This window comes from Ancylobacter mangrovi (assembly GCF_024752335.1).
GTDB lineage: Bacteria > Pseudomonadota > Alphaproteobacteria > Rhizobiales > Xanthobacteraceae > Ancylobacter > Ancylobacter mangrovi.
Genome location: NZ_JANTHY010000010.1, coordinates 223,032 through 279,038 on the forward strand (window position 1 = coordinate 223,032; position 56,007 = coordinate 279,038).

General features: G+C 69.8%; 51 protein-coding genes (1 of these 51 cut by a window edge). 24 read left to right on the plus strand and 27 right to left on the minus strand.

Annotated elements, in window-relative coordinates:
- The first annotated feature begins 134 nt into the window (after positions 1-134).
- The 8 genes from NVS83_RS21135 to NVS83_RS21170 all read left to right on the plus strand — a co-directional run bounded on the left by NVS83_RS21135 (position 135) and on the right by NVS83_RS21170 (position 11,032).
- Complete coding sequence (locus NVS83_RS21135; RefSeq protein WP_258741132.1) at positions 135-1,271, plus strand: ABC transporter substrate-binding protein; 1,137 nt, start codon at positions 135-137, stop codon at positions 1,269-1,271.
- Between the two features lie 58 nt (positions 1,272-1,329).
- Positions 1,330-2,475 carry a YncE family protein gene (locus tag NVS83_RS21140; RefSeq protein WP_258741133.1) on the plus strand — a complete coding sequence of 382 codons (1,146 nt, stop codon included), beginning with the start codon at positions 1,330-1,332 and terminating at the stop codon, positions 2,473-2,475.
- A 74-nt stretch (positions 2,476-2,549) separates the two neighbouring features.
- Entirely contained in the window at positions 2,550-3,761 is a 1,212-nt protein-coding gene (locus NVS83_RS21145; protein ID WP_258741134.1) for an isochorismate synthase, read from the plus strand.
- Entirely contained in the window at positions 3,758-5,389 is a 1,632-nt protein-coding gene (locus NVS83_RS21150) for a (2,3-dihydroxybenzoyl)adenylate synthase (RefSeq protein ID WP_258741136.1), read from the plus strand. The genes NVS83_RS21145 and NVS83_RS21150 overlap by 4 nt, the downstream gene beginning before the upstream one ends.
- Positions 5,390-5,391: 2 nt before the next feature.
- Positions 5,392-6,039 carry an isochorismatase family protein gene (locus NVS83_RS21155; RefSeq protein ID WP_258741137.1) on the plus strand — a complete coding sequence of 216 codons (648 nt, stop codon included), beginning with the start codon at positions 5,392-5,394 and terminating at the stop codon, positions 6,037-6,039.
- Positions 6,039-6,332: a phosphopantetheine-binding protein gene (locus NVS83_RS21160; protein ID WP_258733927.1), complete on the plus strand. Its 294-nt coding sequence runs from the start codon at positions 6,039-6,041 to the stop codon at positions 6,330-6,332. Before NVS83_RS21155 ends, NVS83_RS21160 begins: the two co-directional genes overlap by 1 nt.
- A gap of 5 nt (positions 6,333-6,337) precedes the next feature.
- Positions 6,338-10,252, plus strand: a complete 3,915-nt coding sequence (locus NVS83_RS21165; RefSeq protein ID WP_258741138.1) for a non-ribosomal peptide synthetase — start codon at positions 6,338-6,340, stop codon at positions 10,250-10,252.
- Positions 10,253-10,255: 3 nt separating this feature from the next.
- Positions 10,256-11,032 (plus strand): 2,3-dihydro-2,3-dihydroxybenzoate dehydrogenase, encoded by a 777-nt coding sequence (locus NVS83_RS21170; RefSeq protein WP_258741139.1) that lies wholly within the window; start codon positions 10,256-10,258, stop codon positions 11,030-11,032.
- Here the strand turns inward: NVS83_RS21170 and NVS83_RS21175 are convergent.
- Both NVS83_RS21175 and NVS83_RS21180 read right to left on the minus strand, forming a co-directional pair.
- Positions 10,999-11,826 (minus strand): ABC transporter ATP-binding protein, encoded by an 828-nt coding sequence (locus tag NVS83_RS21175; protein ID WP_258741140.1) that lies wholly within the window; start codon positions 11,824-11,826, stop codon positions 10,999-11,001. The genes NVS83_RS21170 and NVS83_RS21175 overlap by 34 nt on opposite strands.
- On the minus strand, positions 11,826-12,893 hold the full coding sequence (locus NVS83_RS21180; protein ID WP_258741141.1) for a FecCD family ABC transporter permease: 1,068 nt from the start codon (positions 12,891-12,893) through the stop codon (positions 11,826-11,828). Before NVS83_RS21180 ends, NVS83_RS21175 begins: the two co-directional genes overlap by 1 nt.
- A 197-nt stretch (positions 12,894-13,090) precedes the next feature.
- Here NVS83_RS21180 and NVS83_RS21185 point away from each other — a divergent pair, with 197 nt between their 5' ends.
- Entirely contained in the window at positions 13,091-13,921 is an 831-nt protein-coding gene (locus NVS83_RS21185; protein WP_258741142.1) for an alpha/beta hydrolase, read from the plus strand.
- Between the two features lie 102 nt (positions 13,922-14,023).
- Positions 14,024-14,545 carry a disulfide bond formation protein B gene (locus NVS83_RS21190; protein WP_258741143.1) on the plus strand — a complete coding sequence of 174 codons (522 nt, stop codon included), beginning with the start codon at positions 14,024-14,026 and terminating at the stop codon, positions 14,543-14,545.
- Positions 14,546-14,558: 13 nt separating this feature from the next.
- Here the strand turns inward: NVS83_RS21190 and NVS83_RS21195 are convergent, their stop codons facing one another.
- The 4 genes from NVS83_RS21195 to NVS83_RS21210 form a co-directional block, all read right to left on the minus strand.
- The gene (locus tag NVS83_RS21195) at positions 14,559-15,116 is read right to left on the minus strand and encodes an HNH endonuclease (protein ID WP_258733920.1); all 558 of its coding nucleotides are present in this window, start codon (positions 15,114-15,116) and stop codon (positions 14,559-14,561) included.
- Between the two features lie 123 nt (positions 15,117-15,239).
- Complete coding sequence (locus NVS83_RS21200) at positions 15,240-15,914, minus strand: alpha/beta hydrolase (protein WP_258741144.1); 675 nt, start codon at positions 15,912-15,914, stop codon at positions 15,240-15,242.
- 14 nt (positions 15,915-15,928) lie between these two features.
- On the minus strand, positions 15,929-17,911 hold the full coding sequence (locus tag NVS83_RS21205) for a M23 family metallopeptidase (protein ID WP_258741145.1): 1,983 nt from the start codon (positions 17,909-17,911) through the stop codon (positions 15,929-15,931).
- Between the two features lie 277 nt (positions 17,912-18,188).
- Positions 18,189-19,583, minus strand: a complete 1,395-nt coding sequence (locus NVS83_RS21210) for a CE1 family esterase (RefSeq protein WP_258741146.1) — start codon at positions 19,581-19,583, stop codon at positions 18,189-18,191.
- Between the two features lie 311 nt (positions 19,584-19,894).
- Here NVS83_RS21210 and sdhC point away from each other — a divergent pair, with 311 nt between their 5' ends.
- From sdhC to gluQRS, 5 genes are all read left to right on the plus strand, one after another.
- Complete coding sequence (gene sdhC, locus NVS83_RS21215; protein WP_258733917.1) at positions 19,895-20,287, plus strand: succinate dehydrogenase, cytochrome b556 subunit; 393 nt, start codon at positions 19,895-19,897, stop codon at positions 20,285-20,287.
- A gap of 3 nt (positions 20,288-20,290) precedes the next feature.
- On the plus strand, positions 20,291-20,689 hold the full coding sequence (gene sdhD, locus NVS83_RS21220; RefSeq protein ID WP_258741147.1) for a succinate dehydrogenase, hydrophobic membrane anchor protein: 399 nt from the start codon (positions 20,291-20,293) through the stop codon (positions 20,687-20,689).
- Between the two features lie 7 nt (positions 20,690-20,696).
- Entirely contained in the window at positions 20,697-22,553 is a 1,857-nt protein-coding gene (gene sdhA / locus NVS83_RS21225) for a succinate dehydrogenase flavoprotein subunit (protein WP_258733915.1), read from the plus strand.
- A gap of 72 nt (positions 22,554-22,625) precedes the next feature.
- Positions 22,626-23,408 (plus strand): succinate dehydrogenase iron-sulfur subunit, encoded by a 783-nt coding sequence (locus NVS83_RS21230; RefSeq protein WP_258741148.1) that lies wholly within the window; start codon positions 22,626-22,628, stop codon positions 23,406-23,408.
- A gap of 31 nt (positions 23,409-23,439) precedes the next feature.
- Positions 23,440-24,303 (plus strand): tRNA glutamyl-Q(34) synthetase GluQRS, encoded by an 864-nt coding sequence (gluQRS, locus tag NVS83_RS21235; RefSeq protein WP_258741149.1) that lies wholly within the window; start codon positions 23,440-23,442, stop codon positions 24,301-24,303.
- Between the two features lie 25 nt (positions 24,304-24,328).
- Here the strand turns inward: gluQRS and NVS83_RS21240 are convergent, their stop codons facing one another.
- The 3 genes from NVS83_RS21240 to NVS83_RS21250 form a co-directional block, all read right to left on the minus strand.
- Positions 24,329-25,273: an AEC family transporter gene (locus NVS83_RS21240; RefSeq protein ID WP_258741150.1), complete on the minus strand. Its 945-nt coding sequence runs from the start codon at positions 25,271-25,273 to the stop codon at positions 24,329-24,331.
- Between the two features lie 9 nt (positions 25,274-25,282).
- On the minus strand, positions 25,283-25,576 hold the full coding sequence (locus NVS83_RS21245) for a hypothetical protein (protein WP_258733911.1): 294 nt from the start codon (positions 25,574-25,576) through the stop codon (positions 25,283-25,285).
- A gap of 183 nt (positions 25,577-25,759) precedes the next feature.
- Positions 25,760-27,976: a primosomal protein N' gene (locus NVS83_RS21250; protein ID WP_258741151.1), complete on the minus strand. Its 2,217-nt coding sequence runs from the start codon at positions 27,974-27,976 to the stop codon at positions 25,760-25,762.
- A gap of 146 nt (positions 27,977-28,122) precedes the next feature.
- Here NVS83_RS21250 and NVS83_RS21255 point away from each other — a divergent pair, with 146 nt between their 5' ends.
- The 3 genes from NVS83_RS21255 to NVS83_RS21265 all read left to right on the plus strand — a co-directional run bounded on the left by NVS83_RS21255 (position 28,123) and on the right by NVS83_RS21265 (position 29,855).
- Positions 28,123-29,109, plus strand: a complete 987-nt coding sequence (locus NVS83_RS21255; protein ID WP_258741152.1) for a tyrosine recombinase XerC — start codon at positions 28,123-28,125, stop codon at positions 29,107-29,109.
- Positions 29,110-29,172: 63 nt separating this feature from the next.
- Complete coding sequence (locus tag NVS83_RS21260; RefSeq protein WP_258741153.1) at positions 29,173-29,607, plus strand: VOC family protein; 435 nt, start codon at positions 29,173-29,175, stop codon at positions 29,605-29,607.
- A 116-nt stretch (positions 29,608-29,723) separates the two neighbouring features.
- Positions 29,724-29,855 carry a hypothetical protein gene (locus NVS83_RS21265; protein ID WP_258733907.1) on the plus strand — a complete coding sequence of 44 codons (132 nt, stop codon included), beginning with the start codon at positions 29,724-29,726 and terminating at the stop codon, positions 29,853-29,855.
- A gap of 110 nt (positions 29,856-29,965) precedes the next feature.
- Here the strand turns inward: NVS83_RS21265 and lpdA are convergent, their stop codons facing one another.
- From lpdA to zapE, 7 genes are all read right to left on the minus strand, one after another.
- On the minus strand, positions 29,966-31,366 hold the full coding sequence (gene lpdA / locus NVS83_RS21270; RefSeq protein ID WP_258741154.1) for a dihydrolipoyl dehydrogenase: 1,401 nt from the start codon (positions 31,364-31,366) through the stop codon (positions 29,966-29,968).
- 63 nt (positions 31,367-31,429) lie between these two features.
- Positions 31,430-32,668 carry a 2-oxoglutarate dehydrogenase complex dihydrolipoyllysine-residue succinyltransferase gene (gene odhB / locus NVS83_RS21275; protein WP_258741155.1) on the minus strand — a complete coding sequence of 413 codons (1,239 nt, stop codon included), beginning with the start codon at positions 32,666-32,668 and terminating at the stop codon, positions 31,430-31,432.
- Between the two features lie 82 nt (positions 32,669-32,750).
- The gene (locus NVS83_RS21280; protein WP_258741156.1) at positions 32,751-35,717 is read right to left on the minus strand and encodes a 2-oxoglutarate dehydrogenase E1 component; all 2,967 of its coding nucleotides are present in this window, start codon (positions 35,715-35,717) and stop codon (positions 32,751-32,753) included.
- Positions 35,718-35,935: 218 nt separating this feature from the next.
- Entirely contained in the window at positions 35,936-36,541 is a 606-nt protein-coding gene (locus NVS83_RS21285) for an FkbM family methyltransferase (RefSeq protein ID WP_258733903.1), read from the minus strand.
- A gap of 461 nt (positions 36,542-37,002) precedes the next feature.
- On the minus strand, positions 37,003-37,968 hold the full coding sequence (gene mdh / locus NVS83_RS21290; RefSeq protein WP_258741157.1) for a malate dehydrogenase: 966 nt from the start codon (positions 37,966-37,968) through the stop codon (positions 37,003-37,005).
- Positions 37,969-38,220: 252 nt separating this feature from the next.
- Positions 38,221-38,934 (minus strand): DUF1003 domain-containing protein, encoded by a 714-nt coding sequence (locus NVS83_RS21295; RefSeq protein ID WP_258741159.1) that lies wholly within the window; start codon positions 38,932-38,934, stop codon positions 38,221-38,223.
- An 81-nt stretch (positions 38,935-39,015) separates the two neighbouring features.
- Positions 39,016-40,239, minus strand: coding sequence for a cell division protein ZapE (zapE, locus tag NVS83_RS21300; protein ID WP_258741160.1), 1,224 nt, complete (start codon positions 40,237-40,239; stop codon positions 39,016-39,018).
- 313 nt (positions 40,240-40,552) lie between these two features.
- Here zapE and NVS83_RS21305 point away from each other — a divergent pair, with 313 nt between their 5' ends.
- From NVS83_RS21305 to NVS83_RS21315, 3 genes are all read left to right on the plus strand, one after another.
- The gene (locus tag NVS83_RS21305) at positions 40,553-41,380 is read left to right on the plus strand and encodes a S1 family peptidase (RefSeq protein ID WP_258741162.1); all 828 of its coding nucleotides are present in this window, start codon (positions 40,553-40,555) and stop codon (positions 41,378-41,380) included.
- Between the two features lie 235 nt (positions 41,381-41,615).
- The gene (locus NVS83_RS21310; RefSeq protein ID WP_258741163.1) at positions 41,616-42,287 is read left to right on the plus strand and encodes a GNAT family N-acetyltransferase; all 672 of its coding nucleotides are present in this window, start codon (positions 41,616-41,618) and stop codon (positions 42,285-42,287) included.
- A 389-nt stretch (positions 42,288-42,676) separates the two neighbouring features.
- Complete coding sequence (locus tag NVS83_RS21315; protein WP_258741164.1) at positions 42,677-43,315, plus strand: CAP domain-containing protein; 639 nt, start codon at positions 42,677-42,679, stop codon at positions 43,313-43,315.
- Between the two features lie 28 nt (positions 43,316-43,343).
- Here NVS83_RS21315 and NVS83_RS21320 read toward each other — a convergent pair whose 3' ends face one another.
- Both NVS83_RS21320 and NVS83_RS21325 read right to left on the minus strand, forming a co-directional pair.
- The gene (locus NVS83_RS21320; RefSeq protein WP_258741165.1) at positions 43,344-44,471 is read right to left on the minus strand and encodes a CobW family GTP-binding protein; all 1,128 of its coding nucleotides are present in this window, start codon (positions 44,469-44,471) and stop codon (positions 43,344-43,346) included.
- A gap of 58 nt (positions 44,472-44,529) precedes the next feature.
- Complete coding sequence (locus NVS83_RS21325; RefSeq protein WP_258741166.1) at positions 44,530-45,831, minus strand: D-alanyl-D-alanine carboxypeptidase family protein; 1,302 nt, start codon at positions 45,829-45,831, stop codon at positions 44,530-44,532.
- A 241-nt stretch (positions 45,832-46,072) separates the two neighbouring features.
- On the opposite strand from NVS83_RS21325, the gene hisE reads away from it, so the two are divergent.
- Positions 46,073-46,498 (plus strand): phosphoribosyl-ATP diphosphatase, encoded by a 426-nt coding sequence (gene hisE, locus NVS83_RS21330; RefSeq protein WP_258741167.1) that lies wholly within the window; start codon positions 46,073-46,075, stop codon positions 46,496-46,498.
- Positions 46,499-46,542: 44 nt separating this feature from the next.
- On the plus strand, positions 46,543-47,124 hold the full coding sequence (locus NVS83_RS21335; protein ID WP_258741168.1) for a YqaA family protein: 582 nt from the start codon (positions 46,543-46,545) through the stop codon (positions 47,122-47,124).
- 18 nt (positions 47,125-47,142) lie between these two features.
- Here NVS83_RS21335 and cysW read toward each other — a convergent pair whose 3' ends face one another.
- The 9 genes from cysW to NVS83_RS21380 form a co-directional block, all read right to left on the minus strand.
- On the minus strand, positions 47,143-47,979 hold the full coding sequence (gene cysW, locus NVS83_RS21340) for a sulfate ABC transporter permease subunit CysW (RefSeq protein WP_258741169.1): 837 nt from the start codon (positions 47,977-47,979) through the stop codon (positions 47,143-47,145).
- The gene (cysT, locus tag NVS83_RS21345; RefSeq protein ID WP_258734077.1) at positions 47,976-48,836 is read right to left on the minus strand and encodes a sulfate ABC transporter permease subunit CysT; all 861 of its coding nucleotides are present in this window, start codon (positions 48,834-48,836) and stop codon (positions 47,976-47,978) included. Before cysT ends, cysW begins: the two co-directional genes overlap by 4 nt.
- A 117-nt stretch (positions 48,837-48,953) precedes the next feature.
- Complete coding sequence (locus NVS83_RS21350; RefSeq protein ID WP_258741170.1) at positions 48,954-49,970, minus strand: sulfate ABC transporter substrate-binding protein; 1,017 nt, start codon at positions 49,968-49,970, stop codon at positions 48,954-48,956.
- 205 nt (positions 49,971-50,175) lie between these two features.
- Positions 50,176-50,916, minus strand: a complete 741-nt coding sequence (locus NVS83_RS21355; protein ID WP_258741171.1) for a phosphoadenylyl-sulfate reductase — start codon at positions 50,914-50,916, stop codon at positions 50,176-50,178.
- 16 nt (positions 50,917-50,932) lie between these two features.
- Positions 50,933-51,439 (minus strand): DUF934 domain-containing protein, encoded by a 507-nt coding sequence (locus tag NVS83_RS21360; RefSeq protein WP_258741172.1) that lies wholly within the window; start codon positions 51,437-51,439, stop codon positions 50,933-50,935.
- Complete coding sequence (locus NVS83_RS21365) at positions 51,426-53,081, minus strand: nitrite/sulfite reductase (protein WP_258741173.1); 1,656 nt, start codon at positions 53,079-53,081, stop codon at positions 51,426-51,428. Before NVS83_RS21365 ends, NVS83_RS21360 begins: the two co-directional genes overlap by 14 nt.
- A gap of 25 nt (positions 53,082-53,106) precedes the next feature.
- The gene (locus NVS83_RS21370) at positions 53,107-53,442 is read right to left on the minus strand and encodes a DUF2849 domain-containing protein (RefSeq protein ID WP_258741174.1); all 336 of its coding nucleotides are present in this window, start codon (positions 53,440-53,442) and stop codon (positions 53,107-53,109) included.
- 121 nt (positions 53,443-53,563) lie between these two features.
- A complete protein-coding gene (locus NVS83_RS21375; protein WP_258741175.1) occupies positions 53,564-54,322 on the minus strand; it encodes a DUF429 domain-containing protein in 759 nt (252 codons plus the stop codon).
- 25 nt (positions 54,323-54,347) lie between these two features.
- Complete coding sequence (locus NVS83_RS21380) at positions 54,348-55,520, minus strand: NAD(P)/FAD-dependent oxidoreductase (protein ID WP_258741176.1); 1,173 nt, start codon at positions 55,518-55,520, stop codon at positions 54,348-54,350.
- Positions 55,521-55,611: 91 nt separating this feature from the next.
- Here NVS83_RS21380 and NVS83_RS21385 point away from each other — a divergent pair, with 91 nt between their 5' ends.
- Positions 55,612-56,007: the beginning of an HpcH/HpaI aldolase/citrate lyase family protein gene (locus NVS83_RS21385; protein ID WP_258741178.1), read on the plus strand. Its footprint extends 504 nt past the window's final position; only the first 396 of its 900 coding nucleotides appear in the window; the start codon lies at positions 55,612-55,614; the stop codon falls past the right edge of the window.

The following is a 56,007-nucleotide window of genomic DNA, read 5'->3' on the forward strand; positions in this document are numbered from 1 at the left end:
GAGGCTATTTCCCTACATTAGACTAATTAAAAACAGTGAGTTACCAAATGTTTAGTTGACATACGGGGGTTGTGGGACGATTACCCCACGCGACGGCCTAGTCGAACCTGTCCTTCGGTCATTCGTTCCAGCTCATGCGCATCAACTTCCCGCTCAACCCGCGTGCTGTCCTGACCGCCGGCGCGCTCATGCGGGCGGCTGTCGTCGCCGCGGTGCTGGCGAGCATCGGCCCGGCCTTCGCCGACGTCACGCTGAAGGACGTCACCGGCCGCGAGGTGCATCTCGACGCGCCCGCCCACCGGCTGCTGATCGACGACGGGCGCTATCTCATCGCGCTGGCGCTGATTAATCCGGACCCTGTGAGCGTGCTGGCGGCGTGGCCGCACGACATCAACCGCATCGGCAAGGCCACCTATGCGGCCTATGAGAAGAAATTCCCCGCCATCGACAAGCTGGCGCGGGTGGCGAGCTCGGCGGGCAGCCTGTCGGTCGAGCAGGTGATCGCCGCGCGGCCGGACCTTGCCGTGTTCTCGCTCGGCTCCCAGCCCACCGAGGAGCAGCGCTCGCGCATCGAGGCCGCCGGCATCCCGGTGGTGGTGATTGACTTCTTCACCCATCCGCTCGCCAATCTGGAGCCCAGCCTTCGCCTGCTCGCCGCCGCCACCGGGCGCGAGGCGCAGGCCGAAGCGTTCCTCGCCTTCCGCCGGGCTCGGCTCGACGCGGTGAAGGCGAAGCTCGCCGACCTCAAGCCCGACGAGCGCCCGCGCGTCTTCCTCGAGCCGCACGCGGCGATGACCTCGGACTGCTGCAATTCGCCGGGCAAGGGCAATGTCGGCGATATCATCGAGGCCGACGGCGGCACCAATATCGGCGCGGCGGTGATCCCGCGCGCCTTCGGCAAGCTCAACCTCGAATACGTCATCTCCCAGGACCCGCAGGTCTACATCGCCACCGGCGGCAGCCACATGGAAGGCACGGCGGGGCTCCTGATCGGGCCGGAATACACGGCAGACAAGGCGCGCGAGACGCTGGCGCGGGTCGTCTCGCGCCCGGGCTTTTCCGGGCTGGCGGCGGTGCGAGACCACCGGGTCCACGGCCTGTCGCACCAGATGCTGAACTCGCCGCTCGATATTTTCACCGTCGAGATCCTGGCGAAGTGGATCCATCCGGAACGCTTCAAGGACCTCGACGTGGACGAAACCGTGCGGGAAGTGAACGAGCGCTTCCTTGCCGTGCCGGTCGAGGGCCCGAACTGGGTCGACCTCGATTGATGCTCGCCGGTCGCCGGGGCCTGCGAGCATTCCCGATCCCCTTCAACGGAGAAACGCCATGCTGATCGACGCGATTTCCGCCCGGTACCGCCCGCGCCTGCTCGGGTCCGCCGCCCTTGCGACGCTGGCCGTCGTCGCCCTCACGGGCATCGCCTCGGCCGAGCCGCAGTTCGTCACCTCGGTCCAGCCGGCCGCCGGCCTCTACGAGGCGGTGTTCAGCGCGCCGATGAACCGCGTCTACGTCGCCGCCGCCGGCACCCGCGGGGCCACCGACACCAGCGTCATCGCACTCGACCCCAAGACGCTGGAGACCAAGGAGACGATCGCGTTCGGCGACGACCCGGTCTACGGTCTCGGCATCAACAACGCGACCAAGACGCTCTACGGCACCCAGACGCGCGACGGCAGCGTGGCGGCGGTCGATCTCGCCACCGGCAAGATCGTCGCCAAGATCAGCTCCGGCGAGAAGGCCCATGTGCGTGAGGTCGCCGTCGACGAAGCGGCGAACCGCGTCTACGCCACCATTACCGGCATGCGCGGCAAGCCGAGCGCGGTGTGGGTCATCGACGGCGCGACCAACAAGATCGTCGACACGATCGGCGACCTGCCCGGCGCCGTCACCGGCATCTCGCTCGATGCCAAGGGCAAGCGGCTGTTCCTCTCGGCGCTCGAGGGCAACGAGGTCATCGTCGTCGACCTCGCCACCAACAAGCAGGTGAAGGCTTTCCCCTCGGGCGGCAAGGGCTCGATCAACCTCGCCTATGACGCCAGCGGCGACCAGGTGTTCGTCGCCAATATGGGCTCGGACGACGTGACCGTGCTCGACGCCAAGGACGGCTCGCTGATCAAGACCATCGCGACCGGCAACGGCCCGCTCAGCCTCGCCATCGACCCCGAGCGCAGCGTGCTCTACGTCGCCAACCGGCAGGGCGGCTACGTCACGCTGGTCGACACCAAGACGCTGGAGCCGATTGCCAACGTCGTCACCGGATCGATGCCGCAGACCGTGGCGATCGATACCGCGACCGGCAATGCCTATGTCACCAACAAGCTGAAGGCGCCGATGCGCCCCCGTCCGCCCGCGCCCCCGGCCGGCGCCGAGAAGGGTGCGGCGGCGGACGGGCCGCCGGCGGGTGGTCCGCGCGGGCCGCGCGTGCCCATGGTCGACCCCTTCGGCGACACCGTGTCGCTGATCAAGCCCTGATCGGCCAGCGCCAGGAGCGGACCTTCCCGATGACTCCCCGCCCGATGACAGCCCGATCTCAAGGAGCGACGCGTATGCGCGATGCCGGAGAGCAGGCGGCGTTCGCCCCTGCCTTGCCCTTCGCGCTGGTGTCGGACCGCGAGACCGTCGTCGGGAAGGGAAGCCTCGGCGTCGTGGCGCCCGGTACCGCGCCGCTGGAGGCACGCGTGCGCGCGCTTCTGGCCGCGCGGCCGGAGGGGCCGCGTCTCGTGCTCGGCGCGCTGCCCTTCGATGCCGGCGCGCCCGCGCATCTGTTCCAGCCGGCCGAGGTCGCGCGCAGCGGCAGCCGCGCCTGCTTCGCCGCCGCCTTTCCCCCGCCGGCGCTCGTGCGCCCCGCATCCGCCCACCCGGCATCGGGCGCGGCGCGCCGCTGGACGGCGCATGCCGAGCCTTCGCTCGCCGCCTACCGCGCCGCCGTGGCCGAGGCGCTGCGCCGGCTCGAGCGCGGCGACGAGGGGCTGCGCAAGGTGGTGCTCTCGCGCAGCCTGCGCCTCGCCTGCGACCGGCCGATCGAGACCTCGCACGTGCTGCGCGCGCTCGCCGAGGACCCGCTGGTGACGGCCTATTGCGTGCCGCTGCCGGAGCGCGAGCGCGGCCATGCGCGCGCGCTGGTCGGCGCCACGCCCGAGCTTCTCGTGTCGCGGCAGGGCACGCAGGTGCTCTCGCGCCCGCTCGCCGGCTCCGCCCGCCGCTCGCCGGATGCGGGCGAGGACCGCGCGGCCGCAGAGGCTCTCTCCGCCTCTGACAAGGACCGGCGCGAGCACCGCGAGGTCGTCACCGCGATCCTTGACCAGCTCGCGCCCTATTGCGCCGAGCTCGGCACGCCGGAGGGCACCGGTTTGACCTCGACGGCGACCATGTGGCATCTCGGCACCCGCATTGTTGGGCGGCTGCGCGACCCGTCGGTCTCCTCGGTGGAACTCGCCACGCGGCTGCACCCCACCCCGGCGGTGTGCGGCACCCCGCGCGAAGCGGCGGCAAAGCTCATCGCCGAGCTCGAAGGCTACGACCGCGGCTTCTATGCCGGCGCGGTTGGCTGGTGCGATGAGGCGGGCGACGGCGCCTGGCACGTCGCCATTCGCTGCGCCGAGATCGAGGGCGGGCAGGCGAGGCTCTATGCCGGTGCCGGCATCGTGCCCGGTTCCGACCCGGTGGCGGAAGGCGAGGAGACCTCGGCCAAGTTCGCCGCGCTGCTGCGCGCGCTCGGCGTCGGCGAGGAGGACGTGCCGGCGGAGGATATGGAGTGAAGCCTCTTTCCCAGGTCTGGCCGGCGGAATTCGCCGAACGCTACGGCGCCCGGGGCTATTGGCGCGGCGAGACCTTCCCGGCCATGCTGCGCGAGCGCGCGGTGCGCTTTGCCGACCACCTCGCCGTCATCGGCGGGGACCAGCGCTGGACCTATGCCGAGCTGGAGCGGCGCGCGGAGCGCATCGCCGCCGGGCTGATCGCGCTCGGCCTCGCGCCCGGCGACCGGGTGGTGGTTCAGCTTCCCAACATTCCCGAATTCCTGTCGGTGGTGTTCGCGCTGTTCCGCGCGCGGATGATCCCCGTCTATGCGCTGCCGGCCCATCGCAGCGTCGAGATCGTGCATTTCGCCCGCACCGCCGAGGCGCGCGGCTACATCATCGCCGAGCGCCATGACGGCTTCGACTATCGCCCCCTCGCGCAGGAGGTGTGCCGCGAGGTGCCAGAGATCGCGCATGTGGTCGTGGTCGGCGAGGCGGGTCCTTTCACCGCGCTCGACGCGCTGCCCGAAGGGGCGGCGGAAGAGTTGCCGGCGGACCCGGACCCGTCAGAGGTCGCCTTCCTGCAGATTTCGGGCGGCTCGACCGGGCTCTCCAAGCTGATCCCGCGCACCCATGACGACTACATCTATTCCTTCCGCGCCAGCGCCGAGATCTGCGGGCTGACGCCCGACAGCGTCTATCTCGCCGCGCTGCCGGTCGCGCATAATTTCCCCATGAGCTCGCCCGGCGTGTTCGGCGCGCTCCATGCCGGCTCGAAGGTGGTGATGAGCCCCTCGCCGAGCCCCGAGGTCGCCTTCGAGCTGATCGCGCGCGAGAAGGTGACGATCACCGGCCTCGTGCCGCCGCTCGCCCTGCTGTGGCTGCAGGCGGCGGGCAAGACCCAGCACGACCTTTCCTCGCTCGAGGTGCTTCAGGTCGGCGGCGCCAAGTTCATGCCGGAAGCCGCGCGGCGCGTGCGCCCGACGCTCGGCTGCACGCTGCAGCAGGTGTTCGGCATGGCCGAGGGGCTGGTGAACTACACCCGCCTCGACGACCCGGAGGAGATCATCGTCTCCACCCAGGGCCGGCCGATCAGCCCGGACGACGAGGTGCTGATCCTCGACGACGCCGGCGATCCGGTGCCCGAGGGCGAGCCGGGCAACCTGCTCACGCGCGGGCCCTACACGATCCGCGGCTACCACAACAATGACGGTGCCAATGCGCGCTCCTTCACCGCCGACGGCTTCTATCGCACCGGCGACGTGGTGCTGCGCACGCCCGAGGGCTATCTCGTGGTGCAGGGCCGGGCGACCGACCACATCAACCGCGCCGGCGAGAAGATCTCCGCCGAGGAGATCGAGGACCATTTGCTCTCGCATCCGGGCGTGTTCGACGCGGCCGTGGTGTCGCTGCCGGACGAGTATCTGGGCGAGCGCTCCTGCGCCTTCGTGATCCCGGACGGGGAGAAGCCGAAGGCGGCGGCGCTGAAGGCGTGGGTGCGCGCGCGCGGCCTCGCCGACTTCAAGGTGCCGGACCAGATCGTGTTCGTCGACGCCTTCGAGACCACGGCGGTTGGCAAGGTCTCGCGCAAGGAGCTGCGCGCCAGCCTGCGCCGCCGCTTCCTCGAGAGCGCCGGGGCGGAGGGCTGAGCATGACCGCGCCCAAAGCCGGCCTGCCGACCATCGCGCCCTACGATCTGCCGCGCGCGCAGGAGCTGCCGAAGCCCCGCGCGCCGTTCCGGCTGGAGCGCGCGCGGGCGGCGCTGCTGATCCACGACATGCAGAACTACTTCCTGCGCGTCTTCACGCCCGACGCCTCGCCCATCGCCCCGGCGATCGCCAACATCGCGGCGCTGGCCGCGGCGGCGCGGCGTGCGGGCGTGCCGGTGTTCTACACCGCGCAGGAGGGCGACCAGGATAGGCGCGACCGCGGGCTTCAGGCCGAGCTCTGGGGGCCGGGCATGAGTTGGGCGCCCGAGCACCAGCCGATCGTCGACGCGCTGCGCCCCGAAAAGGGCGACCATGTGCTGGTGAAGCACCGCTACAGCGCCTTCCAGCGCTCGAACCTCGAGGAGCTGATGCGCGCGCGCTCGCGCGACCAGCTCGTCATCTGCGGCGTCTACGCCCATATCGGCTGCACGCTGACGGCTGCCGATGCGTTCATGCGTGATATAGAGCCCTTCATGGCCGCCGACGCGCTGGCCGACTTCTCGCGCGCCAAGCACGAGCTCGCCCTGTCCTACGTGGCGGATGTGTGCGGCGTGCCGCTGACCACGGCGCAGATCCTGGAGGTGCTGTGATGGCCATCGAGCCCGCCGACATCCGCCGCATCGTCACCCCGGTGGCGCCGGTGACGCGCGAGAAGATGCGCGCCGACATTGCGAAGATGCTGCACGAGGACCCCGAGGAGATCGGCGGCGACGACAGCCTGATCGATCTCGGTCTCGATTCCATGCGGGCGATGAACCTCGTGCTGATGTGGAGCGAGGGTGGGCTGGAGCTGGAATTCTCCGAATTCGCCGAGAACCCGACGCTGGACGGCTGGTGGAAGCTGGTGAGCGCCAGGCAGGACGCGCGGGCGGGTGCCGCCTGACCTCCATGGCGCAGGACGTCGCGGCAGCCCTCGAAGCGGCGGGCACGGAATCCTACCCGCTCACCGAGGCGCAGTCCGGTCTGTGGTACGCGCAGCGGCTGGACCCGGTCAACCCGCTCTTCAACACTGGCCAGTATATCGAGCTTCTCGGCCCGCTCGACCGGCCCGCCTTCGAGGCCGCGCTGGCGCAGGCGACCGGCGAGGCCGACGCGCTCTCGCTGCGCATGGTCGAGGCGCGCGACGGGCCGCGCCAGTTGCTCGACCCGGCGAACCGGCCGGTGCTTGAGATCGTCGACGTCTCCGCCATGCCCGATCCCGAGGCGGCCGCGCTCGACGCCATCGCCCGCGACATGGCGACTGCCATCGACCCGACGCGCGACCCGCTCGCCGGCGAGACGCTGTTCGTGCTGGGGCCGGAGCGCCACATCTGGCAGCAGCGCGTGCATCACCTCGCCATCGACGGCTACGGGATGATCCTGCTCACCCAGCGCGTCGCCGAGCTCTACAACGCCCGCCGGCGCGGAACGACACCCGGCGGCCCGCCGCCCTCCTTCGACGTGGTGCTGCGCGAGGACGCGGACTATCGCGCCTCGGCCAAGCGCCAGGCCGACGGCGACTACTGGCGCGCCCTGTTCGAGGACCGGCCGGAGGTGGCGAGCCTCGCCCCCGGCAACCCGGTCAGCGCCTTCTCCTTCCATCGCAGCGCGGCCGAGATCGGGCCGGCCGCCTTCGCGGCGCTGGGCGAGGCCGGCGCGCGCACCGCCATCCCCTGGCCGGACGTCGTCACCGCGCTCACCGCGGCCTATCTCCAGCGCCACATGGCGACGCCCGAGGTGGTGATCGGCGTGCCCTTCATGGCGCGGCTCGGCAGCGGCGCGGCGCGCGTGGCGGCGATGCTGATGAACGTGCTGCCGCTGCGCGTGGCGGCACCGGACGGGGCGCCGCTGGACGATTTCCTCGGCGCGGTGGCGAAGAGCCTGGTTCGGGCGCGCCGTCACGGACGCTACCGCAGCGAGCAGCTTCGCCGCGACCTGAAGCTCATCGGCGGCCAGCGCCGCCTGCATGGCCCGCTGGTCAACCTGCTGCCCTTCGACGAGACGCCGCGCTTCGAGGGGCTGGAGAGCCGGCTCGAAGTGCTTTCGACCGGGCCGGTGGAGGACATCACCTTCACCTTCCGCCTGCACGGCACGGACGGGCTGCGGCTGGAGGTCGACGCCAATCCCGAGCTCTATCCCGAGATCGAGGTAGAGGCCCATGCGGCGCGGCTGAAGGCGTTCATCGAGCGAGCGGTGGTCGCCGCCTCGCCCGACGACGTGCCGCTCGCCACGCCCGACGAGGCGTACCGGCACATCGTCACGCTCAACGCCACCGCCCATCCGGTGCCGGACGCGACGTTGAGCGCGCTGATCGCGCGCGCGCTCGCCGCGACGCCGGAAGCGCCGGCGCTTCGCTTCGCCGGCCGGACACTGAGCTATGGCGAGCTCGACGTGCGCAGCGCCGCACTGGCACATGATCTCGCCCGGCGCGGCATCGGGCGCGGCGACATCGTCGCGGTGGCGCTGCCGCGTTCCGTCGAGCTGATCGTGGCGCTGATCGGCGTGCTGCGCGCGGGCGCGGCCTATCTGCCGCTCGACCTTGCCCATCCCGACGAGCGCCTCGGACGCATCCTTGCCTCCGCCGCGCCGCGGCTCGCGCTGGCCCGCGCCCCCGACGCGCCGCGCTTCGCCGGAAGGGTCGAGGTGCTCGCGCCGGAGGCCTGGCCGGAAGAGCCCACAGGGGCCGCGCCGGAAGAGCCGCGGCCGGACGACGCGGCTTACGTCATCTACACCTCGGGCTCGACCGGCGAGCCCAAGGGCGTGGTGATCGAGCACCGCGCCATTGTCAACCGGCTGGAATGGATGCGCGTCCATTACGGCTTCGGGCCGCAGGACCGCATCCTGCAGAAGACCCCCGCGACCTTCGACGTGTCGGTGTGGGAGTTCTTCTTGCCCTTCCTCGCCGGCGCCTGCCTCGTCGTCGCCCCGCCCGAGGCGCATCGCGACCCGGTGGCGCTGGCGCGGCTCATCCGCGAGGAGCGGGTGACGACCGCCCATTTCGTGCCCTCCATGTTGGCGGCCTTCCTTGCCGAGCCGTCCGCGCGCGGGCTCGCGCTGGCGCGGGTGTTCTGCTCGGGCGAGGAGCTGCCGGCGGACCTTCGCGAGCGCTTCCACCGCACGCTGAAGGCGGAGCTGCACAATCTCTACGGGCCGACCGAGGCGGCGGTCGACGTCAGCTACTGGCCGGCGGGTCCGGAGGACCTCTCGCGCCCGGTGCCGATCGGCTTTCCGGTGTGGAACACGCGGCTCTACGTGCTCGACGAGCGCGGCCGCGCGCAGCCGCCGAACGTTCCCGGCCATCTGTTCCTCGCCGGCGTGCAGCTCGCGCGCGGCTATCTCGGCCGGCCGGACCTGACCGGCGAGCGCTTCGTGCCCGATCCCTTCGTGCCGGGCGAGCGCATGTACGCGACCGGCGACCTCGCCCTGTGGCGGCCGGACGGCGCGGTGGTGTTCCTCGGCCGCTCCGACCACCAGATCAAGATCCGCGGCCTGCGCATCGAGCTCGGCGAGGTCGAGGCGGCGGTGATGTCGTCCGGGATGGTGCGCCAGGCAGGCATTGTCGCGCGCGAGGATGGCGGCACGAAGCGCATCGTCGCCTATGTCGTGCCCGATCCGGGCCTGGAGGTGGAGACGCTGCGCGCGCATCTCGGCGCCCATCTGCCCGACTACATGGTGCCGGCCGCCTTCGTCGCGCTCGATGCGCTGCCCGTGACCTCGAACGGCAAGCTCGACCGTGCCGCGCTGCCCGCGCCGGACTTCGCCGGCTCCGGCGCGCGCCCGCCGCAGAGCGAAACCGAGAAGCGCCTTGCCGTACTGTTCGCCGAGCAGCTGAAACTCGACGGGCCGATCTCGGCGGAGGACGATTTCTTCGCGCTGGGCGGGGATTCGCTGCAGGCGGTCGGCCTGCTGCTGCATGTGCGCGAGGCATTCGGGCGCGATCCCGGCCTCGGCGCGCTGTTCGCCCAGCCGACGCTGGCCGGCTTCGCCCGGCTGATCGATGCCGAAGCGGGTGAGGAGGATGCCGGGCTCGGCCCGCTCATCACCCTGGTCGAGGGCGACCCCGACCTGCCGCCGCTATTCGCGATCCATCCCGCCGGCGGCATTTCCTGGTGCTACGGGCGCCTCGGGCGGGCGCTCTCGCCGCGCCGCACGGTCTATGGTGTGCAGGCGCCCGCGCTGTCGCCCGGGGTCGCGACGCCCGAGAGCCTGGAAGCGCTCGCCGCCGACTATGTCGCGCGCATCCGCGACGTCCGCCCGGAGGGGCCGTACCATCTCGTCGGCTGGTCGGTCGGCGGCATCATCGCGCAGGCGATGGCGGTGCGGCTGCGCGAGCAGGGCGCGCGGGTCGGCGTGGTGGCGATGCTCGATTCCTACCCGGCCGACGTCTGGCGCGGCGAGCCCGACCCCGGCGAGGACGGCGCGCTGAAAGCGCTGATCGCCATTGCCGGGCACGACCCGGACCGGCTGCCCGCGCTCGCCCTGACGCGCGAATCCGTGCTGGTGTTCCTGCGTGCCACTGACAGCCCGCTCGGCCGCCTGCCCGATGCCGCGCTCGACGGGGTGGTGCGCGTGGTCTCGGGCAACAACCGGCTGGTGCGCGGGCATTTCCACCGCCGCTATGACGGCACCATCCTGCATTTCCGGGCCGCGCTCGACCATCAGGGGCGCGACCTCGCCCCCGCCCAGTGGGCGCCCTATGCCGGGCGGGTCGAGGTGGTCGACATTGCTTCGCTGCACGCCCATCTCACCGGCCCGGAGGCGGTGGCGGCCATCGCCCCGGCGCTGGCGCGGGCGATGGCGGCGGCCGAACAGAAAGAGGACTGAGCGATGCGCGACAGCGGTCTCAACGGCAAGGTGGCCTTCGTCACCGGCGCGGCGGGCGGCATCGGCGCGGCCGTGGTGCGCCAACTGGTGGAGGAGGGTGCGCGCGTCGTCGCCACCGATTCGGACGAGGCCGGCGCGCGGGCGCTCGCGGCCGAGATCGGCGAGGCGGTGACGCCCGCTCTGCTCGACGTGCGCTCGAGCGAGGCGGTGACCACGCTGGTCGATCATATCGAGCACCATATCGGCCCGATCGACCTGCTGGCCAACGTCGCCGGCACGCTGTCCTACGAGCTGGTGGTCGACATGACCGACGAGGAATGGGAGCGCGTCTTCGACGTCAACGCGGCCGGCGTGTTCCGCGTCTCGCGCGCCGTTGCCAAGGTGATGCTGGCGCGCCGGCGCGGCGCCATCGTGACGGTGAGTTCGAACGCCGCCGGCATTCCGCGCCACGCCATGGCCGCCTATGCCGCCTCCAAGGCCGCCGCGACCATGTTCACCCGCTGCCTGGGGCTGGAGCTGGCGCCGCACGGCATACGCTGCAACATCGTCGCTCCCGGCTCGACGCTGACGCCGATGCAGACCGGCATGTGGGCGGACGAGCACGGCGCGGCGCGGGTGATCGAGGGCTCGCTCGAGACCTTCAAGTCCGGCATCCCGCTCGGCAAGCTCGCCCGGCCGGAGGACGTTGCCGACGCGGTGGTCTACCTGCTCTCCGAGCGCGCCGGCCACGTCACCATGGCCGACCTCTACGTCGACGGCGGCGCCACGTTGCGGGCCTGAGCGCCGGCCTCGTCCAGCGCCCGGTCGACCATGATCTGCAGGAAGCCGTGCGAGCAGCGCTCGACCCGCGCGGCGACCTTGTAGACGTCGGCCAGCATGGCGGGCGTGATGGCGGCGTCCGGCGGGCCGTCGGCGGCGACCGCGCCCTGCTTCATGACCACGACGCGCGTCGCGTAGCGGGCGGCCTGGGCGATGTCATGCAGCACGATCACGACGATGATGCCGCGCTCCTCCGCCAGCTCGCGCACGAACTGCATGACGCGGAGCTGGTGGTGGATGTCGAGCGCGCTGGTCGGCTCGTCGAGCAGCAGCACGGTCGGCTCGCGCACGATCGACTGGGCGAGGCTCGCGAGCTGGCGCTGGCCGCCGGAAAGCTCGTCGAGCCCGCGCATGGCGAGGTCCGAGATGCCGAGCCGCTCCAGCGCACGAAGCGCGCGCGACTGCGCCTCGGCGACGCCCGACGCGCCATCCGGCGACGACATCAAGGCGCTGAGCGTCGCCTCCAGCACGGTAAGTGCGACGCGCTGCGGCAACGCCTGCGGCATGTAGGCGACGCGCGCGGAATGGCCGGCCACGGAAAGCCGGGTGAGCTCCACCTCGTCGAGCCGGATCGAGCCGCGCGCGGGCACGAGCCCGGCGAGCGAGCGCAGCAGCGTGGTCTTTCCCGCCGCATTGGGGCCGATCAGCGCCGTGACGCCGCCGCCCTCGATCGCCGGCAGGGAGAGATCGGCGATGACGCGGCGGCGGCCATAGCCGGCCGACAGGCCTTCGATCCGCAGAGCAGGCGGCGCCATCACAGCCTCTCCCGCCGGGAGAAGACGAGCACGACGAAGAACGGCACGCCGATCAGTGCGGTGACGATGCCGACCGGCAGCAGCGCGCCGGGCACCAGCGTCTTCGAGGCGACCGAGGCGAGCGACATGATCGCCGCGCCGGTGAGCATGCTGGCGGGCAGGAAGAAGCGGTGGTCCTCGCCGACCAGCAGGCGGGCGATGTGCGGCGCCACCAGCCCGATGAAGCCGATCGTGCCGACGAAGGCGACCGAGGTCGCCGCCAGCAGGCTGACGCGCAGCAGGGCGAGGAAGCGCAGGCGCCGGACCGAGATGCCGAAGGAGCGCGCGCGGTCCTCGCCGAGCCTGAGTGCCGTCATGCGCCAGGACGCGGCGAGCGAGAACGGCGTGGTGGCGAGCAGCACCAGCGCCAGCACGCCGAGCTTGTCCCAGGTGGCGCGCGCGAGGCTGCCCATCGACCAGAACACGAGCTGCTGCAGCGCCTCCTGCGTGGCGACGAACTGCACCAGCGCCACCAGCGCGTTGAAGGTGAAGACCAGCGCGATGCCGAACAGCACCAGCGTCTCGACCCCGGTGCCGCGCAGGCTCGCCAGCATCTGCAGCAGCAGCACCGAGCCGAAGGCGAGGATGAAGGCGAACACGGGCAGGTTCCAGCCCGCCGGCAGGAGCGGCAGCGAAAGGCCCATTACCAGCGCCAGCGCCGCGCCGAAGGAGGCGGCGGAGGAGACGCCGAGCGTGAACGGGCTGGCGAGCGGGTTGTTGAGGATGGTCTGCATCTCGGCGCCGGCGAGGGCGAGCGCGGCGCCGACCAGCGTCGCCATCAGCGCGTAGGGCAGCCGCACGTCCCAGATGATGACGCGCGAGGGCGCATCGAGCGCGCCGGGATGCAGGATGCCGGTGAGGACGTCGGACAGCGGCAGGTTGGAGGGGCCGGTCGCGATGTCGAACAGCATCGCCACGGCCATGAGCAGGCCGAGCGCGCCGATGAGCGCGATCCGCCGGCGCACGAGACGCGCATAGGCCGATAGCTCGGCGTCATGGGCGGGCGAGGAAGGAGAAAGCTCGGACATCCCATCTCCGGCGGCTCCCCGCGCCCGAAAGGCCGGGAAGACGAGGCCGGATAGGGTTCTGCATGAGCCCACCGGACCGGTCAAGCTTCTGGCGCGCCAGCGAATTTGCTTGGAATTGTTTCATTCTGGGAAAGCCCGATTTGCGCGCCGGCCCGCATGGTCTAGAGGTGACGCCTCCGCTGCAGCCGTGAACGCCGATGAATCCCGTCATCCTGCCCGACGCCCAGTGGTTCGACCTCGCGCCCGAGGGGGGCGGGGCGCCCTACCGTATCTTCCTCGCGCAGCCGCGCGTCGTCGCGCCGGCGGAGGGCTTTCCGGTCGTCTACATGCTCGACGCCAATGCCGGCTTCGCCACCTTCGTCGAGGTGATGCGGCGCGGCGCGGTGCGCCCGCAGGCGACCGGGATCCGCGAGGCAGTGATCGTCGGCATCGGCTACCCGGAAGGCGACGACCACCGCGCACGGCGCCATCTCGACTACACCGCCGGGCCGAGCGAGGAGACGTCGCGTCAAGGAGCGGCCCACCCCCATGGGGGGCGCGACGCCTTTCTCGCCTTCATCGAACGCACGCTGAAGCCGCGCATCGCCGCGCTGGCGCCGGTCGAGGCGTCGAACGCGACGCTGTTCGGCCATTCGCTGGCCGGCTGGTTCACGCTCGACGTGATGACGCGCGATCCCGCCTCGTTCCGTACCCATGTCGCGGTGAGCCCGTCGATCTGGTGGGACGAGGCGCGCCTTCTGGAGGGGCTCGCGCTTGCGCAGGGCACGGCGTTGCGAGCGGCGCTGATGGTGGGCGAATGGGAGCAGGCGCTCTCGCCCTGGCAGCAGGGGCGCCCCGAGGCGGGTGAGATGGCCGCCCGCCGCGCCCGCCGCGCCATGGTCGACCGCACCCGGGCCTTCGCCGCGCTCGCCGCCGAAAGGCTGGGCGCGCAGGCTCAGGTGAGCTTCGAGCTGCTTGCGGGTGAGGACCACGCCTCGGTGCTGCCCTCGGCAATGGCGCGGGCGCTGCGCTTCGCACTGGCGAAGTGACGGCGGGCTGACCTAGCGCAAGCTGCTCCAGACGTGACTTGCTTAAGGTCACCGGGCCGCTAGTGGTAGCGGCCGAGACGGCCGCTTCAACGGAACACAGGCATGACCGACATTCTCTCCGACACCCCCGCCGCCAAGGTGCGCTCCATCCAGATCGCCGCGGCGCTGATCGTCGCCGTGGCCGGGGCGGGAACGCTGGCCGGGGCGTGGTACTTCCAGCTCGTGGTCGGGCTCGCGCCGTGCCCGCTCTGCCTCGAGCAGCGGGTGCCCTATTATGCCGGGGTGCCGTTCGCGGTGCTGGCGATCCTGAGCGCGGCGGCGGGCAATCCGAAGCTCGCCCGCGTGCTGCTGGCGGTGACCGGGGCGCTGATGGCGACCGCGGCGGCGCTCGCGATCTACCACGCGGGCGTGGAATGGCACTTCTGGGCCGGGCCGACCTCCTGCACCGGCTCGGGGCCGGCGATCTCGACCGGCAACATGCTGGAGAGCCTGCAGCAGGCGCCGCGCGTGGTGCGCTGCGACGAGGCGCCGTGGCGGCTCGCCGGCATCTCGCTCGCGGGCTACAACGCGGTGATCGCCACCGCGCTGACGCTGGTCGCCTTCCGCGGCGCGGCAGTGCGCTGAGGGGCGCTGCGGCCTACGGGTCGAGCTCCGTATCCCAGTAGAGATAGTCGACCCAGCTGTCGTGCAGGTAGTTGGGCGGGAAATGCCGGCCGTTCTGGTGCAGGTCGAACACGGTCGGCTGGAACGGGCGCTGGCGCGGCACCATCCGCGCTTCGTCCGGCATCATGCCGCCCTTGCGCAGATTGCAGGGCGAGCAGGCGGCGACCACGTTCTCCCAGGTGGTCTGCCCGCCGCGCGAGCGCGGGATGACGTGATCGAAGGTCAGGTCGTCGCGCGATTCGCAGTACTGGCAGGAGAAGCGGTCACGCAGGAACACGTTGAAGCGGGTGAAGGCCGGCTGGCGCGCGGGGCGGATGAAGGTCTTCAGCGACACCACGCTGGGCAGCCGCATCTGGAAGCTCGCGCTCGAGACCTGCCGCTCGTAGTACTCGACGATGTTCACGCGATCGAGGAACACCGCCTTGACCGCATCCTGCCAGGACCACACCGACAGGGGGTAGTAGCTCAACGGCCGGTAATCGGCGTTGAGGACGAGGGCAGGCCAGGCACCCGGAGACAAAGTCGCCGTCAACACTCGCTCCCTGATTGGAGCGCCTGCCCGGCGACGGGCGCCGCGCGACGCACGCCGATACTCTATATGTAGCGTGTCAGTCTTGTGAAGCGGCTGTATCGATGTGGCGGCGCGCGGCCGCGCTCAGCGAGGCGGGGCAAGGATCTCGTTGAGGAAATTGCCCGCCAGCAGCAGGCCGGTCTGGTCGATTCCGTGGCCGAGCCCGTTCGACAGATGCCCGCGCACCGCGATCCCGCGTGATTCGAGGCTTTCCATGGCGCGCGGAAGCGCCTGCGGGGGAATCACCTCGTCGCGGTCGCCATGGATCAGCAGAACCGGCGGCCGGCTGGTGATGGCGGCGTCGAAGGCCTCGAACTCGCGCTCGCCCGGGACCACGTGGATGCCGGAGAAGCCGACGATGCCGGCAGGTGCGGCGGCACGGCGCAGGCCCGTGTGCAGCGCCATCATCGTGCCCTGGCTGAAGCCGACCAGCGCCAGGCGCGAATCGACAAGGCCGAGCCGGGCGAGCTCGGCATCGAGGAAGGCGTCGAGCGCGGGATGCGCGCCCTGCACGCCGATCCAGCGCTCGCGGTCGTCGCGCTCGACATAGCCGAACCATTGCCGCCCCACCGGCGCCACGGCGCAGGGCTCGGGCGCATGGGGCGCGACGAAGGCGGCACCGGGCAGGAACGAGGCCCAGAGTTCGCCGAGCTCGATCAGGTCGCGCCCGTCGGCGCCGTAGCCGTGCAGCAGCACCACCAGCGCGTCGGCGGGGCCGCCGGAGGCGGGGGCGAGACGCGGGCCGTCCAGCATCGGCATCGCCCCGCCGCCGGTCAGTTGGTGCCGTCGGAGGCGCCGGCGCCGGACGCGACCTTGGACATCGAGTTGTGGTCGATCAGGTCGTCGATGCGCTGGCGCTCCTTCTCGAACTCGACGAGGATCTTGCCGTCCAGCGCCCGGCCGCGCGGCAGGCGCACGCGCATCGGGTCGACGAAGCGCCCGTTCACCAGCACCTCATAGTGCAGGTGCGAGCCGGTGGAGAGGCCGGTCGAGCCGATATAGCCGATCACCTGTCCCTGCCGCACGCGCACGCCGGCATGGATGCCCTTGGCGAAGCGGGACTGGTGGGAATAGGTGGTCATGTAGCCGTTGGCGTGCTGGATCTCGATGCGCCGGCCATAGCCGGAGGTCCAGGCAGCCTTGGTGACGGTGCCGTTGCCGGCGGCGTAGATCGGCGTGCCGGTCCGGTCGGCCCAGTCGACGCCTGTGTGCAGGCGGCTGTAGCCGAGGATCGGGTGGCGCCGCATGCCGAAGGGCGAGCGCAGCACGCCGCCGCCCAGCGGCTTGCGCAGCAGGAACTTCTTCGCGCTCTTGCCGGTCTCGTCATAGAAGTCGACGACGCCGTCATCGGGCGTCTGGTAGCGGTAGAAGCGGTGGTCCTCGCCGCCGGTGGTCAGGCTGGCGAAGATGACGCCGTTGGCGCCGCCGCTCTCGTCCGGCTCGTACAGCACCTCGAAGGAATCGCCCGGCCGGACGCGGCGCTGGTAGTCGACGTCGAAGGAATAGACGCGGATCAGGCTCTCGATCACCGGGCGCGGCACGTCGTGACGCAGCGCCGTCTCCCAGAGGCTGTCATAGAGCGTGATGCCGCGGCCGCTGGTGCCGTCGTCATCGCCGTCATCGGGCGTGGTCGGGTCGACATCGGCGAACTGCACGTCCGCCGGTTCCTGCACCGGCAGGAAGGTTCCCCGGTCGGAGAGGGCGACCGTGCCCTTGGTCCCGCTGTCGTCGAAGGCGGCGACGCGCAGCGGCGTGGTAATCTCGCCGCGGGTCTCCATCAGCACGTTGAGCCGGGTGCCCTCGGCCAGCGGCGCGGCGCGCAGCGCGCGGTCGGTGAAGGCGTCGGCGGCGGCCTTGGCGGACACTTCCGGCACGCCGAGCGCCGTCAGCAGCGAGATGATCGTGTCGCCCTTCTTGGCGACCACGGTGCGCTCGTCCCAGTCGTTGCCGCCGGTGGCGTCGTCGTCGGACTTGCTGATCGTGCTGATGTTCCCCGGCCGCGAGGCGGCGGTGAGCGGATCGCGCCCGCCCGATGGCGCGAAGCTCAGCGCGCCGCCGAAGCCGGAGGCGACCGGGGCGTCGGCGTCGACCGTCGGCATGCTGAACTCGGCGGTCTCGCGCACCTTCATCAGCACGTCCTCGATCGGCAGCTCGGCCGCGAACTTGGTGCTGGGGGGAAGGCTGGTGATGTCCCGCATCACCAGCGTCATGTCGCCGGTGGGCTCGGCCTGCGGGGCCTCGCCGTCGTCGTCGGACGAATCGACGATGAGCTTGGCGGGGTTGAAGGGCGGTACGTCCGCCGAGGCGGCGGTGATAGACTGGGCGAGGTTCGATTCGACCTTGGTGACGGCGCGGACCTTGATGATCTCGCGGTCGCCGTCCATCGTCACCGAGGACAGGCGCAGCGTCTGCTTGGCGCTGAAGCTCTCCGAGAGGATCGACATGCGGTCGCCCTTGCGGGCGATGTTGGACGGGCGTTCGCCCGCCGCGAGCGCCCCGCGCAGGGCCGAGCGCACCGTCTCCGGGCTCTGGGCGAAGCGGTATTCGCCGTCGAGCGCGGCATAGACGGCGCCGCCCATCAGCGCCGCGCCGCAGATGCCGGTGAGGAGCGTGGCCATCAGCCAGCGGATGGAGATGCGCCGGCGGTTGATCGGCTGCTCGGCATCGCCGTCGACGCCGAGCGGGGGCTCGTCGCCGAGGTCGAACGCGGTGAGACGACCCCGCCGCGTGCTGCCTGATCCGCGCCTGCTCTCCAACAGCCTTTCCCCCTGGCGTCCTTTTACCGGCCGTCTGCCCGCGGCCGGACGCCTTCATTTTCGACATTGCGCGTCCGCCGTGGCGGACGGCTGATTCGATGGTGTGGAGCTACCCGCTCGCGCGGGCGGCCCGGACGATGGCTTCTGCGGCCCTCACCGTCAACCCGCACGTGTCCCGACCCCGATTCGGGCCCGTGGACGCAGGCGGGGACGATATAAAGCGGCGGCTCGCGGCAAAACCATGACCGGCCGCCCGATCGTTCGATATTGCCGGGCCTTACTGGGCGCTGGCGGACATGCGGCGCAGCGGGGAGGGCGGCGGCAGCGGCACCTGCGCCGGCTCGGCGAAGGAGGAGGCGAGCGTCGTTCCGCCCGTGGGACGGAAGCTCGCCTGCAGCGGCATGGGCGCGCCGGGGACCATCGGCTTGTGGAGCTCCGACCCGGCCGGAACCGGCGCCGCGGCGACCCGCACGGCGGAGGCCGGCGCGCCGGTCGGCAGCGGAACGGGCGCGGCGACGCCGGCGGCGGCGTCCGCCCCCGATGCCGGGGCGATGCCCTGCCAGGCGGTGGCGTAGGAGGTCGGCGCGCTCAGGATCGGCGCCGCGCCCCTCGCCGCGACCACGGGCTGGGGCGCAATGGGCTCGGGCGCCGCCACGGTCGCCGCGACGGGAGCGGCGAGGGCGGCGGGCGCGGCAACCGTGCCGGACGGGGTCTGCGCGATGAGGGGCGCGTCGGTCTGCGGCGGCGTCACCGTCGGGTTGTCGAAGCGCTTGAAGAAGTTCCAGATCTCCTGCGGCGCATCGAGCCCGGATCGTCGCGGCCCGAGCACGATCGCCGCCAGCGCATCCATGGCGTCGGTCGACTGCGAGGGCGGCTGGTGGCCGCCGGCGATCTCGTACAGCGCCACCGCCGAGCCGGGCGTGCACTGCTCCCAGCGCAGGATGCGGGCATGCGGCGCGCGGGTCTCGACCGGCGGCGCGCAGCTATCGAGGCGGGCGAACAGATTCGCGCTGTCGGTCGCCGACATCAGCCGCGCGCCGGGCGTCGGGCGGCCGAACATCGGCACGATCGGGTCATAGGTGCCGTTCATCATAAGGATCGGTACCGGGCGCGCGGGCTTGCAGGATTCGGCGTAGCCCACCGGCACCGTCATCATCATGGTGGCGAAGGCGGCAAAGCTGTTGGCGTAGCGGCAGGCGACATAGGCGGTAAGGAAGGCGCCATTGGAGAAGCCCATCAGATAGGCATGCGAAGGGTCGGCGAGCCCTTCCTTCTCCAGCGTGTGGAGCACGTCGAGCACGAAGCGCCCGTCGTCGCGCGGGTAGATGATCGGCATGATGCCGGCGACCGTGGCGCGCCCGTCGTTCCACAGCAGGTTCAGGCCCTTGGGATAGGCGACGACGAAGCCCTCGCGGTCGGCGATCTTGTCGAGGTCGAGATAGCGCTGCATCACGCCGGCCGGCTGCCAGGCGCCGTGCAGGGCGATCACCAGCGGCTTGGGGCCGGGCGGGGCGTTGCTCGGCACATGCAGGATGAACTCGCGGCGCATGCCGCCGGAGGTGATGGTGCGCTCGCTGTCCTCGCCGCGGCTCTGGGCATGCGCGCCCGAGGCCGCGACACACAGGCCGAGCAAGAATGCGCCGAGCAGGAACCAGGGTTTCGCGAATTGCATACGCTACGCAACCTCGACATGGCGGGGTTTCGCGGGAGCCCCGTACAGACAGCGACTTTCCGTCAATTAAAAGGCAAAGATGGTTAACGACCCGTCAGCAAGTGATACCACGGCGTTCCGGGCGTAACGAAGCTTTCCGCGCCGGGATGGTTCGAATCGGCACGGCCATCGGCTAGTGTGCCGGCGCTGCGATGCAACCGCGCTGCGCGGCACCGCAGGAGACGATAGAAATCGCCTTTGGAATGATTGCGAACTGCAATCGTTTCCGCTACGCACAAAAACACATTCCTGAGTGATCTGGGGACACCGATATGTCAGGAGCGGCCCAGCGGCCTCTTTCCCCGCACCTGCAGATTTACCGCCCGATGCTGACGATGATGATGTCGATCGTGCATCGCATCACCGGCGTCGCGCTGTATTTCGGTACGCTGCTTCTCGTGATCTGGCTGGTGGCGGCGGCGAGCTCGCCCGACAGCTTCGCTTTCGTGAACGGGCTTTATGGAAGCTGGCTCGGCATCCTAGTGATGGTCGGCTATAGCTGGGCCCTGATCCACCATGCCCTCGGCGGCATCCGGCACTTCGTCTGGGATTTCGGCCACGGTTTCGGGCCGGAATCGCGCGAGCTGCTCGCCAAGGCGACGATCGGCGGGTCGATCGGGCTGACGGTGCTGCTGTGGATCGGCATCTGGCTGATGAAGGGCTGAGCGATGAGCACCACTTCCGGTTCCTCCATGCGCACGCCGCGCCGCACCATTTCCGGCCTCGGCTCGGCGCGTTCGGGCACGGGCCATTTCTGGCTCCAGCGCGTGACCGCGGCCGCCAATCTCATCCTGGTGCTGATCGCGCTGCCGGTCTTCGTCTACGTCGCCGGGCAGGACCAGGCGGGCGTGCGGGCCGCGCTCGGCAACCCGTTCGTCGCCATCGTCATGCTGCTGCTGCTGGTCTCGATCACCATGCATATGCGCATCGGCATGCAGGTGGTGATCGAGGACTATGTCCATTCCGAGGGTCTGAAGATCCTCTCCCTGCTCGGCAACACCTTCTTCTCGATCGCGGTTGGCTGCGCGGGGGTGTTCGCCATCCTCAAGATCAGCTTCGGAGGCTGAGAGACCTATGGCCGAGACGACCTCCGCCAATGGCGCTTCCAACGGCGCCGGCCATGCCGGCCCGGGCGTGAACGGGGCGGCCTACCCGATCATCGATCACACCTATGACGTCGTCGTGGTGGGCGCCGGCGGCGCCGGGCTCCGCGCCGTGGTCGGCTGCTCGGAGGCGGGCCTGCGCACCGCCTGCGTCACCAAGGTGTTCCCGACCCGCTCGCACACGGTCGCCGCGCAGGGCGGCATCGCCGCCTCCCTCGGCAATATGAGCAAGGACGACTGGCGCTTCCACATGTACGACACCGTCAAGGGGTCGGACTGGCTGGGCGACCAGGACGCCATCGAATATCTCGTGCGCCACGCCCCCGACGCGGTCTACGAGCTCGAGCACTGGGGCGTGCCCTTCTCGCGCACCGAGGAAGGCAAGATCTACCAGCGACCCTTCGGCGGCATGACCACCGATTACGGCAAGGGGACCGCGCAGCGCACCTGCGCCGCCGCCGACCGCACCGGCCACGCCATCCTGCACACGCTCTACGGGGCGGCGCTGAAGCACTCGGCCGAGTTCTTCATCGAGTATTTCGCCCTCGACCTGATCATGGACGAGGACGGGCGCTGCCGCGGCATCGTCGCCCTGAAGATGGACGACGGCACCATCCACCGCTTCCGCGCGCAGATGGTGATCCTCGCCACCGGCGGCTATGGCCGCGCCTATTTCTCCGCCACCTCGGCCCATACCTGCACGGGCGACGGCAACGCCATGGTGCTGCGCGCCGGCCTGCCGCTGCAGGACATGGAGTTCGTGCAGTTCCACCCGACCGGCATCTACGGCGCGGGCTGCCTCATCACCGAGGGCGCGCGCGGCGAGGGCGGCTATCTCACCAATTCCGAGGGCGAGCGCTTCATGGAGCGCTACGCCCCCTCGGCCAAGGACCTTGCCTCGCGCGACGTCGTCTCCCGCTCCATGACCATGGAGATCCGCGAGGGCAGGGGCGTCGGCAAGAACAAGGACCACATCTACCTGCACCTCGACCATCTCGACCCGGCGGTGCTGCACGAGCGCCTGCCCGGCATCTCCGAGAGCGCGCGCATCTTCTCGGGCGTCGACGTGACCAAGGAGCCGATCCCGGTCCTGCCGACGGTCCACTACAACATGGGCGGCATCCCGACCAACTTCCACGGCGAGGTCGTGACCAAGAAGGACGGCAATCCCGACCATGTGGTGCCCGGCCTGATGGCGGTGGGCGAATGCGCCTGCGTGTCCATCCACGGCGCCAACCGGCTCGGCTCGAACTCGCTGACCGACCTCGTCGTGTTCGGGCGCGCGGCGGCGCTGCGCTGCGCCGAGCTGCTGACCCCGAACGAGAAGCAGGCCGAGCTGCCCTCCAACTCCGCCGAGCTCGCCCTGTCGCGCCTCGACCATTTCCGCAACGCGGACGGCTCCTCGCCGACCGCCGACCTGCGCCTGCGCATGCAGAAGGTGATGCAGAACAACTGCGCCGTCTACCGCACCGGCGAGGTGCTGGAAGAGGGCCGCAAGCTCATCGCCGAGGTGTTCGCCGGCACGGAGGACATCAACGTCACCGACCGCTCGCTGGTGTGGAATTCCGACCTCATCGAGACGCTGGAATACGACAACCTGATCGCGCTGGCCTCGGTGACGATGGAAAGCGCGGCGGCCCGCACCGAGAGCCGCGGCGCACATGCCCGCGAGGACTACCCCGAGCGCGATGACGCCGAGTGGATGAAGCACACGCTCGCCTTCGTCGACTTCGACAAGCGCGCGGTGAAGCTCGACGACCGCCCTGTGCACACCTACACGCTGTCGAACGACATCCAGTACATCGAGCCGCGCAAGCGCGTGTACTGATCCTTCCCGCCCGCGCCCCGGCGCGGGTGGCCCGAGCCTGCCCCGAACCCTCTGCCGAGGACGAGCCCTGTCATGGTCCAGCTTACCCTGCCGAAGAATTCGACGATCACCGAGGGCAAGGTGTGGCCGAAGCCGGCCGGAGCCAACCGGCTGACCGAGTACCGGATCTATCGCTGGAACCCGGACGACGGGAAGAACCCGGCGGTCGACACCTACTATGTCGACCGCGACGATTGCGGGCCGATGGTGCTGGACGGGCTCATCTGGATCAAGAACACGGTCGACCCGACGCTGACCTTCCGCCGCTCCTGCCGCGAGGGCATCTGCGGCTCCTGCGCCATGAACATCGACGGCACCAACACGCTGGCCTGCCTGAAGAGCATGGACGACGTGACCGCCAAGTCGGTCAACATCTACCCGCTGCCGCACATGCCGGTGGTGAAGGACCTGGTGCCGGACCTGACCCAGTTCTACGCCCAGCACGCCTCGGTCGAGCCCTGGCTGCACACCGAGACGCCGGCGCCCGAGCGCGAATGGCGCCAGGCCCGCAGCGACCGCGAGAAGCTCGACGGCCTCTACGAGTGTATCCTGTGCGCCTGCTGCTCCACCTCCTGCCCGAGCTACTGGTGGAACGGCGACCGCTATCTCGGCCCCGCCGCGCTGCTGCAGGCCTATCGCTGGCTGATCGACAGCCGCGACGAGGCGACCGGCGAGCGTCTCGACGATCTGGAAGACCCGTTCCGGCTCTATCGCTGCCACACCATCATGAACTGCGCCAAGGCGTGCCCGAAGGGGCTGAATCCGGCGAAGGCGATCGCCGAGATCAAGATGATGATGGTCTCGCGCCAGTTCTGAGCCGCGCCCGACTGAGGTACACAGGCGGGCGATGACCGATCACGTCCGCCCGATCTTCCGCTTCGCGCCGAGCCCGAACGGGCTGCTGCATCTCGGCCATGCCCGCTCGGCGCTGCTCAACGCCGCGATGGCGCGCGCGCAGGGCGGACGGCTGCTCCTGCGCATCGAGGACATCGATCCCTCCCGCTGCCGGCCGGAATTCGAGGCGGCGATCCTGGAGGATCTCGCCTGGCTCGGCCTCGACTGGGAGCAGCCGGTGCGCCGCCAGTCCGAGCATCTGGACGACCATGCGCGGGCGCTGGAGCGGCTCGCCGCCATGGGCCTCGTCTATGAGAGCTTCGAGACCCGCGCCGAGATCCGCCGCGCGGTCGAGGCCCGGCCCGGCTGGCCGCGCGATCCCGACGGCGCGCCGCTCTTTCCCTTCGCGCGCGACGCGATGAGCGCGGCCGAGCGCGACCGGCGCCGGGCGGCGGGCGAGCCCTTCGCGCTGCGCCTCGACATGGAACGGGCGGTCGCGCGCGCCGGCCCGCTCACCTGGCACGAGACGGGGCAGGCGGCGCCGGTGGCGGCCGCCCCGCTCGCCTGGGGCGACGTCGTCATCGCCCGCAAGGAGGTGCCGACCAGCTATCATCTCGCGGTCGTGGTCGACGACGCGCTGCAGGGCGTGACCCATGTCGTGCGCGGCGAGGACCTGAAGGCGGCGACCTCGGTGCACCGGCTGCTGCAGCGCCTGCTGGAGCTGCCCGAGCCGCTCTACACCCATCACGGGCTGCTGCTGGACGCCGAGGGGCGCAAGCTTTCCAAGTCGATCGGCTCGCGGAGCCTGCGCGCGCTGCGCGAGGCCGGCCTCTCGCCCGGCGATGTACGGCGCATGGCGGGGGTGCCGCCGGATTGAGCTGGCGAGTGCGCGGTTTTGCCGGCTATTGGACGCCGAGGATCATCAGCCAGAGCGTGATGGTGAACAGGCTGGCGGCGGTCGACAGCGAAACCGCCCCGGCCGAGGCCGAGACCCCGACGCGGTAGCGCTGCGCCAGCAGATAGGCGTTGATGCCGCTCGGCATGGCCGCGAACACCACCGCCACGTCCGCCCATACCGGCGGCATGGGCAGCATGCGGGTCAGCACATAGACCAGCGCGGGGTGGACGACGAGCTTCAGCAGCGTGATCAGCAGCGCCGGGCCGATGTCGCCGCGGATCGGGTAGCGGTGCAGCGCGAGGCCGAGCGAGACCAGCGCGCAGGGCACCGCCGAGGCCGAGAGCATGTCGGCGATCTGCTTCAGTACGCCGCTCGGCTCGAAGCCGACCAGCTTGGCGACGCCGCCGGCATAGATGCCGATGAGGATCGGGTTGAAGGCCAGCAGGCGGACGAGCTTCTTCAACCCCGCCGCCGAGAGCCCGCCCGCGACGCCCTCGGTCAGCACCGTTGCCACCACCATCATGATCGGCAGGTGCACGGCGATGAGCAGGAATAGCGGCACTGCCCCCTCCGGGCCGTAGGCCTGGAGGATGAGCGGCACGCCGACGAACACGGTGTTGGCCTGGCCGGAGGTGAAGCCGTGGATCACCGATTCCGTGTAGCCGCGGTGGAACACGCGCTTCGCCGCCAGCATGCCGAGCGCGAACACGATGAAGGCGCCGGTGAAATAGGCGATCCAGTAGCCCCAGGGCTGGCCTTCCTCGGGCAGCCGCGCCCCGGCGAGCGTCTTGAAGATCAGCACCGGGACGGCGAGGCCGAACACATATTCGGACAGGCCTTCGGCCGCGCGCTCGCGCAGATGGCCGCTGAGCGAAGCCAGATAGCCGAGACCGATCAGCCCGAAGACCGGCGCCACGATGAGGGTGATGGCGCCGAGCTGCGCGAGCATGGTCGGTTCTCAGGCGGCGGCGTCGGCCGTGGCGCTGGACACCAGATGCGAGGTGCGCACCGGCACCATCACGTCGATCCGCGCCCACAGGCGCTCGGCGAGTTCGGCCGGCGCCACGAAGGCGATTTCGGCCCGCATGTCGCCGAGATTGGCGGGATCGATCCGCCCGTCCGCGGGTCCGTCGAGCCGGATGCGAGTCGGCTGGACGTCGTGGATGGCGAAGGGCTCCAGCAGGCGGAGCATCAGGTTGGGATGCGCATCGGCCTCGACGACGAGGCGATGGCGGAGAGGGCCGGAGAACATGGCAAATTCCGATGACGAAAGGGAAAAAGGACTGCGTGCGTCAACGATCCCGGCCGACCTGGTCGGCCGGGCGACGAATTCGCCGCCCCGCGCGGATGCGCTCGTTCCCGTGAGTGGTCATCATCATGGCCGGCAAGCTATGCGCCGGACGCGGCCTCGTCAATGGGGAGGCGAGGCGACCGGCTAGAGGAAGCTTTGCGGGTCGATGTCGATCTCGACCTTGAGGCTTCCCCGGACCCTCGGGGCCTCCGCCATCCACGCCCGGACGTAGTTCGACAGGTCGAAATTGCGCTCGGAACGGGCCAGCAGGCGGAAGCGGTGGCGCCCGCGCACGAGGGCGAGCGGGGCCTCGGCGGGGCCGAGCACGCGCACCTGCTCGGTGAGCGGGGCGCAGGCGGCGAGCGCGCGCGCATGGGCCTGCGCGGCAGGGGCCTCGGTGCCGGAGACGATCAGCGCGCAGAAGCGGGCGAAGGGCGGCAGGTGCGCCTCCTCGCGCACCGCGATCTCCTGATCGTAGAAGGCGTCGCGATCACCGGCCACCAGCGCCTGCATCACGGGGTGCTCGGGCATGTAGGTCTGCAGGAAGGCGCGTCCTTCCACATTGGCGCGCCCGGCGCGGCCGGCGACCTGGTGCAGGAGCTGGAAGGTACGCTCGGCCGCGCGCGGGTCGCCATGGCCGAGCCCGACATCGGCGTCGATGACGCCGACCAGCGCGAGGCCGGGGAAATTGTGCCCCTTGGCGACGAGCTGGGTGCCGACCACCACGTCGACCTCGCCGTCCTCGATCGCCTTCAGTTCGGCGCGCAGCCGCTCAACTCCGCCGGCGAGGTCGGAGGACAGCACCTGGATGCGCGCGTTCGGCATTAGCTTCTGCACCTCCTCGTGCAGCCGCTCGACGCCGGGGCCGCAGGGAATCAGCGTGTTCGGCTCGTGGCAGTTCGGGCACTCGTTCGGCACCGGCATGGCGTAGCCGCACTGGTGGCATTCGAGCCGGCGGCGGAAGCGGTGCTCGACCAGCCAGGAGGAGCAGGAGGGGCAGCGTATGCGGTGCCCGCAGGCCCGGCACAGCGTGAGCGGGGCGTAGCCGCGTCGGTTGAGGAACAGGAGGCTCTGCCCGCCCGCCTCCTGCGTGCGCTCCATCTCCTGGGCGAGGCGCGGGGCGATCCACTGGCCGCGTGGCGGGCCTTCCCTGCGCAGGTCGATCGGCTCGAGGCGCGGCACGCGGGTGCCGGTGAAGCGTTCAGGCAAATGCAGGCGGGCGTAGCGTCCGCGCCGGGCATTCACTTCGGTCTCGATCGAGGGCGTCGCCGAGACCAGCGCGATCGGGGCTTCCTCCAGCCACGCGCGCAGCACCGCCATGTCGCGCGCATGGTAGTGGACGCCGTCATCCTGCTTGTAGGCGCCGTCGTGCTCCTCGTCGATGATGATGAGGCCGAGCTCGCGGAACGGCAGGAACAGGGCCGAGCGGGCGCCGGCCACGACGCTCACCTCGCCGGTCGCGACGCCCCTGAACACGCGCCCGCGCCGCTTGGAGCCGACGGCGGAGTGCCACTCGGCCGGCAGCACGCCGAAGCGCCGGGCGAAGCGGTCGAGGAAGGCCTGGGTGAGGGCGATTTCTGGCATCAGGATCAGCGTCTGCCGCCCCTGCCGGATCGCCTCGGCCACCGCCTCGAAATAGGTCTCGGTCTTGCCCGAGCCGGTGACGCCGTCGATCAGAGTCGGGGCGAAGCGCCGCGCCTTCACCGAGGCGACGAGCTCGGCCGCCGCCGCGCTTTGTGCCGGGGAGAGCGCGGGGCGGGAATGGTCGGGGTCGGGCACCTCGGCCGCCGGCTCGGGCGGCAGCACCACGGTCTCCAGCACGCCGTCGTCGATCAGGCCGTCGATCACCGATGCCGAGACGCCGGCCTCGCGCGCCGCCTCCGCCTTGGAGCGGACGAAGCCGTCGAACAGCGCGTCGATCACCTTGGAGCGGGCCCGGGTCTGGCGCTCCGGCCGGTTCGACGTGAGCCGCACGCCGGTGCGCTCGCGCGCGATGCCGGCGCTCTCGTCATGGCGCAGCGCGAGGCGCAGGACCATGCCGGGCGGAGTGACGGTGTAGTCCGCCATCCAGCGGATGAAGGCGAGCATGGCCGGCTGGAGCGGCGCGACGTCGTATTTGCGGTCGATGAGCTTCAGCTTGGCCGGATCGACGGTGCGCGCGCCTTCCATGCGCGGCCAGACGCAGCCGAGCATGCGGCGCGTGCCGAGCGGCACCACGACGATATCGCCCGGCGCCACCTCCATGCCCTCGGGCACGCGGTAGGAATAGGCGGAGCCCACGGCGACGGGCAGCAGCACGTCGACCACGCTCTCGCGCGGGGGAAACAGGGCGGGGGAATCGATCGGCTGGGCTCGGGTCATGCGGGGTCTTCATAGCGCATCGCAGTGCGCCGGGTCTCGCCCCGGAGTCGGCTGGTGTCGCCTCGGTGATGACGGGGAGACGGCGAAACCTTAAGAAAGCCGTGGCACCTTGGCGGGGATTTGTCGACGCGCATCGGGAGGCGGCCATGGCGAGCACGGATGCCCAGAAGGCGGCTCGGGCCGAGCGCTCGCTGTTGGCCGGCGCGGCGCCGGATGTGGGCGCGGCGCTGAAGGGCTGGCTCGACCGGCTCGGCCATGAGCGCCGGCTCTCGCCCAAGACCCGGGAGGCCTATGCGCGCGACGTCGCGACCTTTCTCGGCCTGATCGCGGCCGATCGCGGCCGCCCGCCGAGCCTCGCCGATCTCGCGGCGCTGACCCCGCGCGACGTGCGCGCGGTGATCGCGGCGCGCCGGGGCGAGGGGATCGAGGCGCGCACGCAGATGCGCTTCCTCGCCGCCGCCCGCTCCTTCGGCCGCCATCTCGAGCGCGAGGGGCTCGGCAAGGTGGGCGCGCTCGCGGCCGTGCGCGGCCCGCGCGTACCCCGCACCCTGCCGCGCCCGCTCACCCCGGCCGATGCGCGGGCGATGGCCGATCCCTCCACCCGGGCCGGCGAGGCGCGCGAGCCCTGGATCCTCGCCCGCGACGCCGCGGTGCTGACGCTGCTCTATGGCTCGGGGCTGCGCATCTCCGAGGCGCTCGGCCTGATGCGCCGCGACATGCCCGAGCCCGGGCGCGGCGACCAGATCCTCGTCCACGGCAAGGGCGGCAAGACCCGCATGGTGCCGGTGCTGCCGGCGGTGCTCGCCATGGTCGACGACTATGCCCGCGCCTGCCCCTATGATCTCGAGCCGACCGGCCCTCTGTTCCGCGGCGCCAAGGGCGGGGCCCTTTCCCCGCGCATCGTGCAGCTCGCCATGGAGCGCATGCGCGGCGCGCTCGGCCTTCCGGACAGCGCCACGCCGCACGCGCTGCGCCATTCCTTCGCCACCCACCTGCTTGGGCGCGGCGGCGACCTGCGCTCGATCCAGGAACTGCTCGGCCATGCCTCGCTCTCCACCACGCAGATCTACGCGGCGGTGGATACGGCGACGCTGATGGCGGCGTGGAAATCGGCCCATCCGCGGGCCGGCTAGAGCATAGCCGGCGAAGCCCGGTGCGCCGGTGTCCGCTTTGCTCGGAGATGAAGGGGGAAGACGATGCAGCCCATCCGTCCCGTGATCGAGCACATGTCGATCGGCGTCTCGAACTATGAGCGCTCGCTTGCCTTCTACGACGCCGTGCTGGCGCGGCTCGGCCTGGTGCGGGTGATGTCGCATCCCGAGCCGGAGGGCGAATCGGCGTGCTGGGGACCGGCCGGCGAATTGCCTTCGCCCGAGGGCACGCCCGGCGCCGCGCCGTTCTGGATCCAGCACCGCAGCGAGGCCATCGTTCCGGTGCCGGGCTTCCATCTGTGCTTCATGGCGCCGGATCGCGACGCCGTGCGCGCGTTCCATGCGGCCGGCCTGCTCGCCGGCGGGCGCGACGAGGGAGCGCCGGGCCTGCGCCCGCATTATGGCGAGGGGTACTATGCCGCCTTCCTGTTCGATCCCGACGGCTGGAAGATCGAGGCCGTCACCTACACGGGTGCGTGAGGAGGCGGTTCCTGCCGCCTATTGAGGCACTCGCGCACCCCTGCCGCTCTTTTCAGCCCGGCCGGACTGCGCGACACTTTCCCCATCGGAACCCCCGACCGAGAGGAGAGTGCCTGATGAAGCGTATCGCTACCGTGTTCTGCGCGCTTGCGCTCACCGTCGCTGCGACCGGCGCGGCCTTCGCCGACTGCTCGCCGGGCCATACGGCCTCGGCGCCGCCGGTGCAGACCGACACCAAGGGCTCCTGAACGGAGCTTTCGACCGGACCTCTTCGATTGTTCTCCCAGCTACGGACAGGCAAACGGCCCGGAAGGCGACTTCCGGGCCGTTCTGCATCCGAAGGCGGGTGTTCGCGCGCTCACATATGGATGGCGCGGTTCTCCACCGCCATCGCCGCTTCCTTCACCGCCTCGGAGCGGGTGGGGTGGGCGTGGCAGGTGCGGGCGAGATCCTCGGACGAGCCGCCGAACTCCATCAGCACCGCTGCCTCGTGGATCATCTCGCCGGCCTCGACGCCGATGATGTGGACGCCGAGCACCTTGTCGGTGGTCGCGTCCGCCAGCACCTTCACGAAGCCGTCGGTTTCGTCGTTCGCCTTGGCGCGGCCATTGGCGAGGAAGGGGAACTTGCCGACCTTGTAGGCGATGCCCTCGGCCTTCAGCTCCTCCTCCGACCGGCCGACCGAGGCGACCTCCGGCGAGGTGTAGACCACAGCGGGGATGACGCCGTAGTTCACATGGCCCGCCTGGCCCGCCAGCAGTTCGGCGACCGCCACACCCTCTTCCTCGGCCTTGTGGGCGAGCATGGGGCCGGCGATCACGTCGCCGATGGCGAAGATGCCGGGGACGTTGGTGCGGAAATACATGTCGGTGACGATGCGCCCGCGCTTGTCGGTCTCGACGCCGAGCGCCTCCAGCCCCAGCCCTTCGGTGTAGGGCACGCGGCCGATGGCGATGAGCACCACGTCGGCGTCCAGCACCTCGGCCTCGCCGCCGGCGGCCGGCTCGACCGAGACCTTGAGCGCCTTGCCCTTGGTCTCGACGCCGGTGACCTTGGAGGCGAGCTTGAAGCCGATGCCCTGCTTCTGGAGGATGCGCTGGAACGACTTGGCGACGTCGAGGTCCATGCCGGGCAGGATGCGGTCGAGGAACTCGACCACCGTCACCTCGGCGCCGAGCCGCCGCCACACGCTGCCGAGCTCCAGCCCGATGACGCCGGCGCCGACCACCACCAGCTTGCCGGGCACCTTCTCCAGTGCGATCGCGCCGGTGGAGGAGACGACGCGCTTCTCGTCGATCTCGATGCCGGGCAGCTTCGCCACGTCCGAGCCGGTGGCGAGGACGATCGCCTTGGTCTCGAGCGACTGGAACGTGCCATCGGCCATCGCGACGTCGACCTTGCCGGCCGTCGGGACGATGGCGGTGCCGTGATAGGTGTCGATCTTGTTCTTCTTCATCAGGAAGGCGACACCCTTGGTGTTGCCTTCCACCGCCTGGTCCTTGAAGCCGAGCAGGCTGGGGAGGTCGAGCTTGGGCGTACCCACGCCGATGCCCATCTTGGCGAAGCCGTGGCCGGCCTCCTCGAACAGATGGGAGGCGTGCAGCAGCGCCTTGGAGGGGATGCAGCCGATGTTCAGGCAGGTGCCGCCGAAGGTGGCGCGCTTCTCGACCACGGCGACCTTGAGGCCGAGCTGGGCGGCACGGATGGCGCACACATAGCCGCCGGGGCCGGTGCCGATGACGATCAGGTCGTAGGACATTGTTCTACCTGTTGAGGGGAGCGGCCGATCGGCCGGCCGCTCGCGCGGTGAGGCGGCCGGCGATCACAGGTCCAGCACGAGGCGGGTCGGATCCTCCAGCGCTTCCTTGACGCGGACGAGGAAGGTGACGGCGCCCTTGCCGTCGACGATGCGGTGATCGTAGCTCAGCGCCAGATACATCATCGGGCGGGCAACGATCTGGCCCTTCACCACGACCGGGCGCTCCTCGATGCGGTGCATGCCGAGAATGCCGGACTGCGGCGCGTTGAGGATCGGCGTCGACATCAGCGAGCCGTAGATGCCGCCATTGGTGATGGTGAAGGTGCCGCCCTGCATGTCCTCGATGCCGAGCTTGCCGTCGCGCGCCTTGCGGCCGAGGCCGGCGATGGCCTTCTCGATGCCGGCGATCGACATCTGGTCGGCGTCGCGCACCACCGGCACCACGAGGCCCTTGTCCGTGCCGACGGCGATGCCGACGTGGTAGTAGTTCTTGTAGACGAGGTCGGTGCCGTCGATCTCGGCGTTCACCTCCGGCACGTCCTTCAGGGCCTGGATCACCGCCTTGGTGAAGAAGCCCATGAAGCCCAGCTTCACGCCGTGCTTCTTCTCGAACACGTCCTTGTACTGCGCGCGCAGGCTCATCACCGCCGACATGTCGACGTCGTTGAAGGTGGTGAGCATCGCGGCGGTGTTCTGCGCGTCCTTCAGTCGGCGGGCGATGGTCTGGCGCAGCTTGGTCATCTTCACCCGCTCTTCGCGGGAAGCGTCGTCCGGCGCCGAGGGCGCGCGGGCCACCACCGGCGCGGCCGGCGCGGGGGCGGAGGCGAGGGCGGTCAGCATGTCGCCCTTCGTCACGCGGCCATCCTTGCCGGAGCCGGCGAGCATGGCCGGGTTGAGGCCGGTCTCGGCGGCGATCTTGGCGACCGCCGGGCCGTTGGCGCCGGCTGGTGCGCTCGCGGCCGGCGCGGCGGGAGCGGGCTTGGGCGCCGGCTCGGCCTTGGGAGCCTCGGCCTTCGGAGCTTCCGCCTTCGCGGGCGCGGCCTTGGCCGGTGCCGCGGCGCCGGCACCCTCGCCGATGGAGCCGAGCAGGGCGCCGACCTCGACCGTCTCGCCGTCCGCGGCGACGATCTCCGAGAGCACGCCCGCCGCGGGAGCGGGAACCTCGATCGTCACCTTGTCGGTTTCGAGCTCGACCAGCGGTTCGTCGGCTGTGACGGCGTCGCCGGCCTTCTTGAACCACTTGCCGATCGTCGCCTCGGTGACCGATTCGCCCAGCGTCGGAACGCGGATCTCGGTGGCCATTGCTCTTTCTTCCTTCCTGTGCCGGTCCGGGACCGGCGATCCCTCGACTATGCTCGAAACTCCCGGCGCGCCCGCCGGTGGCTCAGCCCAGGGCGTCCGCGAGGAACGCCTTGAGCTGGGCGAGATGCTTGGACATCAGGCCGGTCGCCGTGGCCGCGGAGGCGGGACGGCCGGTGTAGCGCGGACGGGCCGAAGCGGAGCCGGCCGCCTCCAGCACCCATTCCAGATAGGGCTGGACGAAGGCCCAGGCACCCTGGTTCTTCGGCTCTTCCTGGCACCAGACGATCTCCGCCTGCTTGAAGCGGGAGAGCTCCTGCACCAGCGTCTTCAGCGGGAACGGGAACAGCTGCTCCAGCCGCAGCAGGTAGATGTCGTCGGCGCCGAGCCGCTCGCGCTCCTCATAGAGGTCGTAATAGACCTTGCCGGTGCACATCACGACGCGCCGGATCTCGTTATCCGGCTTCAGGTCGATCGCGTCCGGCGCCTTGTGGCCGGAGGAGGCGTCGGCGTCGTCCCACAGCACGCGGTGGAACGAGGTGCCCGCGCCCATCTCCGACAGCCGCGAGACGGCGCGCTTGTGGCGCAGCAGGCTCTTCGGTGTCATCAGGATCAGCGGCTTGCGGAAGTCGCGCTTCAGCTGGCGCCGCAGGATGTGGAAATAGTTCGCCGGCGTCGTGCAGTTGGCGACCTGCATGTTGTCCTCGGCGCACATCTGCAGATAGCGCTCGAGGCGGGCCGAGGAGTGCTCGGGGCCCTGGCCCTCATAGCCGTGCGGCAGCAGGCACACGAGGCCCGACATGCGCAGCCACTTGCGCTCGCCCGAGGACAGGAACTGGTCGAACACCACCTGCGCGCCGTTGGCGAAGTCGCCGAACTGCGCCTCCCACATGGTCAGCGCATTGGGCTCGGAGAGCGAGTAGCCGTACTCGAAGCCGAGCACCGCCTCCTCCGAGAGCATCGAATTGATGACCTCGTAGCGGGCCTGGTTCTCGCGCAGATGGTTGATCGGGGTGAAGCGCTCTTCGTTCTCCTGGTCGATCAGCACCGAATGGCGCTGCGAGAAGGTGCCGCGCTCGCTGTCCTGGCCGGACAGGCGCACCGGGTTGCCGTCGAGCAGCAGTGTGCTGAAGGCGAGCGCCTCGCCGGTCGACCAGTCGATGCCGGCGCCGTCCTGCAGGATCGCCTTGCGGCGGGAGTCGAGGAAGCGCTGGATCGTGCGGTGGACGTGGAAGCCCTCCGGCACGGTGGTGATCTTGTCGCCGATCTCGCGCAGCAGGTCGAGCTCGACCCCGGTGACGCCGCGGCGCGGGTCGTCCGCGTCCGCCGCCACCTTGAGCCCGGCCCAGCGGCCGTCGAGCCAGTCCGCCTTGTTGGGCTTGTAGGCCTGGCCGGCGTCGTACTCGCCGTCGAGCCGCGAGCGCCACTCGGCGCGCATGGTGTCGATCTCGCCCGGCTCCAGCACGCCCTCGGCCTCGAGCTTCTTCGAGTAGATCTCGAGCGTGGTCGGGTGCTGCTTGATCGCCTTGTACATCAAGGGCTGGGTGAAGGCCGGCTCGTCGCCCTCATTGTGACCGAAGCGGCGGTAGCAGAACATGTCGACCACCACCGGCTTGTGGAACAGCTGGCGGAACTCGGTGGCGATCTTGGCGGCGAAGGTGACGGCTTCCGGGTCGTCGCCATTCACGTGGAAGATCGGCGCCTCGATGGTCTTGGCGACATCGGACGGATAGGGCGAGGAGCGCGAGAAGCGCGGATAGGTGGTGAAGCCGATCTGGTTGTTGATGATGAAGTGGATCGACCCGCCGGTGCGGTGCCCCTTCAGCCCGGACAGGCCGAGGCACTCCGCCACCACGCCCTGGCCGGCGAAGGCGGCGTCGCCGTGCAGCAGCAGCGGCAGCACCTGGGTGCGGTCGGCGTCGCCGAGCAGGTCCTGCTTGGCGCGCGCCTTGCCGAGCACCACCGGGTCGACGATCTCCAGATGCGAGGGGTTGGCGGTCAGCGACAGATGCACCTGGTTGCCGTCGAACTCGCGGTCCGAAGAGGCGCCGAGGTGGTACTTCACGTCGCCCGAGCCCTCGACCTCGTCGGGAGCCCAGGAGCCGCCCTTGAACTCGTGGAACAGCGCGCGGTGCGGCTTGCCCATCACCTGGGTCAGCACGTTGAGGCGGCCGCGATGGGCCATGCCGAAGACGACCTCCTTCACGCCGAGATTGCCGCCGCGCTTGATGATCTGCTCGAGCGCCGGGATCAGGCTCTCGCCGCCATCGAGGCCGAAGCGCTTGGTGCCGGTGTAGCGTACGTCGAGGAACTTCTCGAAGCCCTCGGCCTCCACCAGCTTGTTGAGGATGGCGCGCTTGCCCTCGCGGGTGAAGCTGATCTCCTTGTCCGGGCCCTCGATGCGCTCCTGGATCCACGCCTTCTCCTCGGGCGAGGAGATGTGCATGAACTCGACGCCGAGCGTCTGGCAGTAGGTGCGCTGGAGGATCGCGACCATCTGGCGGACGGTGGCGAACTCCATGCCCAGCACGTGGTCGATGAAGATCGGCCGGTCGAGGTCGGCCTCGCGGAAGCCGTAGGAGGCGGGGTCGAGCTCGGGCGCGGTGCGCTCGGGCTCGAGGCCGAGCGGGTCCAGCTTGGCGTGCAGGTGGCCGCGCATGCGGTAGGCGCGGATCATCATCAGCGCCTTGACGGAATCGCGGGTGGCCTGCTGCACGTCGGCGGAGCTGAGCTCGACGCCGGTCTTCTGGACCCGCGCGCTGACCTTCTCGCCAACCGCCTTCTCGACCTCGATCCAGTTGCCGTCCATGGCCGAGACCAGCTCGCCATTGGCGTGGATCGGCCAGTTGTCCCGCTTCCAGGAGGCGCCCCGGGCGCTCTTCTCGACGTCGGCTGGGGCGTCCTTCAGCCCGGCGAAGAAAGCCTGCCACTCGGCGTCCACCGAGGTGGGGTCGGCTTCGTAGCGGGCGTAGAGATCTTCGATCCAGCCCGCATTGGCGCCGTAGAGGAAGGAGGTGTTGAGAAAGGCGTCGTTGCTGTCCGCGCGTGCCATGGGTCTATCCCTGATGGTCGGTCGAGCCAGGGTCTTATGCGCCATGGGGCGCCGAAAACCAAGGTAGCGATAGCTTATACGAACGGCGCACCGACCATCACACGTTCGCGTTCCGTCCGCTTTATTGACTTACATCCCGAAATGGCTGTCCAGACATGCAATAGTTGCTGAGCGAAGCCGCTCGGCTCCCGACGGCGGGAGCCGAGTACTATGACCGTTCACTCGATCGAGCGATCCTCGAACAGGTAGTCGTGAAAGGTCAGCGTGTCCTTCAACCTGTACCATGGCTTCAGATACTCCTCGACCTCCGGCAGCATCTCGGTCTCGACCAGGATGTAGCGCGGCTTGTGCCGCTCGAAGTCCAGACCCTGCAGGACCGGGATCTCGAAGCCCTCCACGTCCAGCGAGAAGAAGTCGACCTTGTCGATGCCGTGCTCCGTGAGCAGCGACGACAGCGCCCGAACCGGCACCGTGATGCTGCTCGCCGTCGCGCGGCTGCGCTTCTTCTCGCCATTCGCCACGGTGGTGGTGAGGTCGGAGACGCTGAGCTCCAGCGTGTCGCCGTCCCTTTCCTTCGGACCGAGCGCGACATTCGCCACCGGCGCCTTGCGGAAGCGCCGGGCGAGGCCGGCCAACTCCGGCACCGGCTCGATCAGGAGGCCGGACCACTGCCGATAGGCTTCGAGATACCAGGTATTGGATTGAGAGATGCCGTCGTTCGCTCCCACCTCGATGAACGTTCCGTTCTTGCCCGGGAGATAGTTCAGCATCTTGCGGTCAAGATCGAACAGCGCCGGGAAAGCATCGCGGCCGATAGCCGCCATGCTCCTGAAGTATATGTATTTGAGGTGCTTTTTTTGCCAGGCGCCTAAGGGCAATTTCTGGAACAGGTAACGCAGCATTGAGATGACACCCCCGGATTGGTCAGCGCCCACCTGTACCATTCCCGCAGGCGGGCCGCCTACGGAATGATGCACGGACCAAGCCAATCGCGGCACCTGCCGCCCGCAAACAAAACGGCGCGCGGATTGCCCGCCCGCCGGCCGCGGATGGGAAGCGCCGAAGGCCCCTGTCCGCCGTGCCGGGCGGCTGCGAGGGCGGCGCCATCCGAGGGCCCCCGCCTGCGGCTCCAGATGGGCCGCCACGGGCACCGCGCTCGCCGCGGCGAGCGCCGCTCCTGCGATGTCGGTTCCCACTTGAGCTGGCGGCGTCATGGCGGTGTTCCTGCCTGCCGGGAGCGCTCGCCCGGGCGGCTTGCCGACCCGGGAGAGCGGCGCCTCCCGGCCTACTGACCGAGGTCGGGCGCGATCTTCTGGCACTCCGACACGAGTTCCTGGACCGAGGCGATCGACTTGTCGAGCATCGCCCGCTCGCCCTTGTCGAGGCTGATCTCGACCACGCGCTCCATGCCCTTGGCGCCGATGATGACCGGCACGCCGAGATAGAGGTCCTTCACGCCGTACTCGCCGGTGAGGAAGGCGGCGGCCGGCAGCAGGCGCTTCTTGTCGCGCAGATAGGAGGTCGCCATCTCGATGGCCGAGGCGGCCGGGGCGTAGAAGGCCGAACCCGTCTTGAGCAGGTTGACGATCTCGCCGCCGCCCTTGCGGGTGCGGTCGACGATGGCGTCGACGCGTTCCTGCGTGGTCCAGCCCATGGAGACGAGGTCCGGCAGCGGGATGCCGGCGACGCCGGAATAGCGCACCAGCGGCACCATGTCGTCGCCATGGCCGCCGAGCACGAAGGCGGTGACGTCCTCGACCGAGACATCGAACTCGTCGGCGAGGAAGTAGCGGAAGCGGGCCGAGTCCAGCACGCCGGCCATGCCGACGACCTTGTGGGTCGGCAGGCCCGAGGCCTTCTGCAGCGCCCACACCATGGCGTCGAGCGGGTTGGTGATGCAGATCACGAACGCGTCGGGGGCGTATTTGGCGATGCCCGCGCCGACCTGCTCCATGACCTTGAGATTGATGCCGAGAAGGTCCGAGCGGCTCATGCCCGGCTTGCGCGGAACGCCGGCGGTGACGATGACGACGTCGGCGCCCTCGATCGCCTCATAGCTGTTGGTGCCCGCGAGCTTGGCGTCGAAGCCCAGCACCGGCGAGGCCTCGGCAATGTCCAGGCTCTTGCCCTGAGGAATACCTTCGGCCACGTCGAACAGGACGACGTCGCCGAGTTCCTTGAGCCCCGCGAGAAGGGCCAGAGTGCCGCCGATCTGGCCAGCCCCGATCAGTGCAATCTTTGCTCGAGCCATGAGATTTCCTGACGTTTCGAAAAGGTGCGGCGGACTGCCGCGCGGGCATCGGATAGCCCTTATCGCCGGAGCGTTCAAGCGATGAAGGGCCTCGATGTTAACGGGTCGGGTAAGACTTTTCGCTCATTACTTTGGCATACCAAATACACGGCCTGGAAAGACGTAAATGCACGTACAATTCACCCTGATCTGCGCATGGAACATGGCAGATAAGCCTGTGCGTGGGGTCTCGGGCGCCGGTCGCATGCGTGCCTAGCGCCGGCGCGCCGCCAGGTCCTCCATCAGCTCGATCTGGATCTCCTGGATCTCGGCGAGGCGCTCCCACTGGTGGGTGAGCATGTGGTCGATCTTCTCGTGCAGATGCCGGATCTCGAGCTCGGCCTTGAGGTTCACCCGGTAGTCGTTCTCCGAGCGCAGCCGGTCCTTCGCCTCCTGCCGCTTCTGGCTCATCATGATCACCGGCGCCTGCAGCGCGGCGATGCAGGAGAGCACGAGGTTGAGCAGGATGAAGGGGTAGGGGTCGAAGATGCCGGCGAGGCCGAGCATGTTCACCATCATCCACACGGTGATGAAGACCATGAAGGAGATGATGAACACCCAGCTCCCGCCGAAGGAGGCGATCGTGTCGGCCGCCCGCTCGCCGAAGCTGCGGTTGCTGTCGATCTCCTCCTCGACGTTCTCGGTGAGGATGTCGTTCTTGGCCAGGCTCTCGATCACGTCATTGTCGAGCTGGCTGAGGTCGCCGCGCTCGGCCTGCAGCGTGGCGGCGATGTAGGCGGCGCGCTCCTTGGCGAGAGCGGCGCGCGAGATCATCGCGTCCGGCGCCAGCTCGGGATGGAGCGAGCGGATATGGTCAGCGAGCGCGGGGCGCAGCAGGTCGAGCCGCACGCCGTCATGATGCGACAGGATGCGCCCGGTGAGGGCGCATTTGTGCACGACGTGTTCGCTGTGTCTGTTCCTGTTCATCGTGCCGTGCCCGTCGTCATCGACCTAACTGACTTTCGTGACGGAGATTTCACGGCGGCGGGCCGGCGATCAAGCCCGTCGTCAGGTTTCGACCAGGCCCGTGGCGTTGCCGCTGGCCTCGGAATCGCCGCGCCCGTGCGGGCGGGCGATATAGTCGGAGGAGCGCATCTCGTGCAGGCGCGAGACCGTGCGCGCCCATTCGAACGCCTCCGCCCCCTCGGTGCCGGCATAGAGCGTCTCGGCCTCGGCCTCGGCGGAGGCGACCACCTTGACGCCCTTCTCGTAGAGCTCGTCGATCAGCGTGATGAAGCGTTTCGCCTCGTTGCGCCGGTCCTGGTCGAGCTGGGGAATGTGGTCGATGAGGATGGTGTGATAGGCGCGGGCGAGGCGCAGATAGTCGGCCGCGCCGAGCGGATTGCCGCACAGATCCTCGAAGCTGAAGCGCGCCGCGCCGGCGCCGGCATGGGGCACGTGGATGGTGCGCCCGGCGGAGGTGATGGATGCCGGCGCGCCGCCGTCGGTTCCCGCCACGCGCCGCCAGATGATGTCCATCTCATGGTCGATCTCGGCCATGCTCTGCTGCGGCCCGGCGACGTACCAGGTGCGCACGCCGCCGAGCTTCTCCATGCGGTAGTCGGTGGGCGATTCGATCTGCACCACCTCCATGTGCTGCTCGATCATCGCGATGAAGGGCAGGAAGAGCGCGCGGTTGAGGCCGCCCTTGTAGAGGTCCTGCGGCGCGACGTTGGAGGTGGCGACGATGACGACGCCGAAGTCGAACAGCTTCTCGAACAGCCGGCCGAGGATCATCGCGTCGGCGATGTCGGTGACGTGGAACTCGTCGAAGCACAGCAGCCAGGCTTCCTCGTAGAGCGCGGCGGCGACGATGGCGATCGGGTCGCCCTCCTTGATCCGGCCCGACTTCATGTCGCCGCGCACCTGATGGATGCGCGCATGCACGTCGATCATGAATTCGTGGAAGTGGGCCCGGCGCTTGCGCTTGCGCACCGCGACGCTCTCGTAGAACAGGTCGACCAGCATCGTCTTGCCGCGCCCGACCGCGCCGTGGATGTAGAGCCCGCGCACCTTCGGGATGGTGTCCTCGCGCCGGGCAAACAGCCAGCCGAGCGCCGAGGACTTGCGTGCCAGCCGGCGCGTGGCGATCCGCTGCTCGAGCTGGGCCAGCGCGGCCACGATCTTGGCCTGGCCCGGATCGGGCGCGATGTCGCCCGCCGCCATGCGCGCGACGTAGCGCGCCGCAAGCACGGATCCGCCGGCTTCCGCCGTCAGCGCGATGTCCGCCATATCGGACTACTCCCAACTGTGCCGCGCACGCTTACCGGGCGCAGTGCGGCGCGGCAAGCGCCGGCCGGTCACTTGCCGGCCGGCCACCTATGGGAAGGCGGCCGGCCGGTCGGGCGGTCGTGTGGACCCGATCGGGACTGAATGCAATGCCGGCGGCCGCCGTCCGGTTTTTTCGTGTCACGGGCGCCGGAACTTTTTCCCCGCCATCACGTTGTCTCTTCCTTGCCTTGACCTCGCCCGGTTCGTCCGGCCACTCTGACGGCGTTCAGATGCGGGCGGAGTGCGGATGCGGCGGGGCGGTCTTTTCAGCACCATGCGGGGGCTCTTTTCGGTGATGGTGGCGCTGATCGCGCCTGTCACCGGCCATGCCGTCGAGCGCAAGAACGCGGCGACGGTGAGCATTTCATCCTCGGCCATCATGATCGACGGCGACGACCGGCTGACACCGGCCGATTATGCGCGCGCCAACCGGCTCTCCACCGCGCAGCTCGCCACGCGCTTCGGCGCCACCGGCATCGTGAGCTGCGGCGGGGCGGTCGGCACCGGCCAGCTCGTCGGCGCGGACAATGTGGTGGTGACGGCGGCCCATGTGCTGTTCGCGCCGGACGGGAAGGCGCGGGCCTCCTCCTGCGTGTTCGCGCTCGATGCCGGCGGGCGGCGGCAGGTGGTGGAGCTGCGGCTCGACGGGGTGATCAGCGGCAGCCGTTCGCCCTATGCCTTTCCGGCGATCCGCGACTGGGCGGTGGCGCCGCTCGCGGCCCCGGTCGCCGGCGCGCATCCCTATCGGCTCGCGCGGACGATGAAGGTTCCCGGCGCGATCGTGCTCGCCGCGGCGGCGCGGGGCACGCATGAGAACCCCTCGCTGCAGGACTGCCGGGCGCGCCAGGTGACCGCCGAGGGTGAGGGCATGCGCGAGGTCGCAATCGACTGCGACGCGGAGGGCGGCGCGTCCGGCGCGGCGCTGCTCGACCGGCAGGGCGACTTCCTCGGGGTCTATGTCGGCTTCCGCTCGACCCATCCCGGCACCGCCGGCCCGTTTTCCATGCAGCACTACAATTTCGGCGTCACCGCCGACGGCGACCTGCGGCAGGCCGTGACCGAGCTCGTGAACCGCGGGCGGCAGCTCAGCGCCAACCGGTAACGGGCGGTTCCCCGCCTGCGGGCGGGGTGACGTGGGCGTTTCGCCTCGCGCGTGTTGCCACGTCGGGGAATGAGGCGCAGCTTTGGCGCCGGCTCGTCATGTGCGCATGCGAGCCATGCAGGCGCACAAGTTGTCATATGTTGCGACGCGTCTATGTATGCTGCGCCGCAATATCGAGCGGCGATTTGTGAGATCACCATAGAGATTCGACATGGTCACGTCCGCCACGATGCCCATGAGCACCAGGTCCGACAGCGCCGGGCCCACGAACGCTGCGCCTGCCGCCGTTGCCACGGCCCCGGCCGGCCGTGCCGCGCGCCATCATGCGCTCGCCGGGGGCCATATCCGCAAGCTGCTTGCTGCTGAGCGCCACCTGCTGCTCGAGCATTTCCTGCGGCTCGACCCGCTCAGCCGCTTCATGCGCTTCGGCGGCGTGATTTCCGATGCCGCGCTCGCCCGCCACGCCACCCGCGTGATGACCGGCGACGCGCTGGCGCTCGGCTATTTCGTCGATGGCGAACTGCGCGCGGTGGCGGAGCTCCATCCGCTGCCCAAGCGCGAGGGCAAGCCCACGTCGGCCGAAGCGGCGTTCAGCGTCGAGCGGGACTGGCAGGGCAAGGGCATTGGATCGGCGCTGATGGAACAGCTCGTCCTCTTGGCGCAGAACCGCGACATCGAGGAGCTGCAGGTCGTGTTCCTGCCGAACAATGGCCGGATGAAGCGCCTCGCGGTGCATGGCGCGGCGGATTTCTCGCTCGACGAGGACGAGGTCGTCGGCCGCCTGAAGGCGCCGCATGCGACCGTGTTCTCGCGTCTGCGCGAATTCATCGGCGACACCTTCTCGGTCTTCTCGTCGGCATTCGACCTGCAGGAACGCTCGCTGCCGCCCTCGCTGCGCGGCAACTGAGCCCCGCGGGCGGCCCTTGGTGACGCTGCGGCGTCAAAGCCGTGAAGGGCCGGCGCTCTGCCTTGATTTGGCTGCGATCGCACGTGAGACAGGGGGCTCCTGCATGTGAGCCGCCTGCAATCATGGTCCCGCGCCCCATTCCTTTCGACGTCGGCCGGCCACGGCTCGGCCGCGCCTGTCCCGTCGCCGCGACGGAACGGCTCGAGGCGCATGTGGGCACCACCGGCTCCGCGGCCCCGGCTGCTAGAATGGCCGGTAGCCGTCCGGCTGCGCCTTCATTCTCCACTGTCCTGAGCGGACCGCCCGGCCCGGTGACGAGGCCGGGTCCTATCCGCGCGCCCGCTCCCGCTCCGTTCCCTCACGATCCCACGGATCCATAAGAGCTTTTCATGCCCGCTCCCCTTGCCAAACGCCTTGCCGGAGCCGCCCTCCTCGCCCTGCTTCTGGCGGGATGTTCTTCCGGCCCGGAGATGGTGCCGGTCGACGACACCTTCTATGCGAACATCGCCAAGGGCGGGTCGCTCGACCCCGAGGCGGCGGCCTCGCTGCTGAGCGACTACCGCAAGGGTCACGGGCTGCCGGCGGTCACCATCGACCCGACGCTGATGGCGGTGGCCGAGCGTCAGGCCAAGGCCATGGCCTCTGCCGACAAGCTTTCCCACGACATCGGCGGGCGCTCGCTCACCACGCGGCTCAAGGCGGCGGGGTTCACCGGGCTGAAGGCGGCGGAGAATGTCGGCGCCGGCTATCACACTTTGGCCGAGGCCTTCTCGGGCTGGCGCGATTCCCCCTCGCACAACAAGAACATGCTGATGCCGGGCGCGACCCGGCTCGGCATCGCGGCGGTGCGCGCGCCGCGCAGCAAGTACGCGGTCTACTGGGCGATGGTGATCGGCGTGCCGGACCCGAAGGTCGAGGCCGCGCAGGCCGCGGCGCAGGCTGCCGCCCAGCAAGGCGGGGGCGCTCCGGCGCCGGCCGGCGGCGACACGCAGGTGCTCATCAATGGCGCCCCGGTGCCGGGGCAGTAACGCGGCAAAGACCACCGGCGAGCGGCGCTCAGCGCCGCATCGTCGCCGGCGCCAAGGGGTTGTCGGCGAGCACCGCGCCGTCCGGCTGGTCCGGCATCGGCAGCCCCATGAAGGCGTCGAACAGGCGCCGGATCACCGCCGGCTCGACGTCGCGCACGATCATCACCAGCCGGGTGCGGTGGTCGTCATCCGGCCAGCCGGCAAGCTGGCTCGGCGGATGCAGCACGTGCTGCACGCCGTGCAGGACGAGCGGGCGGTCCGGGTCCTCGGCCAGCTTCACGATGCCCTTGAGGCGCAGCAGCTTGCTGCCATGGGTGCCGCGCACCAGCTCCAGGAACATGTCGATCGCCGCCGCCGCCGCCGGCGCCTCGGTGGCGAGGGTGAAGGCGCGGATGCGGTCGTCGTGCCGGTTCGGGTCGTGGACATGGCCGCGCGCTTCCGCCTCGGCCGCGTCGACCGCCTCGTCGGCCAGCCAGCGCGCGACGTCGGGAATCTTGGTCGAGGGATCGAACAGTCCGGCATCGAGCAGCGCCGCCGGCGTCGCCTCGCCGCGGGCGGCGTCGAGCACCGGCGCGGCGGGGGCGAGGGCGCGGAGCCGGCGCCGCAGATCGTCCAGCCGCGCGGCCTCCTCGGGCGTCGTCACGAGGTCGGTCTTGGTGAGCACGATCCGGTCCGAGATCGCCGCCTGGCGCACGGATTCGGGATGCTCGTCCAGCGTGGCGCCGCCATTGATCGCGTCGACCACGGTGACGACGCCGTCGAGCCGGAAGCGCATCACCAGATAGGGATGCATCATCAGCACGTGGAGGATCGGCGCCGGGTCGGCAAGGCCGGTGGTCTCGATGAGGATGCGGCGGAAGGGCGGAATGGCGCCGTTGTCCATCCGGCGCAGCAGCTGCTCCAGCCCCTCCACGAGGTCGCCGCGCACGGTGCAGCACAGGCAGCCCGAGGCGAGCAGCACGGTGGCGTCGTCGAAATGCTGGACCAGCAGGTGGTCGAGGCCGATCTCGCCGAATTCGTTGATCAGCACGGCGGTGTCGGCGAGCCCCGGCTCCTTCAGCAGGCGGTTGAGCAGGGTGGTCTTGCCGGCGCCCAGGAACCCGGTCAGCAGCGTGACCGGAATCGGTTCCGGCGGCTGGCGCGGCATGTCGGTCATCGTCGGGATCCTTCCGTTCCGGTTCCGCAGGGCCTGCCGGAGCCGGAACCGGCTGGGCTCACTTCGGCGGCGCGGGCACCGCCGGATAGGTGGGGGCGGGGGCCGGCCGCGGCAATGGCTTGGCCGGCGGGCGCGGCGCGGTGGTGGCGAGCGCCTTCGTCTTCTTGGTGGTGACGGTCTTCTTGGCCGGCGGCGCGGGATAGGCGTCGGCGAGCGCGTCGTCGCTCGGATAGGGACCGACCCAGACGTCGACCGGCGGCATGGAGGGCGGCAGGTTCTGGAGCAGGCTGGCGCCGGTGACGTTGTCGCCGAGGCTGCCCATGCCGGCGGCGACGAAGCTCGACGAGCTGGAGGAATCGCTGTCGTCGTCCTCCGAGGCCGTGTTCTTGCGCTTGCCGCCGCAGACCTGCGCGCGCATGTCGGTGGGCGGGCCGCCCTCGTTGCGCAGCGAATCCACCGTCGGGGCCACGGCGCCGAAGATCTTCCACGAATGCTGGAAGCCCTTCTCCAGCAGCAGCGCGGCCTCCTCGGTGCGCTCGCGCCCGGAATTGGTGCCGAGCACGATGGCGAGGATGCGCTTGTCGCCGCGCTTGGCGCTGGCGACCAGGTTGAAGCCGGAGGCGCAGATGAAGCCGGTCTTCATGCCTTCCGCGCCGGGATAGCGGTCGATCAGCTTGTTGTAGTTGCGGATCACCCGGCTGCCGAGCTTGATGGCGGGAATGCTGAACAGCTTCGCCCGCTCTGGGAACTCGGTGTAGATGGCGCGGGCGAGCACGGCGAGGTCGCGGGCGGTGGTGATCTGTCCCGGCGAGGGCAGGCCGTTCGGGTTGTCGTAATGCGTGCCGTCCATGCCGAGCTCGCGGGCGGTGAAGTTCATCTCCTCCACGAAGCCCGGCAGGCTGCCGCCGACGCCCTGGGCGAGCGCGATGGCGATGTCGTTGGCCGACTTGACCAGCATCATCTTCAGCGCGTTGTCGATGGTGATCTGGGTGCCGATCTTGAAGCCCATCTTCGAGGGCTCCTGGGCCGCCGCCTCGGGCGTCATGGTGATGAGCGTTTCGGGCGTCACGCGGCCGGCGCGCAGCGCCTTGAAGGTGACATAGGCGGTCATCAGCTTGGTCACCGAGGCCGGGTACCACGGCTTGGTGGCGTCCTCGGCGAGCAGCACCTTGCCGCTGTCGATCTCGATGACGAGCTTCGGCGTGGCATGGGCCGTCGCCGTCAGGCCGATCGTGGCGGCGAGGGCGAGGCTGCCGAGGAGGACGCTGCCGGGGATGAGGGTGCCCAGCGCGCGCCGGGCGAAGGCGAGACCGGCGCGGCGGGGATGGCGGAGGGTGCGGAAGGACGAAAAGTTCAGCACGCTTCTGATCCGTCTCCAGCTTGGCGCGGCTTCAAGGCTCTCTTCTGCACCTCATACTCCCTTCCCTGCTGCGGAGCAAAATGCGCGGGCGCCTCGCCGGCCTGCCATGCTTCACAGGATCGAGAACACACGCCGGCCGGGCCGGAGCGCGCGGCCGGGGCGGCCATTAGCGGGGCCAAGACAGGCTGCGACGCGTTATCCCGCCATAACCTCTTCATCCAATTGCCTCTAGGATGAATCCATGACTGATTCGATTCGCCGCCTGCACGAGGCCGTGACCGCGACGCGCGACGGGATGAACTCCTCGCCGCGCACGGCGAAGCTGTTCGCCAGGGGCCGCGGCTTCATCGCCAAGAAGGTGGCGGAGGAAGCGGTCGAGGTGGCGCTCGACGGCGTGTGCGGCGACCGTGCGGGAGCGGTGCGCGAGAGCGCGGATCTGATCTACAATCGGATCGTGCTATGGGCCGATCTCGGCATCGAGCCGGAGGAGGTGTGGTCCGAGATGCAGCGACGCGAGCAACTGCTCGGCATGGCCGAGAAGCTGCCCAAGCGCCGCTTCGCCGCGGAGCCCGATTCCGGTTCGGCCAAATCTGCGGCCCAGTCTGCGTCCAAATCCGCGCTCGAGTTCTCGGGCGAGGGCCCCGGCCCGGGTGCACGCCGTCGCTGAGCCTTTCCGAACGCCCGCCTTACCCCTTCCGCCGGGACCTCTCCATGCTGCGCCGCCTCTATCAGTGGGTCATCGATCTCTCCGAGCGCCCGTCCGCTCCCTGGGCGCTGGCCGGCGTGTCCTTCGCCGAGAGCTCGTTCTTCCCGGTGCCGCCGGACGTGATGCTGGTGCCGATGTGCGTCGCGCGCCCGAAGCTCGCCTGGTGGTACGCGCTCATCTGCACGCTGGCCTCGGTCGTCGGCGGCCTGTTCGGCTACGCCATCGGCGCGCTGCTCTATGAATCGGTCGGGATGTTCCTGATCCACCTCTACGGCTATGGCGACAAGGTCGAGGCGTTCTCGCAGGCGTACCAGCACTACGGGCACTGGATCATCCTCATCAAGGGGCTGACCCCGATCCCCTACAAGGTGGTGACCATCACCTCGGGCTTCGCCCATTACAGCCTGTTCTGGTTCATCGTGCTGTCGGTCATCACCCGCGGCCTGCGCTTCTTCATGGTCGCGGGGCTGCTGTACTGGATCGGCCCCTCGGCGCGGACTTTCATCGAGGAGCGGCTGGGACTGGTGACGGTGGTGTTTGCCGTCGTGCTGGTCGGCGGGATCGTGGGCTCGCTCTACCTGTTCTGAACCCCGCTCCCGCCCCCTTCAGTGCCCGCGATGGCGGGCGCCGATGCGCGCCTCCAGCGCCGCCTTGGCCAGCAGGGTGACGATCGCCAGCAGGGCCAGCAGCGAGGCGACGGCGAAGGACGCCTGGAACTGGTACTCGTTGTAGAGGATCTCGACCTGCAGCGGGATGGTGTTGGTCTCGCCCCGGACATGGCCCGAGACGACTGACACGGCGCCGAACTCGCCCATCGCGCGGGCATTGCAGAGCAGCACCCCGTAGAGCAGCGCCCACCTTATGTTGGGCAGCGTGACGCGCGTGAAGACGCGCCAGCCATCGGCGCCGAGCGTGACGGCAGCCTCCTCCTCGGCCGTGCCCTGCTCCTGCATCAGCGGGATCAGCTCGCGGGCGACGAAGGGAAAGGTGACGAACACGGTGGCGAGGGTGATGCCCGGCCAGGCGAAGATGATCTTCCAGCCTTTGTCGATCAGCCAGCCGCCGAAGAAGCCCTGCGCGCCGAACAGCAGCACGAAGACGAGGCCGGCGATCACCGGCGAGACGGAGAACGGCAGGTCGATGAGCGTGATCAGGAAGCTCTTGCCGGGAAAGGAGAACTTCGTGATCGCCCAGGCCATGACCAGCCCCATGGCGGCGTTGAGGCCGACCGAGAGCGCGGTGACCAGCAGCGTGAGCTCGATCGCGGCGAGCGCGTCCGGCTCGACGAGCGCGCGCGCATAGGCCGCCCAGCCCTTCGACAGCGCCTGCGCGAAGACGTTGACGAGCGGCAGCACGATGAACAGGCCGATGACGAGGCCTGCGGCGGCGATGACCGCCCGTCGCACCGGGGCGGGCTCGGCATGAACGTTGTCCGGCTTCATGACAACCGTCCCGTGCGGGCCTGCGACCAGCGCTGCAGGGCGTTTATGACGAAGAGTAGGAGGAAGGCGGCCACCAGCATGGTCGCGGCGATGGCCGTGGCGTCCGCATAGCGGAATTCCTCCAGCCGGATCACGATCAGCAGCGGGGCGATCTCCGACACGTTGGGCAGGTTGCCGGCGATGAAGATGACTGAGCCGTATTCGCCGACCGCGCGGGCGAAGGCGAGCGCGAAGCCGGTGAGGAAGGCGGGAAACACCGCCGGCAGGACGATGCGCCGGATGGTGGTCCAGCGCCCCGCGCCGAGGGTGGCGGCGGCCTCTTCGAGGTCGCGGTCGAGATCCTCCAGCACCGGCTGGACGGTGCGCACCACGAAGGGCAGCCCGATGAAGATCAGCGCGACCAGGATGCCGAGCGGGGTGAACGCCACCTTGATGCCGAACGGCGCCAGCAGGGCGCCGATCCACCCGTTTTCCGCATAGAGCGTGGTGAGCGCGATGCCGGCGACGGCGGTGGGCAGGGCGAAGGGGATGTCGATCAGCGCGTCGAGTACCCGCCGGCCGGGGAAGTCGTAGCGCGTCAGCGCCCAGACGATGACGGCGCCGAAGACGAGGTTGAGCGCCGCGGCGGCGAGCGACAGGCCGAACGAGATCTTCAGCGCGTTCAGCGTCCGGGTCGCGGTCAATATGCCGAGGATGCGCGCCGGCGAGAGCTCCGCCGTCTTCAGGAACAGCCCGGCGAGCGGGATGAGCACGACGAGGCCGAGCCACAGCAGCGTCAGCCCCATGGTGAGGCCGAAGCCGGGAAGCACGTGCCCGGCGCGCCGGGCCGGCAGAAGGGCGGCGGCGCCGGCGTTCATCGGCGGGTCGAGGACGGTTTCGCTCACGGCGGGTCTCCGGCGGCGTTCGGACGAGGCGTCCGCCCGGACGACCGGGGTCGTCGGGCGGACGGGCGGCGCGTGGTCCGGGAAGGCGGGTCAGTTCGAGTAGATCTGGTCGAAGACGCCGCCATCGGCGAAGTGGGTCTGCTGCGCCTTGCGCCAGCCGCCGAAGATCGGGTCGTCGATGGTGACGAGATCGACCTTGGGGAACTGGTCCTTGTACTGCGCGGCGATCTCGGGATCGCGCGGGCGGTAGAAGTTCTCCGCCGCCAGCTTCTGGCCCTCCTTCGAGTAGAGCAGCTTGAGATAGGCCTCGGCGGCGGCGCGGGTGCCTTTGCGGTCGACGTTCTTGTCGACCACGGCGACCGGCGGTTCGGCGAGGATCGAGAGCGAGGGCACGACGATGTCGAACTTGTCGGCGCCGAGTTCGCGCTGCGAGAGGAAGGCCTCGTTCTCCCAGGCGAGCAGTACGTCGCCGACCCCGCGCTCGGTGAAGGTGATGGTGGAGCCGCGCGCCCCGGTGTCGAGCACCGGCACGTTCCTGAACAGGGCGGCGAGATAGTCCTTCGCCTTGTCTTCGGAGCCGTATTTGCGCAGCGCATAGGCCCAACCGGCGAGGTAGTTCCAGCGCGCCCCGCCCGAGGTCTTCGGGTTCGGCGTGATGACCTGGATGCCGGGCTTCACGAGATCGTCCCAGTCCTTGATGCCCTTGGGATTTCCCTTGCGGACCAGGAACACGATGGTCGAGGTGTAGGGCGAGGAATTGTCGGGCAGGCGCTTCTGCCAGTCCGGTGCGATGAGGCCGCGATCGGCGATGGCGTCGATGTCGTAGGCGAGGGCCAGGGTGACGACGTCGGCATCGAGCCCGTCGATCACCGAGCGGGCCTGCTTGCCCGAGCCGCCATGCGAGGCCTTGACCTCGACACTCTTGCCGGTCTGCGCCTGATACTCGTGCGCGAACAGCTCGTTGAACTTCGCGTAGAGCTCGCGCGTCGGGTCGTAGGAGACGTTGAGCAGGGTGACGTCGGCGGCGCGCACGGGCGCGGGCGAGGCGACGGAGCCGACAAGGGCGATGAGCGCGGCGGCGGCCGCGGGCGCGAAATTCAATCGCATGGATTCTTCTCCCCGAATGAGGCGCCCGGTGCCAATGCCCCTCGGCGCGAAGGCTGTGGGAGGAAGATTTCCACCAGTAAATGATATGGTCAATATAGAATATCGATTTACTAGAAAATAATCTAACCCATTGAAAACACTGGACTAGACATGCCGATACAGGCGCTGCGAACGGGAGCCGCAGCGCCTGTATTTCAAGAGGAGATCAGAGGGTCGAGAGCAGCGTGTGGATGCCGCACTCCGCCTTGTCGCGCCCCCGCCAGCGACCGGCACGGCCGTCCTCGTCGGGACGGGCGCGGCTGGTGCAGGGCATGCAGCCGACGGAGGCGAAGCCCTTGGCGGCGAGCGGGTGCGGCGGCAGGTCGAAGCGCGCGCGGGCGGCTTCCAGATCCGCCCGCTCCAGCGTGGCGAGCGGGTTGAACTTCAGCCGGCTGCCGTCGCGTTCGACCACCGGGATGCTGGAGCGCAGCCCGCCCTGGTAGCGCTTGCGCCCGTTCAGCCAGCCATCGAAGCCGGCGAGCGCGCGCGCCAGCGGCTCGACCTTGCGGATGCGGCAGCAGGCGTCCGGGTCGCTGTCCCACAGGCTGCGGTCGCCGTCGAGCGCGGCGAGGCGGTCAGCGTCCGGGTGAATGGTGCGTACGTCGGTGAGGCCGAGCCGGTCGATCAGCGTGTCGCGATAGGCCAGCGTCTCCTCGAACAGCCAACCGGTGTCGAGGAAGACCACGGGCAGCGTGCGGTCGACCTCGGCCATGAAGGCGAGCAGCACCGCCGATTCCGTGCCGAAGGACGAGACGAGGCACAGCTTGCCCGGCGCGACATTGTCGATGGCGGCCGCGATGATCTCGGTCGGGCTCGCCTCGGCCAGTGCGCACGACAGGCCGCCTACGTCGTCCTTGCAGGGCACGGAGCCCTCATTGGAGAGGTCGAGACGCTGGGCGATGGTCATGGAGAATGCTCCGGGATCATTCCGGGCGCGCCGTGCGGCCGAGCCGCTGGCGCAGGAGGCTGGGACGTTGATCCGTTGCCGGCTGGTAGAAGGCGCTGTAGCGGTGCACCGCCTCTTCGAAGGCGGCGGCGTCGGCCTGCTTGACGGCCTCGATCTGGTCGAAGCCCGAGCGCTGCATGAGCAGGAACTGGTCCTGCAGCACGTTGCCCACCGCCCTGAGCGGCCCGGTCCAGCCGAGCCGTTCGCGCAGCAGCCGGGCCTGGCTGTAGGCTCGCCCGTCGCGGAAGATCGGGAACACCAGCGCGATCAGCGAGAGCTGGCCGAGATAGGGCTCGATCTCGCCGATGGGGCGGTCGTTCGGCCAGATGACGCCGACCGGCGCCTGCCGGCCCTTGAGCGCCTCGGCCTCACGCAGGAAGCGGTCGATGCCGATCAGCACCGGCGCGCCCTCGGGCAGCGCCTCGTCGTCGCCGATGCGGTGGAAGCGGTCCTCGACCACGCGGCCTTTCTCAATGAGCGGCATAGACGCGCTCCTTGAAAGGCTCGACGCCGAGACGGGCGACGGTGTCGACGAACAGTTCCTGCGGGCCGGAGCGCAGCTCCATATAGGTGGCGACCACGTCCTCCACGAGGCCGGGCACCTGGTCGTAGGAGACCGCCGGGCCGAGCAGCGTGCCGAGTTGGGCCTGCTCGTCGGCGCGCCCGCCGAGCGTGATCTGGAAGAACTCCTGGCCGTTCTTCTCGACTCCCAGAATGCCGATATGGCCGACATGGTGGTGGCCGCAGGCGTTGATGCAGCCCGAGATGTTGATGTGCAGCCGACCGATGCCGCGCGCCTTGTCGAGATCGGCGAAGCGCTTGGCGATCTCCTGCGCCACCGGGATCGCGCGGGTATTGGCCAGCGCGCAATAATCGAGGCCGGGGCAGGAGATGATGTCGTTGACGAGGTTGACGTTCGGCGTGGCGAGCCCGGCCGCGTCGAGCCGGCGCCAGAGCTCCGGCAGGTCGCGCCTGGCGACGCTCGGCAGGCAGAGGTTCTGCTCGTGGCCGACGCGGATCTCACCGAAGGCATGGGCATCGGCGAGGTCGGCGATCACGTCCATCTGGTCGGCGGTGGCGTCGCCCGGAGGGGCGCCGACCGGCTTGAGCGAGATGGTGACGATCGAATAGCCCGGCACCTTGTGGGGGTGGACCGAATTGGCGAACCAGGTGGCGAAGCGCGGGTCCGCCATCGCCGCGGTGAACTCGGCCGGCTCGTCGTCCAGCGCCTCATAGGTGGGATAGATGAAGCGCGAGCGGATCTCCTCGATCATCTCGTCGGTCAGGTGCAGCGCGCCGTCGCGGATCGCCGCCCATTCGGCCTCGACCGCCTTCGAGAATTCCTCGGCGCCGATCTCGTGCACCAGGATCTTGATGCGGGCCTTGTAGATGTTGTCGCGGCGCCCGTACTGATTGTACACGCGCATGATGGCTTCGATGTAGCTCAGCAGCTCGCGCACCGGCAGGAACGGGCGGATCGACTTGCCGACGAAGGGCGTGCGCCCGAGTCCGCCGCCGACCAGCACCTCGAAGCCGAGCTCGCCCGCCTCGTTGCGGTGCAGGCGCAGGCCGACATCGTGGACCTTGATGGCGGCGCGGTCGTGCCCGGCGGCGGTGATGGCGATCTTGAACTTGCGCGGCAGGTAGGTGAACTCGGGATGCAGCGTCGAGTACTGGCGCAGGATCTCGGCCCAGATGCGCGGGTCGTCGAACTCGCCCGGCACCGCGCCGGCCCACTGGTCGGTGGTGACGTTGCGGATGCAGTTGCCCGAGGTCTGGATGCCGTGCACGCCGACCTCGGCGAGCTCCGCCATGGCGTCGGGCAGGTTCTCCAGCTTGATCCAGTTGAACTGGATGTTCTGCCGGGTGGTGAAATGGCCGTAGCCGCGGTCATAGGTGCGCGCGACATGGGCCATGCGGCGAAGCTGGGCCGCGGACAGCGTGCCATAGGGGATGGCGACGCGCAGCATATAGGCGTGAAGCTGAAGATAGACGCCGTTCATCAGCCGGAGCGGCTTGAACTCGTCCTCGTTCAGCGCGCCCGCGAGGCGGCGGTTCACCTGATCGCGGAATTCCGCCACTCGTTCGGCGAGGAAGGCGCGATCGAATTCGTCATAGACGTACATGGGCTTCGCTTCGGCTGTAGGCGGCTCAGGCCGCCGGCAGGTCGGCGCCCGGGGCGCCGGGCAGGGTGAAAGTCGGGCCGGCGACGCGGATGCGCTCGCGCAGGTTCCCCGGCCGGACGGTGCCGTCCTCGGCGACGACGACCGGGGCGACATAGGCGCCGACCGCATCGGTGTGACGGACGGAGGCGCTCTCGAGCAGGGCGATGGCCTCCGGCGCGGTGGTGACGACGGCCGCGTCGGCGAGGTCGGTCGACCAGCCGCCCGCCGCGGTCCGCCAGACCACCACGCCGTCGCTCAGGCGGTTGGCCGTGACGGCGACGGGGCCGTTGACCTTCAGTTTCTGCTGCTGCGGAGCGGCCATTGCCCGGAAAGTCCTGTCATTAGAGTCTCTACAACGAACATAACACGAAATGGATGCGTGCAAAGGCCATTTAAACACACGGATCATGTGTGTTTAAAATCAAGCAGAATATGTCTGTGAATTATGCCTGAATGCAGATGGGCAGGCCGTGCCTATCCCTGTCGGGTGGCGAAGGGAAGGCACGCGCCCGTCCTTCGGCGATGCACCGGGCGGTCCAGGCCGCCGCGCAGGCGTCGAGGAGATCGTCCGCGCCGACCCCGATCGCACGCGCCCGCGCGGCGGCGGTGATGTCCTCGCCGAAACCTTGCGCGGCAAGGAGTTGGCGGCGCAGGACCAGCCCCGGCCCGTGCGGCGCGTTCTTCACCTTCTTGGCGATCGGCACCGGCGCCTCGCCGTTCATCGCCCAGAAGCTGACCTCCGGATGGCATTCGTGGAGCCGCGTGCGCAGGGAAGGGTGCTCGCGCAGCAGCGTGTCGATCTCGCCGATCCTCGGCATGATGTGGAAGGCCTGCTTGGCCAGGGCGCGCGGTGGATCGGAAGTTGCGCGGGCGACAGCGCAGGCATGCCGATAGCGCAGGCCTTCCTCCGGATGGGCCGCCGCGTCCAGCGCCGCAGCGACCGCTGCGCGCGAGGGGATGGAGAACACGCTCGACTGGCGGGCGCCGAGAAGCGGGCGCACCAGCCGCTCCGGTGCGCGACCTTTCGGCCCGATCCGGTCCGGCAGCCCGATCGGCATGTCGATGGCGGCGATATCGGGCGCGTCCGGCCGGGCGAACAACTCGCCGACACAGGCGATGCGCTCGGCCCGCATCGCGCCGCCCGACTCGACGATGACCGCGACCCAGCCGCCCTCGCAACCATCGATGCCGGCGACGCGCATCGCGCTCCTCCCGTCGGTCCGCCGGTCAGATGATGTTCAGCTCCGCATGCGGGCGCCCGGCGGCGATGCGTTCATAGCCGAACACGTCGAGGTCGAGCGAGACCGAGCGGCCATGCACGATCCATTCGGCAATGGCGCGGCCGGCGGCGGGTGCCTGCTGCAGTCCGTGGCCGGAGAAGCCGTTGATGAAGTAGAAATTGCCGATCTCCGGGTGCGGCCCGATCACCGCGTTGTGGTCGAGCAGGTTCATCTCGTAATGGCCGGCCCAGGCGCGCACCACCTTCAGCTCCTCCATGGCGGGAATGCGGTGGGCGAGGGCGGGCCAGATGCCTTCCTCGAACACCGACCAGTCGACCTCGAAATCCTCGCCGGCATCGGGATCGTTGTCCTCCGGCGGCGGGGCGCCGCAGATCTGGTAGGCGCCCTCGGGCCGGATGTAGAAGCCGGTCGGGTCGACGAGCAGGGGAAGGCGTGGCAGCGGCGTGCGGCAGTGGAGCACGAAGACACAGCGCTTGCGCCCTTCCACCGGCAGCGCGAGGCCTGCCATGGCGGCGACCCTGCCGGCGCGAGGGCCGGCGGCATTGACCAGCACGCCGCAGCCGAAGCGCCGCCCGTCCGCCAGCGTGACGCAGGTGATGCGCCCGCCCTCGCACGCGATCGCCGTCACCTCTCCGGTGACGAACTGCGCGCCCTGCGCTTTTGCGGCCGCGCGCGTGCAGGTGAGCAGCGCATGGGCGTCGAACCAGCCCTCGCCCGAGCGGCCATAGGCGCCGGCGGCGAGATCCTCGACGTTGAGCCAGGGGAAGGTCGCGGCGAGCGCGTCGGGCGCGAGCAGGTCGATGTCGGCGCCCTCCGCCTTCTGCATCCGGTGATTGGCCTCGAGCACCGGCAGGCCGGCGGCGCTGGCGAGGATGAGATAGCCGCCCTCGTGCCAGGCGAGATCGGCGTCGGGCCCGAAGCGCTCCTTCGCGCCGCGCAGGAACTCCAGCCCGAACAGAGACATGCGGATGTTCTCTGGGATGGAGAACTGCTGGCGCAGCGAGGCGGCCGACAGGGTGGTGGAGGAATGCGCGAAGCTCGGGTCGCGCTCGATGACGGCGACCCGGCCGTGAAAGCCGGGATCGCGCGTGAGGAAATAGGCCGTCATGGCGCCCATGATGGCGCCGCCGACGATGAGCACGTCGAAACTGTCGTCCATGATCCGGTCCCGGGCCGACGGCACCGACTGGCCGTGCGCCTGACAGCCGGATAGGCTCGAAATGGATTTCTGCCAATTAGCCGAGCGAATCATGTCCCCAGCCCTCCGCCCCCGCCGCAGCGTGCTCTACATGCCGGGCGCCAATGCCCGCGCGCTTGAAAAGGCGCGCAGCCTCGACTGCGACGGCGTCATCATCGACCTCGAGGACGCGGTGGCGCCCGATGCCAAGGCCGGGGCCCGCGCCCTGGTGGCGGAGGCGCTCGCCGCCGGCGGCTTCGGCCATCGCGAGGTGGTGGTGCGCGTCAATGGCGCCGACACGCCCTGGTTCGAGGACGACCTCGCCGCCTTCGCGGCCACGGCGGCGACCGGCGCGGGGCCGGACGCGGTGCTGATCCCCAAGGTGGCCGATCCGGAGACGCTGCGCGTGACCGGGCGGCGGCTCGATGCGCTGGGCGCGCCCGTCGGGCTCAAGGTGTGGGCGATGATC

Excerpts from the sequence above, each read along its gene's own strand:
- NVS83_RS21135 (WP_258741132.1), top strand. The coding sequence starts at position 135 with ATGCGCATCAACTTCCCGCTCAACCCGCGTGCTGTCCTGACCGCCGGC.
- NVS83_RS21140 (WP_258741133.1), top strand. The coding sequence starts at position 1,330 with ATGCTGATCGACGCGATTTCCGCCCGGTACCGCCCGCGCCTGCTCGGG.
- NVS83_RS21145 (WP_258741134.1), top strand. The coding sequence starts at position 2,550 with ATGCGCGATGCCGGAGAGCAGGCGGCGTTCGCCCCTGCCTTGCCCTTC.
- NVS83_RS21155 (WP_258741137.1), top strand. The coding sequence starts at position 5,392 with ATGACCGCGCCCAAAGCCGGCCTGCCGACCATCGCGCCCTACGATCTG.
- NVS83_RS21160 (WP_258733927.1), top strand. The coding sequence starts at position 6,039 with ATGGCCATCGAGCCCGCCGACATCCGCCGCATCGTCACCCCGGTGGCG.
- NVS83_RS21165 (WP_258741138.1), top strand. The coding sequence starts at position 6,338 with ATGGCGCAGGACGTCGCGGCAGCCCTCGAAGCGGCGGGCACGGAATCC.
- NVS83_RS21170 (WP_258741139.1), top strand. The coding sequence starts at position 10,256 with ATGCGCGACAGCGGTCTCAACGGCAAGGTGGCCTTCGTCACCGGCGCG.
- NVS83_RS21175 (WP_258741140.1), bottom strand. The coding sequence starts at position 11,826 with ATGGCGCCGCCTGCTCTGCGGATCGAAGGCCTGTCGGCCGGCTATGGC.
- NVS83_RS21180 (WP_258741141.1), bottom strand. The coding sequence starts at position 12,893 with ATGTCCGAGCTTTCTCCTTCCTCGCCCGCCCATGACGCCGAGCTATCG.
- NVS83_RS21185 (WP_258741142.1), top strand. The coding sequence starts at position 13,091 with ATGAATCCCGTCATCCTGCCCGACGCCCAGTGGTTCGACCTCGCGCCC.
- NVS83_RS21190 (WP_258741143.1), top strand. The coding sequence starts at position 14,024 with ATGACCGACATTCTCTCCGACACCCCCGCCGCCAAGGTGCGCTCCATC.
- NVS83_RS21200 (WP_258741144.1), bottom strand. The coding sequence starts at position 15,914 with ATGCCGATGCTGGACGGCCCGCGTCTCGCCCCCGCCTCCGGCGGCCCC.
- NVS83_RS21210 (WP_258741146.1), bottom strand. The coding sequence starts at position 19,583 with ATGCAATTCGCGAAACCCTGGTTCCTGCTCGGCGCATTCTTGCTCGGC.
- sdhC (WP_258733917.1), top strand. The coding sequence starts at position 19,895 with ATGTCAGGAGCGGCCCAGCGGCCTCTTTCCCCGCACCTGCAGATTTAC.
- sdhD (WP_258741147.1), top strand. The coding sequence starts at position 20,291 with ATGAGCACCACTTCCGGTTCCTCCATGCGCACGCCGCGCCGCACCATT.
- sdhA (WP_258733915.1), top strand. The coding sequence starts at position 20,697 with ATGGCCGAGACGACCTCCGCCAATGGCGCTTCCAACGGCGCCGGCCAT.
- NVS83_RS21230 (WP_258741148.1), top strand. The coding sequence starts at position 22,626 with ATGGTCCAGCTTACCCTGCCGAAGAATTCGACGATCACCGAGGGCAAG.
- gluQRS (WP_258741149.1), top strand. The coding sequence starts at position 23,440 with ATGACCGATCACGTCCGCCCGATCTTCCGCTTCGCGCCGAGCCCGAAC.
- NVS83_RS21240 (WP_258741150.1), bottom strand. The coding sequence starts at position 25,273 with ATGCTCGCGCAGCTCGGCGCCATCACCCTCATCGTGGCGCCGGTCTTC.
- NVS83_RS21245 (WP_258733911.1), bottom strand. The coding sequence starts at position 25,576 with ATGTTCTCCGGCCCTCTCCGCCATCGCCTCGTCGTCGAGGCCGATGCG.
- NVS83_RS21250 (WP_258741151.1), bottom strand. The coding sequence starts at position 27,976 with ATGACCCGAGCCCAGCCGATCGATTCCCCCGCCCTGTTTCCCCCGCGC.
- NVS83_RS21255 (WP_258741152.1), top strand. The coding sequence starts at position 28,123 with ATGGCGAGCACGGATGCCCAGAAGGCGGCTCGGGCCGAGCGCTCGCTG.
- NVS83_RS21260 (WP_258741153.1), top strand. The coding sequence starts at position 29,173 with ATGCAGCCCATCCGTCCCGTGATCGAGCACATGTCGATCGGCGTCTCG.
- NVS83_RS21265 (WP_258733907.1), top strand. The coding sequence starts at position 29,724 with ATGAAGCGTATCGCTACCGTGTTCTGCGCGCTTGCGCTCACCGTCGCT.
- lpdA (WP_258741154.1), bottom strand. The coding sequence starts at position 31,366 with ATGTCCTACGACCTGATCGTCATCGGCACCGGCCCCGGCGGCTATGTG.
- odhB (WP_258741155.1), bottom strand. The coding sequence starts at position 32,668 with ATGGCCACCGAGATCCGCGTTCCGACGCTGGGCGAATCGGTCACCGAG.
- NVS83_RS21280 (WP_258741156.1), bottom strand. The coding sequence starts at position 35,717 with ATGGCACGCGCGGACAGCAACGACGCCTTTCTCAACACCTCCTTCCTC.
- NVS83_RS21285 (WP_258733903.1), bottom strand. The coding sequence starts at position 36,541 with ATGGCGGCTATCGGCCGCGATGCTTTCCCGGCGCTGTTCGATCTTGAC.
- mdh (WP_258741157.1), bottom strand. The coding sequence starts at position 37,968 with ATGGCTCGAGCAAAGATTGCACTGATCGGGGCTGGCCAGATCGGCGGC.
- NVS83_RS21295 (WP_258741159.1), bottom strand. The coding sequence starts at position 38,934 with ATGAACAGGAACAGACACAGCGAACACGTCGTGCACAAATGCGCCCTC.
- zapE (WP_258741160.1), bottom strand. The coding sequence starts at position 40,239 with ATGGCGGACATCGCGCTGACGGCGGAAGCCGGCGGATCCGTGCTTGCG.
- NVS83_RS21305 (WP_258741162.1), top strand. The coding sequence starts at position 40,553 with ATGCGGGGGCTCTTTTCGGTGATGGTGGCGCTGATCGCGCCTGTCACC.
- NVS83_RS21310 (WP_258741163.1), top strand. The coding sequence starts at position 41,616 with ATGAGCACCAGGTCCGACAGCGCCGGGCCCACGAACGCTGCGCCTGCC.
- NVS83_RS21315 (WP_258741164.1), top strand. The coding sequence starts at position 42,677 with ATGCCCGCTCCCCTTGCCAAACGCCTTGCCGGAGCCGCCCTCCTCGCC.
- NVS83_RS21320 (WP_258741165.1), bottom strand. The coding sequence starts at position 44,471 with ATGACCGACATGCCGCGCCAGCCGCCGGAACCGATTCCGGTCACGCTG.
- hisE (WP_258741167.1), top strand. The coding sequence starts at position 46,073 with ATGACTGATTCGATTCGCCGCCTGCACGAGGCCGTGACCGCGACGCGC.
- NVS83_RS21335 (WP_258741168.1), top strand. The coding sequence starts at position 46,543 with ATGCTGCGCCGCCTCTATCAGTGGGTCATCGATCTCTCCGAGCGCCCG.
- cysW (WP_258741169.1), bottom strand. The coding sequence starts at position 47,979 with ATGAAGCCGGACAACGTTCATGCCGAGCCCGCCCCGGTGCGACGGGCG.
- cysT (WP_258734077.1), bottom strand. The coding sequence starts at position 48,836 with ATGAACGCCGGCGCCGCCGCCCTTCTGCCGGCCCGGCGCGCCGGGCAC.
- NVS83_RS21350 (WP_258741170.1), bottom strand. The coding sequence starts at position 49,970 with ATGCGATTGAATTTCGCGCCCGCGGCCGCCGCCGCGCTCATCGCCCTT.
- NVS83_RS21355 (WP_258741171.1), bottom strand. The coding sequence starts at position 50,916 with ATGACCATCGCCCAGCGTCTCGACCTCTCCAATGAGGGCTCCGTGCCC.
- NVS83_RS21360 (WP_258741172.1), bottom strand. The coding sequence starts at position 51,439 with ATGCCGCTCATTGAGAAAGGCCGCGTGGTCGAGGACCGCTTCCACCGC.
- NVS83_RS21365 (WP_258741173.1), bottom strand. The coding sequence starts at position 53,081 with ATGTACGTCTATGACGAATTCGATCGCGCCTTCCTCGCCGAACGAGTG.
- NVS83_RS21370 (WP_258741174.1), bottom strand. The coding sequence starts at position 53,442 with ATGGCCGCTCCGCAGCAGCAGAAACTGAAGGTCAACGGCCCCGTCGCC.
- NVS83_RS21375 (WP_258741175.1), bottom strand. The coding sequence starts at position 54,322 with ATGCGCGTCGCCGGCATCGATGGTTGCGAGGGCGGCTGGGTCGCGGTC.
- NVS83_RS21380 (WP_258741176.1), bottom strand. The coding sequence starts at position 55,520 with ATGGACGACAGTTTCGACGTGCTCATCGTCGGCGGCGCCATCATGGGC.